The organism is Sphingomonas sp. 77B, assembly GCF_056497825.1.
Map to the genome: position 1 here is coordinate 1,091,040 of NZ_JBWMBY010000001.1, position 57,671 is coordinate 1,148,710.

Sequence of the window (57,671 nt, forward strand, 5' to 3'; positions counted from 1 at the left end):
TATGACTTTGGCGCGCCGCCGGGAAGTGATGATCTGCGGGATCACGTAAGCCGAACCGCCATTTTGACCACGGCGCCCGACTTCATGCCCCTGTCCTGGCTGAAGATGCCATAGCGGGTTGCCCCCCTTGATCCGATCGAGTGGTCGATCGCAGCGAGGGCCTCCGTCAACGCCCTCGGCTGGCGGTTGACGACAGCGGTTCTGCTGACGGTGATCCCCTGCCTCCTGTAACCCGGCAAGGGGTCCGGATAGGATCGCCCGCGCCCCGCCGCGCCGGCCATCGACAAGCGCTGGTTTGACGGCGGTCAAAGGCAGGGGCGCACGCTCGGGGCACGGCATGGGCATGTGGCCCTATCACCCCCATCTGCTCGCGCGACCTGTGCCGCGTTATACCAGCTATCCCACCGCCGCCGAGTTCGGCGGTCATGTAGGTCCTGCCGACATGGCGGCGGCGCTCGATAGGGTCGGTGCCGAGCAAATCCTGTCGCTTTATCTGCACATCCCCTTCTGCCGGGCGATCTGCTGGTATTGCGGGTGCAACACCGGGGCGGCGAACCAGACGGCACGGCTGGATGCCTATCTGGCGCGGCTGCATGACGAGATCGATCTGGTCGCCGCCCGGCTGGCAGGGCGCGGGCGGATCGGGCGGATCGCCTTTGGGGGCGGGAGCCCCAATGCGATTCCGCCCGCCGCCTTTGCCGCGCTGGTCGCCCATATGCGCACAGCCTTTGCCAGCGAGGGCGCACCCCTGTCGCTGGAGATCGATCCGCGCGGTTTCGACGCGGACTGGGCGGGCGTCATCGCGGACACTGGCGTCGCGCGGGTCAGCCTGGGAGTGCAGACCTTCAACCCGATCCTCCAGGCGGTGATCGGTCGGGTCCAGCCCGGCGAGGCCATCATCCGCGCCGTCACGCTGCTGCGCGCCGCCGGGGTCGGATCGATCAATTTCGACCTGATGTACGGCCTGCCCGGTCAGGACGACGCGGCGCTGGCCGCGACACTCGACGAGACCATCGCGCTGGCCCCGGAACGGCTGGCGGTGTTCGGCTATGCGCATGTGCCGCACCTCATTCCGCGCCAGCGCCGCATCGATGCGACGACTCTCCCCGATGCGGCGGCGCGTTTCGGCCAGGCGGCGCTGGCGCATGAGCGGCTGACCCGGGCGGGCTACCGGGCTATCGGCTTCGATCATTTCGCGCTGCCCCATGACCCGCTCGCGCGGGCGGCGGCGAACGGAATGCTGCGCCGCAATTTCCAGGGCTTTACCGACGACCCCGCCGACATCGTCATCGGGCTGGGCGCCAGCGCGATCAGCGCATTCCCCGACCGCCTGCTCCAGAACGCCAAGAATGCCGGTGCATGGCATCAGGCGATCGGCGCTAATCGGTTCGCGACCGCGCGCGGCATCCATCGCAGTCCGCTGGATCAGCGGCGAGGCCAGTCCATTGCGGGTTTGCTGTGTCGCGGCGTCGCCGATCTCGACGCACTGCCCGAGCGGGACATCATTCGCGAACGGCTCCGTCGCTTCGAACAGGTCGGATTGATCGCCTGGCAAGGCACGCGCGTCCGGTTGGCGACCGACGCCCTGCCTTATGCCCGCAGCGTCGCCGCTGCCTTCGACGCCTGGCGCAACGAGGAGGACATGCGCTTCAGCCATGCCGTCTGACCTTCCGCCGCACTGCGCCGCCTGTGCCGCGCGGGGCAGGCGCTCGGCTGGGTCGGCGATCCGGCAAGCGATTGCGCCAATCTTGTTTCGAGCGTTCTGAAAGTGTCTCGTATGGAGGCGGACGGCGGCACCCAGATCGTCGGTCTGCTCTATCCTGGCAATTTCGTCGGCATGCTGTTCGCCAATCGCTCTGCCGACACGATCGCGGCGCTGGGCGTGGGGCGATGGCAGAGGCCCTGGGGCTGGCTGTCGAGACCGTCAGCCGCCAGATGACCGCCTTCCAGCAGGAAGGTCTGATCGCCCTGTCCGGCCTGCGCGGCGTACGCCTGATCGACAGAACACGCCTCGCCGTCATCGCGGGCCAGGTCAGGCAGCGGAACGGCGGGACGCGCCGTCCGCCATCCATTGCCGCTCGCACAGCGCGGTCAACACGGGGCGATGGCTGACCAGGATCATCCCCTGCCCGGTTCGCCGGAGCCGCGCGTAGAGGCGGCGGGCGACCTCCGCCGCGACATCGGCGTCCAGCCCCTCGCCCGGTTCGTCGAGCAACAGCCAGGGCGCCTCACCCAGATAGGCGCGGGCCAGCGACAACCGCCGCCGCTCGCCACCCGACAGCCGCGCTCCATCGTCGCCCAGCCATGTATCGAGCCCGTCCGGCAACGCCCGTACCACCGGCTCCAACGCCGCGTCGCCCAGGGCCTGCCACAGGCGATCTTCCCTCCCATGAGGGTCGGCGATATGCAGATTGTCGCGAACCGTTCCCGCCATCAGCAGGGCATCCTGCGGGGCCCAGGCAAAGGTCGCGCGAAGCGTCGCGGGCGGCAGGCTCCCCGCATCCCGGCCGTCGATCATGACCCGCCCCGCGCCAAGCGGACGCAGCCCCAGCAAGGCTTCCGCCAACGTCGTCTTGCCACAGCCCGATGGTCCGGTCAGCGCGATCCGGCTGCCGGGCAGGAAACGCTCGCCATCGATGGTGAGGATCGACGGGCCGCGCGATCCGATGGCGGGGAGCGCGTCCTCCACCGCATCGAACACCGCGTCCAGCCGCGCCTCCGCCTCACGAAGGCGTCCGCTTTCGGTCAGCGCCCGCAGGATCGGTGCGATGCCATCGACGGTCATCGCCGCCGCCAGCGCCGAAAGCGCGGCGATCGGTGCCCCGGCGGCCGACGACAGCGCCAAGGCTGAGGCCGCCGCCACGCCCACGCCGATCGCGTGCAACGCCTCGAACCACGCGGCGACCGCCGCCTGCCGGACCTGCGCTTCGGACAGGCGATCGCCCGCCGCCGCGACACGCGCGGTCGCCCAATCCTCCAGCGCAAAGCAGCGCACCTCCGCCGCCGCGCCGCCGAGCATCGCCACGCCCTCGCGCAAGGCGCCCATCGCCTGTTGCACCGCACGGCCGGGCTGCTCCAACCGGCCCGCTGCATAGCGCGCCAGAGCCCATGCCCCCCCGGCACAGGCCAGCGTGGCCCCCATCGCCAGCCAGCCGCCGAGCAGCGTCAACACCGCTCCCGATGCCAACGCCGCTGCGGCACCCCATGGCCCCGACAGACGGACGAAGCGCCATTCGACGGCATCGACATCGCCGATCAGCCGCGCCGTCGCCTCGCCCCGCCCCAATGCCAGCGCAACCGAAGGCGGCGCGGCGGTAATGGCCCGGTACAACGCGGGGCGCAGCCGGGCGAGTGCCCCGAACGCCGCACCATGGCTCGCCAACCGTTCTCCATAGCGCGCGCCGGTTCGAACGATCGCCAGCAAACGGATCGCCGCCGAGGGCAGCATGTAGTTGAACGCCTGCGCCGCGACGATTCCCGCCCCGCCCGCCAGCGCGGCGGCACTCAAGAACCAACCCGACAAGGCGAGCAGCAGCACCGAGGCGGCGGCGACCAGCGCGGCGCACGCCCCCGCCTGTCGCAAACGGCGACGCTCCCTGCGGCGTTCGGCATCGCTCAGCATTCGCAAGGTCATGCGGAGGGTCCCAGATGGATGATGCGTGTCGCAATGGCGGCGAGCGCAGGGCTGTGCGTGGCGATCAGGGTCGTGCGCCCCCGCGCCGCGCTGGCGATGGTCGCGATCAGCGCGGTTTCGGCATGGGCATCGAGATGCGCGGTCGGCTCGTCGAGCAACAGGAACGGGGCGGGATTGAGGAGTGCGCGGGCCAGCGCGAGCCGCCGCCGCTCACCCCCCGACAAGCCGCTCCCCCGCGTATCCAGCGGCGAGTCCAGCCCGCCGGGTCGGGATGCGAGCATCGGGCCCAGCCCCGCCGCCGCGACCACGCGTCGGATCGCCAGCTCATCCGCCTGCGGACAGGCGAGCAACAGGTTCTCGCGGATCGTGGCCGCGATCAGCAAGGGATGCTGGCCGACCCAACTCGCCTGTCCCGCCAGCGAGGTGAGCGGGACACCGCCCGCCTCGACCGTTCCCGCCGATAGCGGCGCCAAACCCAGCAACAGATGCAGCACGCTGGTCTTGCCGCTGCCCGACGGGCCCAGCAGCGCCACCGTCTCACCCGCCTCGACACTGAAGGACAGGCCCGAGACGGCGGGCACATCGCTGCCGGGATAATGGATCGTTACGTCGCGCAAGCCCAGGGGCGCCGCTGCAGGGACCGGGACCGTACGCCTATGCTCGGCCAGCGGCATGAGCGTGTCGGCGGCCGTCTCGGCGCACTGCTTGTCATGATAGGCGGCGGCCAGGCGGCGCATCGGCGCGTAGAATTCGGGCGCAAGCGCGAGGACGAAGAAGGCCCGCGCCAGCGTCAGCGTTTCGGGGGCCGCAAAGGGCAGCTGGCCGAGCAGCGAAAAGCCGCAATAGACCGCGACCAAAGCGACCGACAGCGCCGAGAAGAATTCAAGTGCGGCAGAGGACAGGAAGGCGACCCGCAGGACGCGCATCGTCCGCTCCGCAAGGTCCTCGGCCGCCGTGCCGATCGCCTCAGTCTCGCGTGTCTCGGCGCGGAAGGCCAGCACGACGGGCAAAGCACGCACCCGGTCGGCGAACCGGGCCGACAGACGATGCAGGGCGACGAACTGTCGTCGCGAAGCATCCGCCGCCGCGCCACCCGCCAGGATCATCGCCGCCACGAAGGGCAGCAAGGTCGCCGCCAGGATGACGGCCGCGACCCAACTGGCGCAGGCCGTGGCGGCCAGGACCAGGATCGGCGCGATGGCGGCGGCCCGGCGGGCTGGCATGAAGCGCGCCACATAGCCATCCAGCGCCTCCACCGCATCCACCGCCTGCGTCGCCAACAGGCCGCTGTCGATCGGTGCGCCCGCCTGTCGATGCAAGGACGCGGCCACCACCCGCCAGCGCTGTGTCCGCTTGACCGCGCCTGCTCGCACGGCTCCCATCCGCAAGGCCAACATCGCGAACAGGCCGCGCAAGGCGCCCATGCCGATCATGAGCAGAGCCCAGGGCCACAAGGCCCCCTGCCCCGCCACCGCCGCCATGGCCCCCGCAATCCCGCCCGCAAAGCCGATCGCGGCCAGCGTATCGAGAAGCAAAAAGCCCGACGCCCCGTCACGCCCCCCGGCGGCGTCCTTCAACCAGCGGTTCCGCATTCCGGAGGTCGGGGCGTCATGGGCGATCGTCGTCATGGCCCGACCGTCGCCTCCACCGACCGCCCCGTCTTTGACCGCGGTCAATGTGGGCCCGGACCCGCAGGCCTAGCACATCGACCGGCAAGGGGCCGGGGGGCGGCTCCTGTTATGGAGACAAGCCATGGATCCTGGGGTCGTCGACCTGTCGCGGCTGCAATTCGCGGCCACCGCCTTGTATCATTTCCTGTTCGTGCCGCTGACGCTGGGCCTGTCGATGATGCTGGTCATCATGGAATCGGTCTATGTCATGACCAACCGCCCGGAATGGCGCGTCACTACACGCTTCTGGGGCAAGATCTTCGGCATCAACTTCGTACTGGGCGTCGCCACGGGCCTGACCATGGAGTTCCAGTTCGGCACCAACTGGTCCTATTTCTCGCATTATGTCGGCGACATCTTTGGCGCACCGCTGGCGATCGAAGGGCTGATGGCGTTCTTCCTGGAGGCGACGTTCGTCGGGCTGATGTTCTTCGGCTGGGACCGGCTGTCGAAGCTGGGCCATCTCATCGTCACCTTCATGGTGGCGCTGGGCACCAATTTGTCGGCGCTGTGGATTCTGGTCGCCAATGGCTGGATGCAGAATCCGGTCGGGGCGAGCTTCAATCCCGATACGATGCGCATGGAGGTCACCGACTTCGGCGCGGTGCTGTTCAATCCGGTCGCGCAGGCCAAGTTCGTCCACACGGTCAGCGCGGGCTATGTCTGCGCCTCGGTCGTGGTGCTGGGCGTGTCGGCCTTCTGGCTGCTCAAGGGGCGGTTCCTGCCCGTCGCGCGCCGGTCGATGACGGTGGCCGCGGCGTTCGGCCTCGCCTCGTCGCTGTCGGTCGTCGTGCTGGGTGACGAAAGCGGCTATGCGCTGACCGACAACCAGAAGATGAAGCTCGCCGCGATCGAGGCGGTCTGGCACACCGAACCCGGCCCGTCCGGCCTGACCCTGTTCGGCCTGCCCGACGTCCAGACGCACGAGACGCGCTACAAGGTCGAAATCCCCTGGCTGCTCGGCCTGATCGCGACGCGCAGCCTGGACGGCACCGTCGCGGGCATGTCCGATCTGGTGCTGAAGGCGCAGGAGCGCATCGCCTCGGGCGTCATCGCCTATGACGCGGTCCAACGCCTGAAGACGAACCCGAACGACCTCGTGCAACGCGCCCGGTTCGAGACGCACAAGCGTGACCTGGGCTATGCGCTGCTGCTCAAGCGGCAGATGGCCGACCCGCGCAGCGCGACGCGCCGGCAGATCGAGGCGGCGGCGTGGGACACCGTGCCTGATGTCGGCCTGCTCTTCTGGAGCTTCCGTATCATGGCGCTGATCGGTTTTGCGATGATCGGCCTGTTCGCGACCGCCTTCGCCCTATGTTCGCTGCGGATGCACATGGATGCGCGCTGGTTCCTGAAGCTGGCGGTGGCGGCGATCCCGCTGCCCTGGGTGGCGATTGAGCTGGGCTGGCTGGTTGCCGAGCTGGGGCGTCAGCCCTGGGCGATCGAGGGTGTGCTGCCGACCTTCCTCGCGACCAGTTCGCTGTCGCGGGCGGCGCTGTGGACCACGCTGGCGGGCTTCACCGCGCTTTACGGCGTGCTCGCGGTGATCGAGGTCCGGCTGATCCTCGCCGCCATCGCGCATGGCCCGGAGGAACGCGAGGACCGCCCCGCGCCCGAACCGATCGCCCTCCCCATCGCCATCTGACAACAAGGACTGGGACATGTTCGACTATGAGATGTTGCGCCTGATCTGGTGGGCGCTGTTGGGCGTGCTGCTGATCGGCTTTGCGCTGACCGACGGGTTCGACCTGGGGGTCGCCGCCCTCCTGCCCTTCGTCGCGAGGACCGATGTCGAGCGGCGGATGGTCATCAACACGGTGGGGCCAACCTGGGAGGGAAACCAGGTGTGGTTCATCCTAGGCGGCGGCGCGATCTTCGCGGCCTGGCCGTTCGTCTATGCGGTCAGCTTTTCGGGTTTCTACCTGGCGATGTTCCTGGTGCTCGCCGCGCTGATCCTGCGGCCGGTGGGGTTCAAATATCGCTCGAAAAGGCCCGACCCTGCCTGGCGTTCGCGGTGGGATTGGGCTTTGTTCGTCGGCGGCCTGGTGCCCGCGCTGGTGTTCGGCGTCGCGGTCGGCAATGTGCTGCTGGGGGCGCCCTTCCGCCTCGATGGCGACCTGCGCGCCTTCTATGACGGCACGCTCTTGGGGCTGTTCACGCCGTTCACCCTGCTCTGCGGCCTGTTGTCGGTGGCGATGCTGGTGCTGCACGGCGCGGCGTGGTTGTCGATCAAGGTCGAGCAAGGCCCCGTCCATGACCGGGCACGCATCTTCGGCACCGTCGCGGCGGTCACGTCGATCCTGTTGTTCGCCATTGGCTTCGTCTTCGTCGCATGGGGCGATATGGGCTATCGCATCGTCGGCGCGGTCGATCCGCTCGGCCCGTCCAATCCGCTGCACATGACGGCGGAGCGGGCTGGTGGCGCCTGGCTGGCCAATTACGTGACCTATCCGTGGATGACGGCACTCCCGGTATTGGGTTTTGTGGGTGCATCGCTGGCGCTGGTCGGCATCCGGGGCGGACGCGAAAGCATCGCCTTTGCCGGATCCTCGCTCGCCGCCACCGGGATCATCGCCACGGTCGGGTGCTCGATGTTTCCGTTCATCCTGCCGTCGAGCATCGACGCGCACAGCAGCCTGACGGTGTGGAACGCCTCGTCCACGCAGAAGACGCTGGGCATCATGCTGTTCGTCACCATCGTCTTCCTGCCGATCGTGCTCGCCTACACCGCCTGGGCCTACCGGGTGATGTTCGGCCGCGTGACGGCCGAGGCGGTGCGCACCAACCCCGATTTCTACTGAGAAAGGAACGACCCGATGTGGTATTTTTCCTGGGTCCTCGGCCTCGGCCTCGCCATCGGTTTCGGGATCCTCAACGGCATGTGGCACGAATTCCACCTGCCCCGGGACGACGACGTGTCGCCGCCGCGCTGACAGATGGGACAATCCGTCCGACGACACGGGATCATGGCCCTGCTATACAGAAGGCCATGATCCCGAACGACGTTTGTGCCGACTGCGCGGTGCGCGACCGGGCCCTGTGCGGCAGCCTCGACGACCGCGAGCTGGTCGCGCTCAACTCCATCGGCCAGCGCCGCCACGTCGCACGCGGCCAAACCATCGCCTGGGCGGGCGAAGAGGCGGTGATCTGCGGCAACCTCCTGTCCGGCGTGCTGAAACTCGTCGCCGCCACGGCCGACGGACGCGAGCAGACGGTCGGCCTGCTCTATCCGGCGGACTTTTTCGGACAGCCCTATGCGGGCGATGTCGACTTCACGCTGACGGCGCTGACCGATACCGAACTCTGCGTCTTTCCCCGCGCCGCCTTCGAGCGCGTGCTGGACGATCACCAGCGCATGGAACGCCTGCTGCTCCAGCGGACCTTCGAGTCGCTGAACGAGGCGCGCGGGCGGATGCTGGTGTTGGCGCGCAAGTCGGCCGGAGAGAAGCTGGCGGGCTTCCTGCTCGACATGGCCGCGCGAGCCGGGACCAGCGGATGCCGCGCCAGTCGCGACGGGCCGGTCACCTTCGACCTGCCGCTGACGCGCGGGCAGATCGCCGATGTGCTGGGCATGACGATCGAGACGGTCAGCCGCCAGTTGACCCGGATGAAGCAGAGCGGCGTGATCGGGCTGCCCGGCGGCCGCGCCATCACGATCAGCGACCCCGAGATGCTGGCGGCACGCGCCGAAGCCGCCTGAACGATCATGCGGCGACACCCTCCGCCAGCGCATCGGTCAGCAGCGCACGCGCGTCGGGGGTCATGCGATGGCCCGCCATCGCCAGCACCGCCAGCTGCTCGAAGTCGATCGAACGCAGGCAATGTGTGAAGAAGCCACGCAATATATAGCCGAGCATGTCGGGCGCGATATCCGCCCCCGCGTCCAGCGCAGCGATCACTTCGCGCGCCGATGCCACATCGCTGGCACGCCGCGCCCGGATATGGTCGAGCACCGTCGAGACCAGCGCATCATCACGGCCATGAACCTGCATGGCGCCCCAGAAGGACCAGTCGTCCGTTTCGGTCTGGATCACCCGCTCGTCGAGCGCGGCCAGGAAAGCCGTCAGCGTCTTTGCATCGGGGCGCCTCGGCAGGTCGTCCGCCATCACCTCGGCATGGACGCATAAAGCCGCACGGCGGTGATGGTCGCCGATCAGGCGGACCAGATCGACTTCCTGAATGACGTGCCAGGGCAGAGCGAAGGGCACGATTTTGTTCTCACGCCGGTTGCGGTCCATCGCAGGGCATCTCCTTTCCCCCCTCCCTGCCGGACACGCGGGGGCCGAGCCTTGACCCCCGTCAAAAGGCGCCGGTTTTGCGGCTCAGCGCGGACGGGCGAGGTGCCGGTGGATGGTGCTGCGATGAACGCCCAGCTGGCGCGCCGCCGCGGTGACATTGCCGCCATGCGCGGCAAGTGCCGCATCGATCGCCTCGGCCCGCTCGTCGGCCAGCGGACGCGCGACGGACAATTCGATGCCGCCGCCCCGCGCTTCGGCATCCCAGCCGCCGATCAGGGTCGCCCCGTTGGTCAGGCGCAAGCGGCCCCGCATCGCCTGCCCCGCCATATCCACCAGTTCGCCGAGGGCCGCATCGTCCAGCGCCTCCCAACTGCGTCCGACCAGCGAAAGCCCGCGCCGGTTGGCTGCGACCAGCCGGTCGTCGCGAAACACCAATATCCCCTCGCGCGCGGTACCCAGCATCGCGGCATCGTCATGCATCCGCAGCACGCGGCAATCGGTGAAGCCGGAACGGAACAGCCGATGCTCGATCTGGTCGACCGCCAGCCGGATCAGACCCAACGCATGGCCATGGCCGCTGGCCGATGGCCCCGAAATGTCGAGCGCCCCCACGATGGCGCCGCGCGGATCGAGGATCGGCGTCGCCGCGCAGCTCAACATCGCATGTTCAGCGAAGAAATGCTCGGGGCCGTGCACCGCGATCGGGCGACGCTCGGCAATGGCGGTGCCGATCGCGTTGGTGCCGGTGCTCGCCTCGGTCCAGGACACGCCTGGCGTAAGCGCCACCTGCGCCGCGCGCGACAGGAAGCCGGTATCGCCGATCGTGTCGAGGATCATGCCGTCCGCGTCCGCCAGGATCACGACGCTGCCCGTATCGCGCGCCTCGCCCGCCAGCATCTCCAGTTCGGGACGACACAGGCGGCGCAGCGACTCGCGACGCTGACGCAGCGCATGGAGTTCGCCTTCGGCGAGCGGGCCGTCACCCCGAAGCCGCCCCTGCGCCAACCCCATGTCGGTGCAGCGCAGCCAGGATCGCAACACCGGCTGGCGCACGCTTTCCAGCGGCAACTGCCCCTCGTCGAAAAAGGCGCGTCGCCCTTGCTCTATACCGGCGCCGTCCATCGCCGCATCCTTCTCCCACTGTCGCAGATTGCGACACGGGCGCGCCTTTCGCGTCGCGCCGTGCGACACATGCTACGCCTGCCCGGCAGAAAGTCCATCGTCGCATGCGCGCCTCGTCGCGGACCCGCTTGCCGTCGATGGGCGACAGGCAGAGCCTTTGTTTCATACGAAACGAAGGAGAGGTTCCATGACGATCCAGGAAGCCATCAAGGCCCGCACCGCGCCGTTCAAGCAGCGCTATGCCAATTTCATCGGCGGCCGCTGGGTCGATCCGGTCGACGGACGTTGGTTCGACAACCGATCGCCCATCGACGGGCAGGTCATCTGCCAGGTCGCGCGCAGCCAGTCCGCCGATGTCGAGCTGGCGCTCGACGCCGCACACAAAGCCAAGGAGGCATGGGGCCGCACCAGCGTCGCCGAACGCGCGCTGATCCTCCACCGCATCGCCGACCGGATGGAGGAGAACCTGTCCCTCCTCGCCACCGCCGAGACCTGGGACAATGGCAAGCCGATCCGCGAGACGACCGCCGCCGACCTGCCGCTGGCGATCGACCATTTCCGTTACTTCGCCGGGTGCATCCGCGCGCAGGAAGGCGGGATTTCGGAGATCGACCACGACACCGTCGCCTATCACTTCCACGAGCCGCTGGGCGTGGTGGGGCAGATCATTCCGTGGAACTTCCCGCTGCTGATGGCGTGCTGGAAGCTCGCGCCCGCGCTGGCGGCGGGCAATTGCGTGGTGCTGAAGCCCGCGGAACAGACCCCCGCCTCGATCATGGTGCTGGCCGAACTGATCGCCGACCTGCTGCCCGCAGGCGTGCTGAACATCGTCAACGGATATGGCCTTGAGGCGGGCAAGCCGCTGGCGCAGAACCCGCGCATCGCCAAGATCGCCTTTACCGGCGAGACGACGACCGGCCAGCTCATCATGTCCTATGCGTCCGAAAACCTGATCCCGGTCACGCTGGAACTGGGTGGCAAAAGCCCGAACATCTTCTTCGCCGACGTCGCGGCCGAGGATGACGATTATCTCGACAAGGCGATCGAGGGTTTCGCCATGTTCGCGCTGAACCAGGGCGAGGTCTGCACCTGCCCCAGCCGCGCGCTCGTCCACGAATCCATCTATGACCGCTTCATGGAAAAGGCGGTCGCGCGGGTCGAGGCGATGATCCAGGGCGATCCGCTCGACCCCGCCACCATGGTCGGCGCGCAGGCCTCGCAGGAGCAGATGGACAAGATCCTCGGCTATCTCGACATCGGCCGCGGCGAAGGGGCCAAGGTCCTGACCGGCGGCACCCGCAACCGGCCCGAGGGGCTGGAGGGCTACTACGTCAAGCCGACCGTGCTCAGCGGCCACAACAGGATGCGGGTGTTCCAGGAGGAGATCTTCGGCCCCGTCGTCTCGGTCGCGACCTTCAAGACCGATGAAGAGGCGCTTAGCATCGCCAACGACACGCTGTACGGGCTGGGCGCGGGCGTATGGACGCGCGACGGTACGCGTGCCTACCGCATGGGCCGTGCGATCCAGGCAGGCCGCGTCTGGACCAATTGCTACCACGCCTATCCGGCGCACGCAGCGTTCGGCGGCTATAAGCGGTCAGGCATCGGGCGCGAGACGCACCGGATGATGCTGGATCACTATCAGCAGACCAAGAACCTGCTGGTCAGCTATTCGGCCAAGAAGCTCGGCTTCTTTTGACCCCGGTCAAGGCGGGGGTCGGCGTGCGCGCCCATCCCCGCTCCATCTTTATCCGACAGGAGAAGTCTTATGGCGAAGACGATGAAGGCTGCGGTCGTGCGCGCATTCGGCGAACCGCTGACCATAGACGAAGTCCCGGTGCCCGAGGTCGGCGACGGCATGATCCAGGTCGCGATCCAGGCGTCGGGCGTGTGCCATACCGATCTGCACGCCGCCGAGGGCGACTGGCCGGTCAAGCCCAACCCGCCCTTCATTCCGGGGCATGAGGGCGTCGGCTATGTTTCGGCAGTCGGCAAGGGCGTCAAGCACATCAAGGAAGGCGACCGGGTCGGCGTGCCATGGCTCTACACCGCCTGCGGCCACTGCGTGCATTGCCTGGGCGGGTGGGAGACCTTGTGCGAGAGCCAGCTCAACACCGGCTATTCGGTCAATGGCGGCTTTGCCGATTACGTCATCGCCGACCCGAATTTCGTCGGCCACCTGCCCGCCAATATCGGCTTCACCGAGATCGCGCCGGTGCTGTGCGCCGGGGTGACGGTCTATAAGGGGCTGAAAATGACCGATACCAAGCCGGGCGATACGGTCGTCATCTCCGGCATCGGCGGGCTTGGGCACATGGCGGTACAATATGCGGTCGCGATGGGCCTGAACGTCGCGGCGGTCGATGTCGACGACGCCAAGCTGGACCTAGCCCGGCGACTGGGCGCGAAGGTCACCGTCAACGCACGAACCGAGGCGGACCCGGCGGCGGCGATCAAGCGCGAAACCGGCGGCGGGGCGCAGGGCGCATTGGTAACCGCGGTCAGCGAAAGGGCGTTCGCCCAAGCCGTCGGCATGATGGCGCGCGGCGGCACCGTCGCGCTCAACGGCCTGCCGCCCGGCGACTTTCCGCTCAACATCTTCGGGCTGGTGCTGAACGGCATCACGGTGCGCGGCTCGATCGTCGGCACCCGGCTGGACCTGCAGGAATCGCTCGATTTCGCCGCCGACGGCAAGGTGAAGGCCACCGTCGCCACCGCCCCGCTCGCCGAGGTCAACCAGGTGTTCGACCGGATGCGCCGTGGCCAGATCGAGGGCCGCGTCGTCCTCGACCTGGCGGCCTGAAATCGCGGCGGGCGGTGGCTCCGGCCCCGCCCGCCAGCGTTGGAGAAGCAATGACCGACCGTATCGCCTATGCCGCCCTTCGTTCGCGTATCACCGATGCCGACACCGCCGCCGCCCTGATCCGCCCCGGCGAGACGGTGGCGACCAGCGGCTTCACCGGCTCCGGCTATCCCAAGATGGTGCCCCAGGCGCTGGCCCGCCGCATCGCCGAGTCGCACGCCGCGGGGCATCCGTTCCGCGTCAACCTGTGGACGGGCGCCTCGACCGGCCCCGAACTGGACGGCGCACTGGCGGCGGTCGACGGCATCGCCCAGCGCCTGCCCTATAGCGGCGACCCGGTCGCGCGAGAGAAGATCAACCGGGGCGAGATCGACTATCTCGACATGCACCTCAGCCAGGTCGCGCCGATGGCCTGGGAGGGGGTGCTCGGCCCGCTCGACACCGCGATCATCGAGGTGTCGGGCATTCGCGCGGACGGATCACTGATCCCCTCATCGTCGGTCGGCAACAACAAGACCTGGTTGGATCGCGCGGGCCGGATCATCCTGGAGGTCAATCGCTGGCAGGACGCGGCACTGGAGGGGATGCACGACATCTATTACGGCACCCGCCTGCCGCCCGAGCGCGTGCCGATCCCGCTGGTGCGGCCGGACGACCGGATCGGCACGCCCTATCTCGCCTGCGATCCCGACAAGATCGTCGCCATCGTCGAAACCGACGCGCCCGATCGCAACCTGCCCTTCGCCGCGCCCGACGACACGGCACGCGCCATCGCCGGGCATATCATCGAGTTCCTGGCCCATGAGGTGTCGCGCGGACGCTTGCCCCCTGCCCTGCTGCCGATCCAGTCGGGAGTCGGCAATATCGCGAATGCGGTGCTGTCCGGGCTGATCGACGCCCCGTTCGATCCGATGACCGCCTATACCGAGGTGATCCAGGACGGGATGCTCGACCTGCTCGATACGGGCCGCTTGCGCATGGCGTCGGCCACCGCCTTTTCGCTCAGCCCGCAGGCGGCGGCGCGGCTCAACGCCGACATGGCCGCGTACCGGGACCGCATGATCCTGCGCCCGCAGGAGATCAGCAACCATCCCGAACTCGTCCGCCGCCTGGGCTGCATCGCGATGAACGGCCTGATCGAGGCGGACATATACGGCAACGTCAACTCAACGCTGGTGATGGGATCGCGAATCCAGAACGGCATCGGCGGATCGGGCGATTTCGCCCGCAACGCCTATGTCTCGATCTTCATGACGCCCTCCACCGCCAAGGGCGGCAAGATCTCCGCCATCGTGCCGCAGGCCTCGCACGTCGACCATATCATGCAGGACGTGCAGGTCATCGTCACCGAACAGGGGCTGGCCGATCTGCGCGGCCTGTCGCCCCGCCAGCGCGCACGGGCAGTCATCGAACGGTGCGCCCATCCCGATTATCGACCGATGCTCGCCGATTATGCCATGCGCGCCGAGGGCGGGTCCTACGGCCTCCACGCCCCCGCGCTCCCGGCCGAGGCCCTGTCCTGGCATCGGCGTTTCATGGAAACGGGGACGATGCTGCCATCTTGACCGTGGTCAATGCGGCCAGCGTTCCACCGGCCCATCGGTACGGCAACCCAGGAGAACGCCATGATCGCCGCCGATACCGAAATGCTTCTCACCCGTCACGGCACGGTGCTGCACGTCCGGCCCGCCCGCGAGGAGGACGAGCCCGCACTGGCGGCTTTCTTCGCCGACGTTTCGCCCCAGGATCTGCGCTTCCGCTTCCTGACCGGCGTGCGCGTGGTGAGCCACGAGCGGCTGTCGGGCATGATCCGCGCCAATGACGCAACCAGCGAAAGCCTGATCGCCTTCGACGACGGCGGCTCGATCGTTGCGGCGGCGATGCTGGCGGGGGACGAAACGCTGCAAACCGCAGAGGCCGCCGTCGCCATCCGGCGCGACATGAAGGCGCATGGTATCGGCTGGACGTTGCTCGACCATCTGGTCGGCCATGCCAAACGAAAGGGATATCGCACCATCGAGGCGATCGAGGATCGCGACAATCGCTCGGCCATCACGATCGAAAAGGAAATGGGTTTTGCCCCCTATCCGGTCGAGGGCGATCCCATGCTTGTCAGGCTGAAGCGCGAGATCGCCTGATCGACGTGCGCCGACTCGATAAGAGGTGGCTCGGATCATCTGGATAGCGGGGATGATTGGATTGCCGAGGAGCAGGCTGACGTGAGAGGCAAATAGAGTGCGGTATTCGAACCCACGTTTTGATGGTGCGATCCCCGCGCCCGATTGCCGAACGAACGCCTGATCCACCCGACCGGCGCCCGAAAGCGAAATGGGCGGAGAGGCAATGCTCACCAGTTGGACTGATCCACCCACGGCATCAACGCGTGGTCCCGGACCCCGCCTCGACTTGGCCGGGCGCTTTCACGCCTTCGATGCCCAGCATGGCCAGCCCCCCGGCCACGCACAGCACCGCCAGGATCATCATCGTGTTTCCGAAACTGAGCGGCGTTGCAAACATCCACGCGAGTGGCGGCCCCAGCAGGGATGGCAGGGTGTTCGACAGGTTCAGCAGGCCCAGGTCGCGACCGCGATGGCGGGGATCGGGGAGGAGCTTCATCGCCACCCCGGCGTGGAGCGCGACGAAGATGGACGCCCCCGTGGAATAGATCGCAAACGCCCAGGCGCCCGCCGCCCAGCTGCGCGCCATCGCCATGCCGACCAGGCCCGCTGCGGCGATCAGCGCCGACAGCAGCAGCGCCGGTTTGTAGCGCTGGGTCAGATCGGACAGGCGGCCTAGAATCAAGGCGGCGGGCAGCGGGATCAGGAACGCGACGATCAGCAGGTGGCCGATATGCTTCGGCAAGGACGCATGTTCGGCGGCGGGCACCACGCTTTCGAAATAATAGAGAAGATAGGTCTGGGTGACGACCCCGGCGACCTGGACGAACAGTCGGGCGACCCCGGCGACGATCAGGTCGCGACGCGGCCGCCCTTCCCATGTTCGGCCCCCATCGTTCGCCACGGCGATCCGGGGCCGAGCCAACAGGATCGGCATCACGCAAGCGGCCACCGCCGCAGGCAGGATCGCGAACCGTGTCGTTTCCGACAGCAGCGCCTGTCCGACCAGAATGGCCGAAAATCCCGACGCCACCGGATTGCCGAGGGCGAACAGGCCGCCCGCCACCCCCTTTTGCGCGTCGGGAACCTCTTCCGCCATGATGGCCATCAAGGGTGCGAGCAGCGCGTTGACCGCAGCCTGAAAACCGACGATCGCCAGGACCAGCGTCGTCGGCGTCGCCGCCGTCGCGATGCCCGCATAGCTTATCGCGGTCGCGACGACGCCGCCCGCCACCCATCCGCGCCGACCACCGCCGTGCTCGACCGAACGGTCGCTGAGCCACCCGAATAGCACGTTTGACAGGCTGGCCGCGACGGCGCCAGCGACGACCGTCGCGGTGAACACGCCGATGCGCGCCTCACCGCTCAACCCCTCGACCTTGATCGGCAGCAGCAGGGTCAGCAGCGGAAGATAGGCGATCACCCCGCCCACATTCGCCAACGCCACCGCCCCCAGGAAACGAGGCGAGCGCGGCGGAAAGCGCGAGGGGAGGCGCGGGAGCGTCATCGCCACCCCCTGCCCGCCTTTGCCCCGTCCAGCAATGGGCAGCGACGCGCCTCAGGGCTTCATCGTCTGCGGCTCCAGGGTCGTGGTCCAGACCATCGTGCGATCGGCGGCATCACGGCCCAGCGCGACCCGGTAGCGGCCACCCGCGATCCGCCAGCCCGGCAGCGCGGTGTCATAGTCGGCCACGATGCGCGGTTCGGCGGTCAGCGTGATCCGCCGCACCTCACCCGGCTTCAGCGTGACGCGGGTAAAGGCGCCGAGCCGCATCGGCGTCGCACCGCCATCGCGTGCGACATACATCTGGGGCACGTCGACGCCGGTTCGCTTGCCGGTGTTCACCACGTCGAAGGTCACGCTCAACGTGCGGCCGCCGCGCACCACCGGATTGCGATAGGCGAAGCTGGTGTAGGTCAGACCATGGCCGAACGGGAATAGCGGCTTCAGCCCCTTCTTTTCATACCAGCGATAGCCGACATCGGCCCCTTCGACATAGTCGACCGGAAAGCTGTCGAGCTGATAGCTGGATGCGGCGGCGGGGTTGGCGGCCGCGGCGGCCTGCAATCCGTTCATCCGGTCGAGGCCGACGGGGTGCGGGCGCGGTGGCTGCGACGCGTCGGCCGGGAATGTGATCGGCAGGCGTCCCGACGGATCGACCGCGCCGGTCAGGATCGCGGCCAGCGCCTCGCCGCCGCGCTGGCCCGGATACCAGGCCTGGACGACCGCGGGCACCTTGGCGATCCACGGCATCAGCACCGGGCCGCCCGTCTCCATTACCGCCACCGTCTTCGGCTGCGCGGCGGCGATCGCCTCGATCAGTGCGTCCTGCTGGTTAGGCAGCCGCAGGTCGGGCACATCGTCCGCCTCGGTCGTCCATTGCGTCGCAAAGACGATGGCGAGATCGGCTGCCTTCGCCGCTTCGACCGTGGCGTTGAGGCTGCGCCCATCGACCCAATCGACGCGAACACCCGGAAGCGCCTTGCGCAGGGCGAGCAGCGGCGACGAGGCGTGATAGGTGATCCGCGCGAATGACGCGGAGCCCCCCGTGGCCAGCGGAATTTCCACCGGCGCGCCGCCGACCGAGCGGACCTGGCTGGACCCGCCACCCGACAGGACGCCGACATCGGCATTGCCGCCGATCACGACGATGCGCTTGGCCGTCCGCGCGATGGGCAGCAGATCGCCGTCGTTCTTCAGCAACACGATCCCCGCCTCTGCGGCGCGCTGCGCCACCTCGGCATGGGCGGCGTAATCGGGGGTGATCGCCTTTGTCGGCATGGCGTTGGCGAAGGCGCCCGTTTCGATCAGGCCGGTCAGGTAGCGCGCGACCATGTCGTCGATGCGCGCGATCGGCACCTCCCCCTTTTCGACCGCCGCCTTCAGCGGCGCCCCGAAATAGATCGCTTTGTCGAGCTCCTGCCCCGATTGCTGGTCGAGGCCCGCATTCGCCGCCTTCACCGTCGAATGGACCGCACCCCAGTCGCTCATCACCCAGCCGCGATAGCCCCAGTCGCGCTTCAGCACATCGGTCAGCAGGTGCTTGTTCTCGCACGCCCAGTCGCCGTTGACCTTGTTATAGGCGCACATCACCGAGCCGGGATTGCCGCGTTCGATCGCGATCTCGAAGGCGAGCAGATCGCTCATGCGCAGCGCCGCCTCGCCGATCCGCGCATCGACGACCATCCGGCCCGTCTCCTGGCTGTTGAGCGCGAAATGCTTGACGGTCGAAACGATGCGGTTCGACTGGACGCCCGCGATATGCTCGCCCGCCAGCGTACCGGCGAGCAGCGGGTCCTCGCCCAGATATTCGAAATTGCGGCCGTTCCACGGATCGCGCGTCAGGTTGACGCCGCCCGCCAGCAGGACGTTGAAGCGCTTATCGCGCGCTTCGGCCCCGATCATCGCGCCGCCCGCCCGCGCGATCGCGGGATCGAAGCTCGCCGCCGTGGCGAGACCGGAGGGCAAGGCAGTCGCCACGTCGCCCTTGCGCTGCTCGACCTGATTGGCGACGCCAAGCGAGGCGTCGCTTTCGCGGACCAGGGGGATGCCCAGCCGTGGAATGCCGTCGATATGCCCGGCGGACGGGATCAGCTCGTTCGTCGTCTTGCCCGCCGCCATCGGCGGGAACAGGCCGTGGAGCAACGCGATCTTTTCATCCAGCGTCATGCGCGCGACCAGCGCGTCGGCCTTCGCGCGCGCCTCTGCTCCCGCCGTCGAGCGGGCCTCCTGCGACTGGCCCGCGCTGGCGACGGTGCCCGTCCCGCCGATGGCGATCGCCAGCGTTGCGACCGTTGCCCAGCGGGCGAAATGCGTCTTCATAGATCCTCCCCTTGGCCCGGTGTGTCTTCCGCGCCACGATTGTTCCAAAATACACAAGCATATCGAATGAACGTTCACAACCATTGTAATTCAACACCCTGCCCCGCTTGACACTATCTTTGCCTTCAGCGAAGTGAACGTTCTCAATACGCGGCTAAAGACCGCGATCCAGAAGGGGAGGTTCTCATGCGCAGCGCCCACGCTCGCCTGCTTTCGCATTTCGCCATCGGCGTCTCGACCATCGCCCTCATGCTGCCCGCCGCCGCCGCGGCGCAGGATGCCGCCGCGACCGTCGGCCAGACGGGCCCGTCGCAAACCGATCCGCAGCCCGCCACCGCCGATGGTGCCGCAGGCCAGGCGGACGGCGATATCGTCGTCACCGGCATCCGTGCCAGCTTGCGCGACTCGATCAACATCAAGCGCAATGCGCAAGGTATCGTCGACGCGATCAGCGCCGAGGATATGGGCAAGTTCCCGGACACGAACCTCGCCGAATCGCTGCAGCGTATCACCGGCGTCTCGATCGATCGGTCGAACGGCGAAGGCCAGTTCGTGACGGTTCGCGGCTTCGGCCCGGACTATAACCTGGTGACGCTCAACGGCCGTCAGATGCCGACCTCGACGATCGGCGACGGCAACAGCGCGCCGGGTTCGCGCGCCTTCGACTTCGCGAACCTCGCTTCGGAGGGTGTCGCCGCGCTGGAAGTCTACAAGTCCGGTCGCGCCAGCGTGCCGTCGGGCGGCATCGGCGCGACGATCAACATCCGCAGCCCCCGCCCCTTCGACAAGCCGGGCCTGCGCGGCTCGATCGCGGCGCGCGGTGTCATCGACACCTCGCAGAACGGCGGCAAGGACATCACGCCGGAAATCTCGGGCATCATCTCCGACACGTTCGCCGACGACCGGATCGGCATCCTCATCAACGGCGCCTATCAGCGCCGCAACTTCAGCGCGAACAGCGCCAATATCGGCTGGCGCGACGGCTATCTCGGCAATGAGAACAACTGGGGCTCGCTCGCGATGCCGGGCGACCCGCGCTATGCGAACATCACCAATCGCCCCAAGGCGACCGACGTGTATCAGGTGCCGCAGAATGGCGGCTATGACGTCGTCAACGGCCGCCGCGAGCGCATCAACGGCCAGGCGGTGCTGCAATTCCGCCCGACGGACGAGCTGACCGCGACGATCGACTATACCTATTCGCGCAACACGATCGACATCCGCGACAACAGCGTCGGCATCTGGTACAACCATAACGACACGCTGAGCGCCTGGACGGACGGCCCCGTCGCCGGCCCGATCTTCTACACCGAACGCTTCGGTGCGGGCGAGGGCAAGGACCTGGCCTATTCCGCCTCGCAGACGTCCGTGCGCAACGAGAACAAGTCGCTGGGCGGCAACCTGACGTGGAAGGCGCCCGGCGGCGTGACGATGACGCTCGACGCGCATCATTCGACCGCGGAGTCGAAGCCGAACAGCCCGTACGGCATCAGCAATTCGGTCGGCACCGCCGTCTTCGGCATTCAGAACCAGACGCTGAACTTCGATCACGAACTGCCCGTGATCTCGTACAATATGTATCCCGGCATCGATGCGCTGAACGCGGCGAACATCGTCCCCACCGGCAATGCGTTCCGCAACGCCTATTTCCGCGACGAGATCAACCAGGTCCAGTTGCGCGGTCATTACGACCATGGCCATGGCTTCATGGACAGCCTGGACTGGGGCACCGAATATACCGACAACCAGGTGCGCTCTGCCTATAGCGTGCTGCAGAACGATACCTGGGGCGGCACCGGCGGCGACAGCGCGGCGCAGCGTGCGGCGGCAGCGGCGCTGCTGCCCGACAGCCTGTTCCAGCTGACCAGCATCCCCGACAAGTTCGCCGGGATCAGCGGCTCGAACGATCCCAACATCATCAAGTCGTTCTACAGCTTCGACCTGCCGAGCGTCGTCAAGCTGCTTGACCAGGCGTACAAGATCTGCGGCGGCAACGGCCAGTGCCTGATCCCGTACAACACGGACTCGCGCATCCACGAAAAGACGATGTCCGCCTATGCCCAGTTCAACGGCAAGTTCGACCTGTTCTCGCGCACCGCACACCTGATCGCGGGCCTGCGGTTCGAGAATACCGACGTCTCGGCCTCGGCGCTGGTGCCGACCCCCGTCGGCGCACGCCAGAATTCGCAGAACGAGTTCAACGTCCTGTTCCAGGGCAGCGGCTTCACGACGTTCAAGGGCAGCTACCAGAACTGGCTGCCGTCGGTCGACTTCGATTTCCAGCCACTGGAAAACGTCAAGCTGCGTGCATCGTACAGCCACACGATCACCCGCGCGGACTATAACAGCCTGCAGGGCGGACGCCGCATCGATCAGCTGTTCCGCGTCGGCGGCGGCACCGGCGCGGTCGGCAACCCCAACCTGATCCCGTACAAGTCGAAGAACATCGATCTGTCGGCGGAATGGTATTACAGCCGCGACAGCTATTTCTCGGTCGGCTATTTCCACAAGGACGTGTCGAACTTCATCGGCACGACCCAGGTCAACACGACGATCCCGGGCATCACGACGCCCTTCAACGGCCCGCGTTACCAGGCGGCGGTCGCGGCCCTCACCGCGCGAGGCCAGGACCTGACCTTCGCCAATATCCGCGACTATATCGGCACGACCTATCCCGGCTCGGTGGTCAACGGCACGATCGTGGCGCAGGCCAATGATCCGCTGGTCAACTTCGTCGTCTCGACCCCGTTCAACAGCCAGCAGACCGCAGCGGTCGACGGCTTCGAGTTCGCGGTCCAGCACACCTTCTGGAACACGGGCTTCGGTACGATCCTCAACTACACGATCGTCAACGGCAACCGGAAGTACGACAACACCCTGCCCGCCAGCGTGTCGCAGTTCGCGATCACCGGCCTGTCGGACAGCGCCAATGCCGTGCTGTTCTTCGACAAGTTCGGCATCAATGCGCGTGCGGCGTATAACTGGCGCAAGGGCTATCTGGCCGGTGCGGGGATCAATCCCGTCTACATCAACACCTATGGCCAGCTGGACGCCAGCGCGAGCTATGCGATCACGCCGAAGGTCACGATCTTCGCCGAAGGGATCAATGTCCTTGGCGAGAACCGTGGCGGGCATCTGCGCTCCGATCGCAACATCACCTTCGTGACCAAGCAGGATGCGCGTTACTCCGCTGGCGTACGCTTCACCTTCTAAGGTTGCCTGCGGCCTCGCCAGCCTTCTCTCGCCCAAGAGAAGGCTGGCTTTTTCTGCCCCGGGGCGGCACGCCTGCGTGACAACGAGATCCTGACCGAGAGTTGCGTTCGATGACCAGCCAGCACGCGATCCTGACCGCCGAAGCGCACCGCGATCTTGCCGTCCGCACCGACCACGGCCCGGCCTATGGCGACGCGCAGATGTGCTGCATCACCGTGCCGTCCGAATTTCGCGCGGTGCAGGGCAGCTATCCGATCCTGTTCCGCCTCAATGATACCCGCGACCATTTCACCGCGCTCGCCATGTTCGGGTTCGAGAATGGCGAAAACCTGTTCCTGGAGGATGGTCGCTGGGATGCGCGCTATCGTCCGCTGGCGATGGCGATCCAGCCCTTCCTGATCGGCGGCGCGCCCGATGGCGACGGCGTTCGGCAGGTTCATGTCGATCTCGCGTCGCCCCGCATCGCGACGGACGGCAACGGCGTGCGATTGTTCGACGAACTCGGCCAACCGACGCCCTATCTGGCCCAGATGGCGGAACAGCTCCGCAGTCTCGACGAGGGCTATTGCGCCGCGCCCGCCTTTTTCGCGGCGCTGCAACGATATGATCTGCTCGAACCGTTCACGCTCGACGTGACCCTGGACGACGGATCGCGCAACCGCCTGGTCGGCTTCCACATCATCGACGAGGATCGGCTGGCCGCGCTGGACGCCACCGCCCTGGCGGATCTCCAGGCCGCTGGCCACCTCCTGCCCATCTATATGGCGATCGCGTCGCTCGCGCATCTCGGCGACCTCGTCGCGCGACGCAACCACAGGCTTTCCCGTGGCTGAGGCGGGTCCGGGGCCGCTCGCCGGTCTGGCCTCCGTGCCCGAGGTAAGGGTGACCGACGCCGCCGACCTCGATGCGAAGCTGCGCGCGGCCACGACCCCGTTCGTCATTCGCGGCCTCGCCGCCGACTGGCCGCTGGTCGAGGCCGGGCTAACATCGGCGGACACGGCTCGCGCCTATCTGCTGCGCCATCATCGCGACCGGCCGTTCACCGTTTCGGTCAGCCAGCCGGGCATCGACGGACGGCTGTTCTATGACGGCGCGATGGCGATGAACTTCCGCACGTTCGACGCGAAGCTGCCTGAAATCTTCGCGCGCATGGCCTCGTTCGCGGGCCATGCCGATGCACCGACGGTCTATCTCGCCTCGATCGACGTCCACCAGTTCTTCGACGGCCTGCACGCCGCCAACCATATCGACCTGGGAACCCGCGAGGTGCTCGCCAGCATCTGGATGGGAACACGCACGCGCATTGCCGCACATAACGACGTGCCCGACAATCTGGCGGTCGTCGCGGTCGGCCATCGCCGCTTCACGCTGTTCCCGCGCGAACAGTTCCGCAACCTGTATCTGGGCCCGGTCGACAACACCCCCGCCGGTCGCGCAGTCAGCATGGTCGATTTCCATGCCCCCGACCTCGCCCGCCACCCCCGTTTTGTCGAAGCGATCCGGCACGGTCAGGTCGTCGACATGGCGCCGGGTGACGCGCTCTACATCCCCGCGCTGTGGTGGCACCATGTCGAGGGGCTCGACGACTTCAACGTGTTGGTCAACTATTGGTGGCGTGAGACGCCGCGGTGGCTGGGCCAGCCGCAGGAAGCGCTCAACCACGCGCTGATGGCGATCCGCGATCTGCCCGCCGACCAGAAAGCCCATTGGCGCGACATGTTCGACTATTATGTCTTCAACAACGACGACGACGTCACCGCGCATATCCCGGAGGGCGGACGCGGCGTGCTCGATCCGATGACGCCGGAGCTGGCCGGGCGACTGCGCGCCTATCTGCTGCGGGCACTCAGCCGATGAACGCCGTCACCCCACGCCGCATCGTGATCGCTGGCGGCGGCACCGCGGGCTGGATGGCGGCGGCCGCGCTCACCCGCACGCTTGGCCGCACCGCCACCGTGACGCTGGTCGAATCCGACGCGATCGGGACGGTAGGCGTGGGCGAATCCACGATCCCGCCGCTCATCACCTTCAACCGGCTGCTCGGGATCAACGAGGCCGAGTTCATGGCCGCGACACAGGCGACCTTCAAGCTCGGCATCCAGTTCGACGGATGGAAGGGCCCGGACGACAGCTATTTCCACGCCTTCGGCCTGACGGGGAAGGATCATTGGGCCGCCGGTTTCCAGCATTTCTGGCTGGACGGACAGGCGCGCGGCCATGACGCGCCGTATGACGATTATTGCCTCGAACTGGTCGCCGCGCGCGAGGGCCGGTTCGCGCATCTGCCTGACGATCGGATGAGCTACGCCTATCAGCTCGACTCAACGCTTTACGGTCGCTTCCTGCGGCGTATGGCCGAGGGCGACGGGGCGACGCGGATCGAAGGAAAGATCGCCCGCGTCGAACTGGACGGAGAGACCGGCGATATCGCCGCGCTGACGCTCGATAGTGGCGAGCGGGTCGAGGGCGACCTGTTCCTCGACTGCACCGGCTTTCGCGCGCTGCTGATCGAACAGGCGCTGCACGTCGGCTATGACGATTGGACGCACTGGCTGCCCTGCGACGCGGCGATCGCGGTGCAGACCGAAAGCGTACGTCCACCCGTCCCCTTTACCCGCGCGATGGCGCACGATGCGGGCTGGCAATGGCGTATTCCGTTGCAACACCGCGTCGGCAACGGCATCGTCTATTGCAGCCGCTACCTCGGCCAGGACGCGGCGCTAGACCGGCTGCTCGGCAATCTCGAAGGGCGGGTGCTGACCGAGCCCAACCGCCTGCGCTTCGTCACCGGCGCGCGGCGCAAGCAGTGGCATCGCAACTGTATCGCCATCGGACTGGCAGGCGGGTTTATGGAGCCGCTGGAATCGACCAGCATCCACCTGATCCAGCGTGCGATCCTGCGCCTCATCCGCCTGTTGCCGCCCGCGGGTCCGATCTCCGCGCATGACGTCGCCGAGTTCAACGACCAGCAGCTGACCGACATGGATCAGATCCGTGACTTCCTGATCCTGCACTACAAGGTCACCGAACGCCGCGACAGCCCGTTCTGGCGCCAGTGCGCCGCGATGGAAATCCCCGACAGCCTGGCGCAGAAGATCGGCCTGTTCCGCGAAACGGGCCGGGTCTTCCGGCGCAACGACGAACTGTTCGCGGAAAACAGCTGGATTCAGGTGATGCTGGGCCAGGGCATCGTGCCGCAGACGCATCATCCGATCGCGGCCAAACTGCCCGACGACGAGCTCGCGCGCTTCCTGACGGGGCTGCGGCAAGGCGTCGCGACGACGGTGCGCACCTTGCCCGCCCATGCGGACTATGTCGCTCACTATTGCGGTACGACCGCCGCCTGATGCCGCGTCGCCGTCAATCCGTCACCATCCGGCATGTGGCCGCCGATGCGGGCGTGTCGCTGCAGACCGTCAGCCGCGTCATCAACAAGGAGCCCAATGTCCGGCCCGAAATGATGGAGCGCGTGCAGGCATCGATCGCCAAGCTGGGCTATGTCCCCTCGATCGCGGCGCAGCGCATGGCGGGATCGCGATCCTATCTGATCGTCGCGCTCAACGATCGCGAGCGGACCATTGTGGGCTGGCGCAATCGCGAAGGCACCGACTGGGTCGACCAGATGCTGCTGGGCGGCATGCTGACCTGCGCCGAGCATGGCTATCGGCTGCTCGTCGAACTGGTCGACACGCATAGCGACCATATCGCCCGCGAATTGCTCGGTGCGATCGCCGCGATCCAGCCCGACGGCGTCATCCTGACCCCGCCGCATTCCGACAATCCGCTCATCACGGAACTCCTGGCGACTCAGGGGATCAGCTTCGCGCGGATCGGCTCGCTGAAACCGGGCCCCGGTTTTGCCGTGGCGATGGATGACACGGGCGCGGCACGGCTGGCGACCGATCACCTCATCGCCCTGGGCCATCGACGTATCGGCTTCATCGCCGGTCCCGACGAATATGAACTCAGCGGTCGGCGCGTCGACGGCTGGCGGCAGGCGATGGCGGAGTCCGGACTGCCCTCCGATCATCTGCTCGCGCAAGGCGATTTCGGCCTGGCATCCGGTCGCCTGGCGGCCCAGACACTGCTCGACGGGCCAGCACCGCCGACGGCGATCATCGCAAGCAGCGACCAGATGGCGCTCGCGACGCTGGAGCTTGCGCGCGAGCGTGGCCTCGACGTGCCCACGGACCTGTCGATCATCAGCTTCGATGACACGCCCATCGTCCGTTTCGTCCACCCCGCCCTGACGGCCGTCGTTCAGCCCATCGCCGACGTCACCGCGCGTGCGGTCGATCTGGTCATTGCGGAGCAAGCCGGTCGATCACCACCCGTCGAGCCGGTCATCGTCCCGGCGACCCTGGCCATCCGGGCCTCGACGGGATCGCCGGAGGCGATCCGACGAGCGGAGACAAGGACGTAGCCCTCATCATCGCGGTGATGCCGCGTTTCACCCGGCTCTCCCCAGGAACGAGACCAAGTTCGATCGTCTCGAGCATTGGCCGCACATCCGTCATCGGCTGAATCCATCGCTCCCTCTTGCGCCCGACGTGTTTCGAAATCGCGGGCGGTGCGTTCTCTGCTGGCAAGAAGGAGAAGGACATGACCGAGGAACGCCTCACCGCCCAGGAACCCGCCAGCTTTGCCGATCTTCCCATCCAGCCGACCGGGTCGGGGGTGCAGGATCTGGAGATCGCGTATGAGCAGATGGCACTGGCCCAGGATACTTCGACGTCGTCCGATCCGACGCAGGACGACCGCATCGTGAACGGCACTCCGGGCAGCGACAGCGTCATGCCGATCGAGGATGAGGAAGCCGCCATCATCAGCGCCGCGCATCCGAGCTGATCTTCAAAGATTTCCCCGCCCTGCCCCATAGCCATCCATCTGACGGCCATGGGGTGCGGCACGCCTCGTCGATCCGGCAAGGGAGGTTGCCACAACCCTCTCGTGAGGCGACATGTCAGGGGCGAAGGAGATGCCGATGGATAAAAGGCCATTCACTTTGGACGAGGCCATCACGGAGGCGGATGCCCTCATCGTCGTCGATCCGCAGATCGACTTTTGCCCCGGCGGCCAGTTGCCCGTGGCGGGCGGGGACGAGATCATGGCGGGGATCGGCAGGCTCGCCGCCCGTTTCCGCCATGTCGTCGTGACGCAGGACTGGCATCCCGCCGGGCACCTGTCCTTTGCCAGCAGCCATGCCGGTCGACAGCCCTTCGAGTCGATGACGATGCCCTATGGCGAGCAGGTGCTGTGGCCCGATCACTGTATCCAGGGCACGTCCGGCGCCGAATTCCATCCCGCCGTGCAGGCCGCAATCGACCGCGCCGACCTTATCATCCGCAAGGGCCAGGCTCCCCAGGTCGACTCCTATTCGGCCTTTTTCGAGAATGACAAAAGGACGAGGACCGGCCTGTCGGGGTATCTGCGGGACAAGCAGGTTCGGCGGTGCGTGTTCGTCGGGCTCGCCTATGATTTCTGCGTAGGCTGGTCGGCGCTCGACGCCCGTGCCGAGGGCTTCGATGCGGTGATCCTGAAAGACCATACGCGTGCGATCGCCATGCCGATCTCCGGCGGGACCACCGTCGATGCGGCGGAAGCGCAGTTCCGTGCGGCGGAAGTCCGTTTCCTGTAAACGGCGATCAGGTCGGGGTGTGACGCCGCAACGGGGGAGTCCCTGCCCCGACTGATTTTCCCCGCCCCTGCCTCAGGACGGCGCAGGACCCTCCACGACGGGCGCGGCCTTCGGCAAGTCGACCTTGATCTCGACCCGCCGGTTCTTGTCGCGGCCCTCGGGGTCGTCTGATCCGTCGAGCTTGCGATTGGGAGCGATCGGACGCGCTTCGCCCATGGCAATTACGGTGATGCGATCCGCCGCCACGCCTTTCTGGACCAGATAGTCACGCACCGCCTCCGCGCGGCGCCGCGAGGCGGCCAGATTGGCCGCGTCGGAGCCCTGGGAGTCGCTATGCCCCCAGATCGTGATCGGCCCGCCTAGCGCGACCACCGGATCGGACAGCAGCGTATCGATCAGGGCAAGGCCCGCCTGGTCGGGCTGAGCGCCTTTGGCGGGCAAGGGCACGGTCAGCTCGACCGGCTCGGCCGGGGGCGTCGGGGTCGGAGACGGCTCGATATCCGGGCGGATGATCGACTTCTTGGCCTCTTCCTGCTCCACCATCGCGGCATTGTCGGGCATCGCCACATTGCCCTCCGCCGTCACATTGGCCGGAACTTCCGCCGCCATATTGGCGGTCGGCTCGCGGCTCGGCTGGCAGGCCGTAAGACCCAGGCCGATCATGACAGTGGCGGCACGCATGGCCCGTTTGTTCCTCGTCGACATCGTCATGCGACATCCTCTCCGGTTTGAAGGGGCAGGTTAGCGTCGGGATCGCCATGGCGCGAGGGGCCGTAGGATACGACGATATCGCCATTTTGCGGCATGGGCCGCGCGGCATGGGTGAAGAAAAGGATGCGGCCGTCCTTGCGCAGGACGAACAGCATGTCGGCCTCGTCGGGCAGGATCGATCGGGCATGGTCGAACTTGAACTGTTCGCTGATCCGCGTCTTCCCGAAGGTCCAGCCCGCCGCCTCGCGTCGCAGAATGTCCTCGACGCCGTGCCCGGCGGTGAACATCGCGCGACCGCGCAACGCCTCGGGCAGGCTGCGATGATCCTCGTCATCGCCGCTGCCGCCCAGCTGATAGACCGAGTCGCGGCCGATATCATGCGCGAACTCGCTACAGACCAGCGCGTTATAGGCCTCGTTCTCGGTGGTCGCGACCAGCACCTGGAACTGGGTGAGGTCGAGTCGCTCCTCGGTGGTCTCGGCCAGGATTTCGCCATGATAGGTCTCGATCCCCGCCTGGCGCGCCGCCGACAGACGCTGCCAGCTGGTGTCCGCGATCATCACCGGCAGCCCGAGCGACTGGATCTGACGAGCCAGGGAGATGCTCCAGGGCGTGCTGCCGACGATCAGCAGCCCCTTCTGCGTGGCGCCCGTCACCTTCAGCCAGCGCGCGACATGGCGTATGCTGAAGCCGTGCGCGACGATCGTCGCGACGACGACGGCAAAGGACAGGGTGACGAGGATATTGCCGTTGCCATAGCCCAGCTGGTCGAGCCGCAGCGCGAAAAGCCCCGATACCGCCACCGCGACGACACCGCGCGGCGCGATCCATGCGATCAGCAACCGCTCGTTCCAGGGCAGCTTGCTGAAGGCCAGCGCGATCAGTACGGTCGCCGGACGGACGAGGAAGAGGAGCGCGAACAGGAAAGCGGCGAACCGCCACTCGAACAGGCGCAACACCTCGAAATCGAGCGAGGCGGAGAGCAGGACGAACACGCCGGAGATCAGCAGGACGGTCACATTCTCCTTGAAGGGGTGAATGTCGCGCAGCGAATCCAGTCGCATATTGGCGATCGCGATGCCCATCACCGTCACCGCCAGCAGCCCGGTTTCCTGCTGAACCAGATTGGACAGGACGAAGGTGCCGATCACCGCGACCAGCAGCACCGGCGCTTTCAGATATTCGGGCACATGGCCGCGCGGGAAAGCCCAGGCGATGGCGCGCGCCATGCCATAGCCGATCAGCCCCGACACCACCGCCGCACCCAGCAGCGCGATGACGACCGACAGCAGCGTGCCGCCCTCATCGACGCGGCGCAGATATTCATAGGTGATGACCGCGCACAGCGCGCCGAACGGATCGTTGACGATCGCTTCCCATTTCAGGATCGCCCGCGGCCGCGCCGCGATATTGCTCTGGCGTAACAGGGGGATGACGACGGTCGGCCCGGTCACCACCAATATGCCCGCAAACAGGATCGCCACCGGCCAGACCAGCCCCGCGACATAATAACAGGCCAGCGCCCCCAGCACCCAGCCCAGCGGGATACCGATCGCCATCAACCGCGTCACCGCGCCTTCGGTCTTGCGCAGTTCGCGGAAATTGAGGCTCAGCCCCCCCTCGAACAGGATCAGCGCGACCGCGACCGAGATCATCGGCTCGAGCAGATCGCCGAAAGTATGTTCGGGAATGATGAGGCCGGTGACCGGCCCGGCGATAACCCCGGCGGCCAGCATCAGGGCGATGGCCGGCCAACCCGTCCGCCACGCAATCCACTGCGCGCCGATCCCCAGAACACCGACCAGCGCGAAGACGAGAGCTTGTTGTTCCATAGGGCGGTGTAACCCATGGATTCCCCAAAGGTAACCGCAGCCCTGCCATTTGCCACCGAAGACGGGCGATCAGCCGTTTCGGGGCGCGCGTCACGGACAGGAACGGGCTGCCTGGATGGCGATCATCCTGCCCTTAGAGCCCGGCCCGTTCGATCATTGTCGCGATTTCGACCGGCAAGGCGGTTTCACCCTTGGGCAACAGTCGGTTGAGCGCGGTCTGCACGCGCTTGCGCGCGACCTGATACGCCTTGTGACGGATCGAACGCGTCGCATTGGTTCGCCAGGACGAACTTTCGCCCAGCAACGCCTCCCACTTCGCCTCTTCCGCCTCCAGGATCGACAGCGCCAGTCGCAGGCCGTCCCGCCGCCCGCGGGCATAGTCATCGGATTTTTCGGCTTTCTCCATCGTCCCCACGCTGCCTCCGATAGCGGGCCGTGGCAAGCCGGTCGTCAGGCCCGTCGCGAGCTCGGCCGCGGGGCAAGCTGGTCGAGCGCATCGGCATTGTCGCGCCCCCAGCCATAGAGCAGCTCGACCGGCTCGACGAAGCGCTGGCCCAGATCGGTCAGGCGATATTCGACCATCGGTGGCGCGGTGTCCCGGACATGCCGGGTCAGCAGCCCGCTCGCTTCCATATCGCGCAGCGTCTGGGTCAGCATCTTCTGCGAAATGCCGGGCAGGCTGCGCTGGAGCACGCCGGTTCGCGCGACGCCGCCATGACGGGCGTGCAGCGTGTGCAGCACCATGCTGGTCCATTTGGTCGCGAACAACTCCAGCACCCGGCGCGGGGCGCAGTCCTCACGCCATTCCTGATCCGGCGTTCCCGGTTGCATCGACATCTCCCGACCTTGGGCACCAAATGGTGCCGTCTGGAACCGCTGTCCACCCATGCCTAGCTGATGCCCCTGACACAGGAGGCTTTTATGGCAAAGACGGCATTGGTGGTGGGCGCCAGCGGGATCGTCGGCAGCGCGACCGCCGCGCTTTTGGTGGAACAGGGGTGGACGGTTCACGGCCTTGCCCGACGACCGACGGGGCAAGTGGGCGTAGAGCCGGTCGCGGCCGACCTTCAGGACCGGGATGCCACGGCGACGGCGCTGCGCGAAGTGAACCCGGACGCGGTTTTCATCACGACCTGGGCGCGGCAGGACAGCGAGGCGGAGAATATCCGCGTGAACGCCGCGATGGTCCGCAACCTGCTGGACGGACTGCCCAGGCCCTCCGGCCCACGCCACGTTGCACTGGTCACCGGCCTGAAACATTATCTCGGCCCGTTCGAAGCCTATGGCAAAGGCACGTTGCCGCAAACACCGTTCCGCGAGGAACAGGGGCGGCTGGACGTCGAGAATTTCTACTATGCGCAGGAGGACGAGGTGTTCGCCGCCGCGAAGCGCGACGGCTTTACCTGGAGCGTGCACCGTCCCCACACGGTCATCGGGCTGGCGGTCGGCAATGCCATGAACATGGGCACGACGCTGGCGGTCTATGCGACCCTGTGCCGCGAGACGGGGCGTCCCTTCACCTTCCCCGGTTCTGCCGCACAATGGTCCGGGCTGACCGACATGACCGATGCGGGGCAGCTTGCCCGCCATCTCCTATGGGCGACCGAGACCGAGGGGGCGCATGACGAGGCGTTCAACGTCGTCAACGGCGACGTCTTTCGCTGGCAATGGATGTGGGGCCGTATCGCCGACTGGTTCGGGGTCGAGGCGGTGCCGTTCGACGGCATCGTTCGGCCCCTGGAGCAGCAGATGGCGGGCGATGCAGCGCTGTGGCGCGAGATTGCCGCGCGTGAAGGGCTCGCCGAAGCCGATCTGGGCCGCCTTGCCTCCCCCTGGCACACCGATGCCGATCTCGGCCGCCCCATCGAAGTGGTGACCGATATGTCCAAGAGCAGGCGCCTGGGCTTCACCGGCTATCAGCCAACCGACGACGCGTTCTTTTCGTTGTTCGAGCGGCTGCGTGCCGACCGCCTGATTCCCTAGGCTTTTGCGGCGGGGCTGCATGGGAGGGACGAGCAATAGCCGAATCCCGCCGCGTCGGGGGCGTAGCTACGCGACCGGCAGCCCCCGACCAGCCCCAAAGCGGTAGCCCCGTCGCCTCGGTGATGGATACTCGGAAAAAAATTTCGTCTCGCATCGGAGGCTGGATCGCCCTCACGTCCGCTTGATACGGCGGTAACGTTATCTTTCACGCGAGCGGGGGCTTGGCGAAATTTTCGCGATGGTTCCGCTTATTGAACCAAATAGATACCAATATATATCATTAATCCGTCTTGCTGCCCCTTTCGAAGCGGTGTCTGGCTTTGCCGTTTTGTCCGTCGGATGATGACAAATCATAGACGGTTCGTTTTATAAAGTATTAGAATTTTTCGTGTGACCCCCTTGCCGTTCTTGACCCAGGTCAACGTCACAAACGGGGAATATCATGCGGGCCACCATCAAGCTCAAACTGGGCGCAACCTTCGCGATCGTGCTGACGCTGCTATTGGGCATGGCGGTGCTTGCCGCCGCGAAGTTGAACGAAATGAACAGCGTGACGACCCGTATCGTCGATGGTCCGGTGGTTCGGCTGGACCGTGCGGAAACGCTGAACGAGCGTATCAGCTACGCGGTTCGCATGGAAAAGAACCTCGCGCTTTCCAGCGACGATCAACAGATGCATGTGTTCGATGACGACCTGATGCGGGCCCGTTCGGAGATGAAGTCGTTGATCGAAACCGGGCTGGCGACCGCCACACCCGCGGGGCGACCGATCTGGGCAGAGATCAACAACGACTATGCTGCCTGGCTGCCCGTCAACGACACGGTTCGTCGCCTGGGCCTGGCCAATCACAATGAAGAGGCCGGCGCCTTGTCGATGACGAAATCGCGCGAACTCGTCGGCAAGATCAGCGATGGCGCGCTGCGCCTGGTCAAGAATGCCAAGGCGGACATGGCAGGTGCCAAGCAGAATGCCGACGCCATCTATGACAGCTCGCGCAACACGCTGATCCTCATCTCCGGGCTGGCGTTGCTAATCGCGCTGGTCGGCGCAGTGTGGATCGCGCGGATCGTCTCGCAGGGCCTGCGGCGGATTTCGGTCGCGATTGAGGCGGTGGCGATCGGCGATATCGAGCAGGAGGTCGCGGTGGCGAGCAACGACGAGATCAAGGATCTGGTCGACACGGTGAACCGCATGACCGCCAATCTGCGCCAGAGCGCGCAGCTGGCCGATGCCATCGCCGAGGGCGACCTGAGCGTCGATCACAAGGCGCTGTCCGACAAGGACCTTCTGGGACACGCACTGATCCGCATGACCGCCAATCTGCGCAAGTCGGCCCAGCTGGCCGATACGATCGCCGCGGGCGACCTGACCGTCGATCACCAGCCGCTATCGGACAGGGACGTGCTGGGCCGCGCGCTGGTCCTGATGATCGAGCGCCTGCGCGGGGTCGTCAGCGACGCCACGCTGGCCGCGCAGAATGTCGCCTCGGGCAGCCAGCAACTCTCCTCCTCGTCGGAGCAGATGTCGCAGGGCGCGACCGAGCAGGCGGCGGCGGCCGAGGAGGCTTCCGCCTCGATGGAAGAGATGGCGGCCAACATCAAGCAGAACGCCGACAATGCCAGCCAGACCGAGAAGATCGCCCGCCAGTCCTCGCAGGATGCCGAGCGCAGTGGTGAGGCGGTGGAAAAGGCCGTCGTCGCCATGCGCACCATCGCCGAAAAGATCGTCATCGTGCAGGAGATCGCGCGCCAGACCGACCTGCTGGCGCTGAACGCCGCGGTCGAGGCCGCGCGCGCCGGGGAACATGGCCGCGGCTTCGCGGTCGTCGCCGCCGAAGTGCGCAAGCTGGCCGAACGCAGCCAGATGGCGGCGGGCGAGATCAGCGGCATGTCGTCCGACACGGTGGCGGCCGCGCAACAGGCGGGCGAAATGCTCTCCAAGCTGGTGCCCGACATCCGGCGCACCGCCGAACTGGTCGCCGAAATCAGCGCCGCCTGTCGCGAACAGGACATCGGCGCCAGTCAGATCAACGCCGCCATCCAGCAGCTCGACCAGGTGACGCAGCAGAATGCCGCGTCGTCGGAGGAGATTTCCTCGACCTCCGAGGAACTCGCCAGCCAGGCCGAGGAGCTTCAGGCGAATATCGCATTCTTCCGTGTCCGGAACGGCGCGCAGCGGTCGGCACCGACCCGCAAGCCCGCTCCGGCACGCGGCGCGGCGCCCGCCGCAAATCAGTCCCGCGCTTCAGCCAAGGCGAACGGCATCACCGATCAGCAGGCCCGGCTGCGCGGCTTCGCGCTCGACCTGTCGACCGGCGGCCCGGACGGCGAGGACGCCGATTTCGGTCGTGCGGCCTGACCCAGGCTGCGACTGGAGGACTGCCCCTCCCATGGCGGGAGGGGCATAGGCCCCTACCCCGCCAGCAATGTCCGGGCGCGACCCTGGACATGGTCGGCGATCAGCTTGAAGGCCACGCTCATCGGCGACTGACGGCGCCAGGCGATGGCGATCGAACGGTGCGCGCGCCAGCCTTGGACGGACAGGATTTTCAGGCCCGCCGCCCCGCCCACTTCGGATCGCAGATACAGGCTGGGCAGCAGTGTCAGGCCAAGCCCGCTGGCCACCATCTGATGCAGGCTTTCCAGGCTGGTGCCGTAATAATCCGGCGCGATGGTCATGCCATAATGGTCGGCGACCTCCGCCGCCTGTCGCGCGAGATGGTGGCGCGGGTCGAGCGTCAATAACGGGCTGCCTGCCAGGAGCTGGCGATCGGACGGGGTATCGGCGTCGAGCGGGTGGTCGAGCGCGGCGACCAGATGCAGCGGCTCGCGGAACAACGGCTCGATCGTGAGATCGTCCCCGGCCATGGGCAGCGGCCCCAGCACGACGTCGAGATCGCCGCGCGACAATTCCCGCATCTGCTCGTCGGGAATGCCCTCTCGCACATGCAGGCGCAGGCGCGGCGCCATGCGGTGAAGCTCGGCGATGATCGGCGACAGCAGATAAGGCCCCAGCGTCGGCGTCGTCCCCAGCTTCAACGTGCCGGTCAGCCTGTCCGACGAGCCTGCCGCCAGCGCGACGATGTCGCTGGCATCGCTCAACATCCGTCGCGCCGTCGCCACGATGCTGCGCCCCAGCGGGGTGAGGATCGCGCCCGTCGCGCTGCGTTCCAGCAGCCGGGCGCCCAGCCGCTCCTCCAGCGTGCGGACCTGCTGGCTCAGCGTCGGCTGCGAGACATTGGCGACGCGGGCCGCGAGCGCGAAGGACCCCGTGTCCGCGATCGTGACCAGATATTCGAGCTGACGCAGGGTGAGCATCGCTATGCTATAGCCACATTCTATACCCCGGGCACGGCAATTCCGATTGGTGCCGGCCATGATATGTCGTTACAAAGACTTCACAAGGATCAGGCCGAAGCGTACCTTTCATGGAGGGGAACATGAAGGCGCGCGGTGTGATGGTGGCCGTCGGTCGCCCACTCCGGCCTGACCAACGTACGGAAAAGGGGTGCGTTTTGGCGGGACAGCGATTGGGATTCCGGGATGCGGTGGGCTGGCTGGCGCAGATCATCGGCCCTGATTCGGCCTATGTCCGGCTGGGCATCGTCTATACCATTGCGATAAGCCTGCTGGCGCTCGCCACCCCCATTTCGGTCCAGCTCCTTATCAACAGCGTCGCCAACACCGCCATGCCCGCTCCCCTATGGGCGCTGTCGGGCGTGCTGCTGATGCTGCTGCTGATGGTCGCGGGGCTCAGCGCGCTCAGGGTGTGGATCATGGCGGCGTTCGAACGTCGGCTGTTCTCGCGCGTCGTCGCCGAAGTCACGATCCGCGCCGTCCACGCCCAGGACCCGTTCTTCGCCGACGGCAATCGCGGCGACCTGTTCAACCGCTATTTCGACCTGGTGGTCGTTCAGAAATCGGTCCCCAGCCTGGTCATCGGCGCCTTCACCATCGTGTTGCAGGCGGTGATCGGGCTCAGCATCACCAGTTTCTACCACCCCGTCTTCCTCGCCTTCAACGCGGTGCTGGTCACGGCGGTCCTGGTCGTATGGCTGCTCTGGCGACGCGGTGCGATCAGCGGCGCGGTGGCGCTCAGCCATGCCAAGCACAATGCCGCGCGCTGGCTGGAGAGCGTCGGCGGGTCGAACGGCTTCTACAAGTCGCTCCGCCATCTCGATTTTGCGATGAACCGATCGGAGGCGATGACCGCCGATTACGTCAACACGCATCGCCGCTATTTCCGCTATCAGTTCGCGCAGACGATCGCCTTCCTGCTGATCTATGCCTTTGCCAGCGCGGGCCTGCTGCTGCTGGGCGGCATGTTGATCCTGCGCGGCCAGCTTTCGCTGGGCCAGCTGGTCGCGGCCGAGCTGATCCTGTCGGGTGTCTTCTACGGCATCTCGCAGTTCGGCTGGTATCTCGACACGTTCTACGATCTGGTCGCCAGCTCGGAAGAATTGTCGCTGCTGTTCGCCATTCCGCAGGAGCCGATGGTGCGCGGCGACAATGGCCCGCGTGACGGGTCGGTCAGGCTGACCGACGTGGCGTTCAACGACGCGCGCTACAATCTGACATTGGCGGCCGGGGAACAGCTTGTCACCGTGACCGAGCCGGGGGCTGAGCGGACGCTGGCCCTGCTGCTGAAGCGCCATTCGCTGCCCGATCGCGGGCTGGTGCGGATCGGCAATGCCGATCTCGGCTCGTTCGACATGTATCGCCTCCGCTCGGACGTGACGGTGCTCGACCGTTCGACCATCGTCGAGGTCACGATCCGCGAATATCTCCGCCTCGCCTCGGGCGAGCTGGCCGAACGGGCGATGGAGGCGCTGGCGGTGGTCGGCCTCGAACGTCGCCTTGCCAGCTTGCCGCAAGGGCTGGACACGCCGCTCGGTTCGACCGGCTATCCGCTGAGCGTCGGCGAGACGATGGCGCTGAAGCTCGCCAACGCGCTGCTGGTCGGTCCCAAGCTGCTGCTCCTCGGCCAACTCTACGACCTGTTGCCGCCCGAACGGCTGCGCGCCGCGCTGCGGTTGTTGAAGGAGCATGGCACGACGGTGCTGCTGTGCACCGGCCGCCCGGAGGACATGGAACTGGACGGCTATCTCTATCTCGGCTTGACCGAACAGCGTCGTTTCGACCAGCTCGCCGACCTCCAGGCCGCCTATCGCCGGGAGGACGCCGATGTCGCCTGACCAGCTCGCGCATTTCCGCACCCTCTCCTCGCTGCGCCCGCCACGGGTGACGGTCGCCATCGCCTGGATCCTGACCGTCGGCATCGCGGCGGTCATCTTCATCCTGTTCTTCGTGCCGTGGTTGCAGACCGCACAAGGGCGGGGCCAGGTCGTCTCGCTCGATCCGACCGACCGCGCACAGGACGTGACCGCGTTGGTGCCTGGCCGTGTCGAGCGCTGGTATGTCCATGACGGCCAGCATGTGAAGCGCGGCGATCCGATCGCACGCATCATCGACCTCGATCCCAACCTGCTGTCCCGCCTCGCCGCCGAGCGCGCGCAGGTGGAGGCCGAGATCGCCTCGGTTCGCCAGTCGCAGTCGGTCGCCCAGATCGACGTCAACCGGACACGACAGCTCTATTCGGAAGGGCTGGCCTCACGGCGCGATTATGAACAGGCGCAGATCAAGGTCGCGGACTCGGGCGCCAAGCTGGCAGAATCGCGCGCCAAGCTGAACCGCATCGACGTGCAGCTGAACCGCCAGTCGGCGCAGCTGGTCCGGGCCCCGCGCGACGGACGCATCCAGAATCTGAATGCGGCGGCGGGCGGTGCCTATGTCTCGGCGGGCACCGCGCTGGCGGTGGTCGCGCCGGAAGAGGTGCAGCGCGCGGTCGAGTTGCTGATCGACGGTCGCGACGTGCCGCTGCTCCGCCCCGGCCGGCCGGTGCGCCTGGAGTTCGAGGGCTGGCCCGCCATCCAGTTCAGCGGCTGGCCATCGGTCGCCTATGGCTTTTTCGACGGTCGCGTTCGCACGATCGATCCCAATGCCAATGCGCAGGGGTTGTTCCGCATCCTGGTCGAACCGGCCCCCGGCAAGCCCGCATGGCCCGAGCGGCGCTTCGTCCGGCTGGGCGGCAAGGTCCAGGGCTGGGTCCAGGGTGAGACGGTCACGGTCGGCTACGAACTCTGGCGCCAGCTCAACGACTTCCCGCTGGAGTTCGGCCAGACCGCGACCGACAAGCAGGAGGGCAAGGAGGGCAAGGAGGCCAAGGACGACGACAAGAAGATCGCGGCCAAGGCGGGCAAGCCGAAATGATCCGCGCGCTGATCCTCATCCCCGCGCTGGTCGCCACGCTGCCCGCGCCCGGTTCGGCCCAGCGGATCGAGACCAACCCGGCCCCCGCGACGGTGCCCCGTTCGGGGCCGCTGACCCTGGACGAGGTGCTGCGCGCCTCCGCCCGCTCGGCACCGCAGATCGTCGAGGCGCTGGCCAAGATCCGTTCCGCCGAGGGCAAGGCGATCACCGCCGACGGCGCCTTTGACACGGTGTTCGAGGCCGAGGGCCGCTCGCGCACGCTCGGCTATTATGACGGCACCGTCGCCGCCGCGAGCGCGAACCGTCCGCTGACCAACAATGGCGGCTATGTCTATGGCGGCTACCGCGTCAGCCGGGGCAGCTTCCCGGTCTATGAGGACCAGAATTACACCAACCGCCTGGGCGAGGTGAAGGTCGGCGCGCTCTATTCGCTGCTGCGCGACCGGCTGGTCGACGAACGCCGGACGCGCCGCACTTTGGCGTCGGGCGATATCGACATCGCCAGGTTCGAACGCGAGGCCGTGGCGATCGGCGTGCAGCGGCGCGCGATCGACGCCTATCAGAACTGGGTCGCGGCGGGCCTGCGCCTGCGCGCCTATCGCGACCTGCTCGACCTGTCGCTCAACCGGCGCGGCGGGCTGGCGCGTCAGGTCGAACTGGGCGCGCGGCCCGATATCCTGCTGGCGGAGAACGACCAGAACCTCGTTCGTCGCCGGGCGCTGGTCGTCCGGGCCGAGGGGGATTTCCAGGCGGCGGCCAATGCCCTTTCGCTCTATTATCGCGACGGCCAGGGCGAGCCGGTGACGGTCGGGGCGGAGCGCCTGCCCGGCGGGGCAGAAGCATTGTCGGGCGTTACGGTTGCCGCCCGCCGGAATTTCGAGCAGCGGCGTCCCGACCTGCAAGTGCTGCTGGCGCGGATCGACCAGGGTTCGGCGCGTCTGGCACTGGCGCAGAACGACCTGCGCCCCCGGTTCGACCTGCGCGGCGAGATGGGCAAGGATGTCGGCCCCATCGGCCTGGGCGGCCCCAGTCGTACTCCGCTGGAGGCGGCGGTCGGCTTCCGCTTCTCGATGCCGCTTCAGAACCGCGCGGCGAAGGGCAAGATCGTCGAGGCGCAGGCGGAGATGGACGCGCTATCGGCGCGCAGTCGTTTCCTGCGCGACCAGATCACGGTCGAGGTCGAGGGGATCAGCATCGGCGTCGACGCCGCCGAAAAGCTGGCCGTCATCGCCGAGCAGGAACGCCAGTTGGCCGAACGGCTGGCGGCGGCCGAGCGGCGGCGGTTCGAGCTGGGGTCGAGCGACTTCTTCCTGGTCAACCAGCGCGAGGAAACCGCGAACGACGCCCGCGTCCGCCTGATCGACGCCCAGGCCCGGATCGCCGCCGCCCGCGCCGAACTGGCCGCCGCCACCGCCGACCGCGCGGCACTGGGGCTGGAGCTTTGACCGGATAGCCATTGCGTTGAATCAAATTGAGCCCCTCCCCTTCAGGGGAGGGGTTGGGGTGGGGCATCGCCGCGGACTCCGCGCCTGTGGAAGCGCCCCACCCCCGGCCCCTCCCCTGAAGGGGAGGGGTGGGTTCATTTCATGTCATCTCGCTTCAGCATAGCCGGGATAAGGGTTGGGACAAGGCGTTGGCTCGCGCACTTACAGGGCGAGAGCACTCCCTCAGTCCAGCTCTTTGCGCATCCGGGTCAACGGCACGATCACTCCGTCGACATCCGCATCGGCGCGCTCGACGGGGTGATAACCGCAGGCGCGATAGAGGGGCACCCCACCCGCTGTGCCCATCAGCTCGACGGCGGTGAAACCCTCGGCCCTTGCGGCCAGTTCGCAACGGTTGAGGATCATGCGGCCGATCCCGCGCCGGACATGATCGGGATGGGTGTACATGGCGCGGATGCGCGCGGCGTCGGTGGCGGGGTCGAGCAGCGCCGGGTCACGCAGCGCCGTGCTGTGATCGCCGCCATAGAGCGTCGCGCGCCGGCTCCATCCGCCGCAGCCGACCGGCGTGCCCGCGTCCTCCACGACGAAATAGGTGCCATCGCGCACCAGTTGCGTATCGAGCCCCATCACCGCGCGACTGGCGATCACCTGCGCCGGGTTCAGCACCCCCGCCTGCCCGCGATCGATCGACAGCGCCATCACCGCACGCAGCGCGTCCAGATCGGCCTCGGTCGCCGGGCGGATGGTCAGCCCGCCGGTCACGCCGCCAGCTCCAGCCGCCACGTCTCGCCCTGCAGCGGCACGCCGAAATGCTCGTGCATTGCCGTCTCGACACATTGAAAGCCATGCGCCGCATAAAGGCGGCGGGCGGCTTCCAGCACCGTATGCGTCCACAAGGTCAGCCTATGATAACCCGCCTCGCGCGCGAAATCGACGCACCGCCCGACCAGCGCATCGCCGATCCCCCGGCGGCGGGCAAAGGGCTCGACATGCAGCAGCCGTAGCCGCGCGACACCCTCCCCTTCGTCGGTGACGAACACCGCCCCCGCCATCACTCCGTCGATCTCCGCGACCCAGCATTGCGAGCGGGCGGGGTCGTGATCGCGCAGGAACGCGGCGACGACCTCACTCTCGATCACCTCCAGCTCACGGCCCCAGCCATGGCTTTCGGCATAGAGGACCGACTGGCGCGCCACGATCAGCGCGGGCTCGCCGGTGCGAAACGGGCGGATGACGAACGGCCCACCCGACGACGGATCGAGCAGCAACCGCGCCCGTGTCAGCGCCTCGACCAGATCGCGCCGCCCCTGCCCCTCGACCGTGGCGAGCAGGTCATCCACCGCGCCGCTCTGCCGCTGATCGACCATGGCGAAGGCCGCGAGCCCCGCCTCGGTCAGGCGCAGATCGCGGGCGCGGGCGTCATCGTCGCGGCGGACCCGGATGACCCAGCCGCGCGTCTCGAACCGCGTGACGAGGCGGCTGAGATAGCCCGCATCCATGCCCAGCGCCTCTTGCAATACGCTGGCCGTCACCGGCTCGCGCGTCGCGATCTCGAACAGCAGGCGCGCCTCGGGCAGGCTGGCCTCCGTGCCCAGGAAACGCGCGTCGAGCGCGCCGATCGTCTGCGTATAGAAGCGGTTGAACCGGCGGATGGCGGTGATGTCGGGATGCTCCATGACCGCATGCTCGACCAAATTGCTTGACCGAGTCAAGTATCACGTCACGAAACGAGCTGCGACACCGGCTTTGCCTCGGTGATCGGCGCCAGGGCGACCGGGCGGCCATAGCGATAGCCCTGCCCCAGCCGAACCCCCAGTTGCCGCAGGCGCTCCGCCTGCCATTCGGACTCGATACCCTCCGCGATCACCACCTTGCCCAGGCCGACGCCCAGCCCGACGATCGCGCTGATGATGGGCAGCGTGCCGCCCTCGGTTTCGTCCAGCCCGGCGACGAAGGACTGGTCGATCTTGATCCGGTCCACCGGCAGGTCCCGCAGATGGACGAGCGAGGCATAGCCGGTCCCGAAATCGTCGAGCGCGATGCATACGCCCGCGTCGTGCAGGATGCGCAGGCTGGACAGGATGCTGTCCGCCGCCCGGTCCAGCATCACCCCCTCCGTCACCTCGACGCAAAGCCGCGCCGGATCGACGCCGTAATGGGCCAGCCGTTCGAGTACGGTGCGAGCCGATCGCGGCCCGGCCAGCTGCGCGGAGGTGAAATTGACGCACAGCACGCCCAGCCCCTCGCCCCGGTCGCGCAGCGCGGTCAGTGCCAGCTCCAGGACATGGTCCTGGATGCGCAGGCCGATCCGCTCCGCGACCAGCACGTCGGCGAAGCGATCCGGGCTCATCAGCCCGTGTTCGGGGTGGTTCCAGCGCAGCAGCGCCTCATGCCCGCACACCGTCTCCGTCTCCAACGAGACGATGGGTTGCAGGTAGAGGATGAACTCACCCTGCTCCAGGGCCTGCTCGGCTTCTCCGGCAAAGGCGATCTGCAATTCCTGAAGGCTGCGCTGCAAAGGATCGTAGCGGACATAGCGTTCGCGTCCCAGCCGCTTGGCGGTGTAGAGCGCCAGATCGGCATCGTGATAGAGCAGGTCGAGCGCCTCGGCATCGTCGGGATAGCGCGCCGACCCGATGCTGAGCGACATGGTTCGGGTGCGGTCGCGCGGGTGCCATGGTTCGCCCTGGATCGCGGCGATCCGCTCCGCCAGCTCGGCTTCGCTATGAAGCGAGCCGGGGCACAGGATCGCGAACTCGTCACCGCCGATCCGCGATACGCGCACATCCGCCATCGCGCGAACGGCATCGGCCAAAGCGGTCCCGACATGACATAGCAGCATGTCACCGCTGGCATGGCCCAGCCGATCGTTCACGTCCTTCAGATAATCGACGTCGATCAGGAACAGGCTGAAGGGGATGGACGCCTTCATCAGGGCCGTGGCCTGCTGTTGATAGGCGGCGCGATTGCCCAGGCCGGTCAGAAAGTCGGTCTGCGCGGCCAGGCGCAGCGTCTTGGTCTCGGCCAGGTCGATCTCACGACGCTGGCGCGCCTGGTCGAGTTCGCGCCGGATGCGCCGGAATCGATCGGCGATAGCCAGCGACAGGACCAGCGCCTCGAACGCCAACGCCAGGAAGGTCGCCATATCGACCGCGTCATTCTGTCGCACAAAGCCCAGGTTGCGCGCGAGCCGCAAGACGAACAGGGTAATGACCGGGCTCCAGCCGATCATGTAGAACCAGACGACACGGCTGCCCCGCCGCGCCGCGACGACGCAGGACCAGGCGATCAGCGCCGAGGTCGCGGCGATGTCATAATTGAGCAGACGGTCGGTCAGGACGGGCGGGAACCAGGTATCGGCGGCGGCGAGCACGCCGAACACCACGCCGCCGATCGCCAGCCAGCGCCCCGCGCGGATGACGCGACGCGACAGAATCCCGTCCTCGATGACCGAGAAGAAGAACATGTTGCACGCGGCCACCATCAGGCCGACGAGCGCGAACCAGATCCGCACCACGACCGGCCCGATCAGCCAGGGTACGACCAAGGCCGCGACGTTGGTCCACATCAGGCCATAGACCAGCGCGACCGAGACCCAGAGCAGGTACCAGCGTTGAAAGGCGGGCCGCCGCCCGGCATGGATCACCAGATTATAGAGAAACGCCGACAGCAGCGTGCCGGTGAACAGCCCCATCAGGACCAGCCAGCCGACATCCGCACCGTTCATGGCGTTATGCGGCCGGGCGATGACCTTGCGCATCAGCGACAGGTCGTCAATGTGCCGAAAGCCGATATACAGGCCGCGTACGTCACGCCCCGGCGGCCCGACCACGAATTTCAGCAGCCCGCCGGGGGCCCAATGGTCCTTCAGCTCGTCATAGGACAGCGAACGGCGCACCGTGCCGTCGCGGGTCACGACCAACAGGCCGATCCGGTCGAAGCGGGTCTGGTCGATCAGCAGGTCCCACCCGGCGGGCAGCGCCGCCAGAGGAGCCGGGTCGAGGCGGATCCACAACCAGTCCTCGCCCCGCGTCGGGGCCTGATCCCCGCAGCGATAGGGGGCCTGGATGATCCGGGCATCGGTGGCGCCGTCGGGCAGCGCCGCGCTACAGACGCTCTGGTACAGGTCGACCGCCTTGGCCGATGCCGTTCCGGACATCAGTCCCAGCAGGACCAATACCCCAAAAAGCGTGCACGCGCTGACGTTCCATAACAGCTTCGCGGCCTTCATGCCGACCCGTCCCCAACCCGGTTTGATGTGACGGAAACAAGACGACCCTTCCCGCAGAGCTCCCCGCTCCCGCCGCCTTCCCCGGGGGGCCACTGCCCGGATTTTCGCGCGTGCGTCAATCGCCCTGTTTCAGGCCATTGATGAGGGATGATTTTTTTCAGGACGATCGGATTGCGCCGGGCCGAATGGTCGCGCTCTGGCGGTCGGCGCGCGCTTTGGGCATGGATGGATCATGACGCGTTTTCATCGGTTCGCCCGGTTCCTTCCCGCCTCGCTGGCGCTGCTGGCGGCGGCCTGTTCGCCGCTGACCACCTTCGACAGCCTGGTGCCCAAGGACGGTGGCGGCAGGCGCGTGGCCGAGGCGCAGCCCTACGGCATCGATGCGCGACAAAGACTGGACATCTATGCGCCCCGGAATGCCGGCCCCGGCGAGCGGCCGGTCGTGATATTCTTCTATGGCGGCAGCTGGAACAGCGGGACGCGCAGCGGCTATGCCTTTGTCGGCCGGGCACTGGCGGCGCAGGGTTTCGTAACGGTCATCCCCGATTACCGGCTGGTTCCCGCCATACGCTATCCCGGCTTCGTCGAGGATGGTGCAGCGGCGGTGCGCTGGACGCGCGACCATATCGCCGGGTTCGGCGGCGATCCCGCCAAGCTGGTGCTGATGGGGCATTCCGCAGGCGCCTATATCGCCGCGATGCTGGCGGTCGACGACCGCTGGCTGGGCCGCGACAGGCAGGCGGTGCGCGGGCTGGTCGGACTGGCGGGGCCCTATGACTTCGCGCCCTTCGACGTGGATGTTGCCCGCGCCGCCTTCGGGGCCTGGCCGCATCCGCAGGAAACCCAGCCGATCCACTGGGCCGGGGCGGGCGACCCGCCCGCGCTGCTGCTGGTCGGAGGTGAGGACAAGACGGTCCTGCCCCGCAACAGCGAAGCGCTGACCGCCAGATTGCGGGCGGGTGGGGTTCCGGTGACGCTGCGCTCCTACCCCAAGCTCGGCCATGTCGGGCTGATCCTGTCGGTCGCCCGCCCCTTTCGCGGCCGCGCGCCGGTGGTGGCCGATGTCGCCGGCTTCGTCCGGCAGGTGACGCGCTAACGCGTGATGACATAAGATTAATTCACCCCTCCCCTTCAGGGGAGGGGCCGGGGGTGGGGCGCCTCCGCAAGCGTGCGGCCCGTGGCGAGACCCCACCCCAACCCCTCCCCTGAAGGGGAGGGGCTCGCCTTGGTTCAACGCAACGTCATCACGGTCTAACGCGTCTCCGGAATCAGCCAGGTTTCCGCGACCTGCTTGCCGCGACCGCTGCCGCCCATGCCGGGCGGGCGGGTCCAGGCGAGATCGAGACTGCCCTTCGCGGTGGCCTCGCGCGGGATGACGATCGTGACCTGCATCGGGTTGGCGGTGCGGGCGAAATGGTCCTGCAACAGGATATGCCCGTTCGCGACCAGCCGCATCGGCAGGGTATAGTCCTCGCCCGCATAGGTGATGGTCAGCTTATAGCCCCGGCGCGGGTCGAGGCCGTCATAATGCAGCCGCAACGGGCTGTCGTAGAGCGTCTCGGCATAGTCCAGCTCGCCCGGCCACCAGCCGTCCGCCGGGGTGCGGTCGGCGATGCCGTCGATGGCAGTGGTGAAGAATTGCGGATCGGCGAGAAAGCCGGGCCCGCGCACCAGATGCGGTTCGGCATCCGGACGGCCGAGATCGTCGTACAGCGCGCCCTCCGCCCGGCGACTGCGGTCGGGGATCGGCCAGCCCTTTGCCATCTGTGCCTCGATCCAGGCGCGGCCGGTCAGGTCGACATCGGCACGGTCGAGATTGGCGCCCCGCTCGATATTCGACGCGCCATAGCGCTTCACGCTCAGCTGCAGCCGCGCCTTTTGCCATAGCTGCTCGGCCAGCGCATTCAGCCGGTCTAGCAATGCGGCGACCTGCGGGCCATCGCCGGTCGCCAGGATCGCGCGCGCCTGTTCAGGATCGGGCGCGGCCAGCGCCGCCGCTCGCCGCGCCCGCGCCGCGATGGTGCGGCGGCGGACCAGCGCGTCATAGACGGCACGATAGCGCAGGGCGTCGACCCGCCAGTCGGCAAAAGCGGACGGCCGGACCCGATCGGCGAGACGCAGCGTCGCATCGATATTGGCGTTGGTCGCGGGGTCGCCGATCCAGTTCCCCTCGAGCGCCGCCGGAAGCGCCGCCGCGCGGGGGTCGCCGATGAACACGCGCGCATAGTCCCGCGCGAAAGCCTTTACGTCGGTCTTCGGGTCCCAGCCCATGCGGAACCACAGGAACTGGTTGAAGTCGTCATTCACCCCCTCCGAATAGGTGATGAACCCGGCGGTCAGCGGTGCGAAGCGGGCGAAGATGTGCGCATAGGCTTCTGGGCGCGGATTGATCGGCTCGCGCCCCTCGGTCAGCGCGAACTCCGGCCACCAGCGCGGCACCGGGAATTGCGCGTGCATGGTATGCGCGATGTCGGGATAGAGGATCAGCGGATAGCGCGCCGGTATCCGCGACCGCTCGACCGGCAGCGGGTCGCGTGTCTGTGGGCCGACGAACACGCCGGTCAACCAGTCGGGCCGCTTGTCCAACTCGTGGTAGAACGCCTCGAACCCTGCCGCGTCGAACCCCTGCGACGAGATATAGACGGGTGCTTGCGGATTGCGCGCGCGAAGCAGCGCCGCCTGCTGCGCGACCAGCGGGAACAGCCGTGCGGGTCGGGTATGGCCGGGATCGCCGCCCGGCACATAGAGCGCATCGACATGAGGCAGATCGCCCAGCACCCGTCGAAACGCCGCGACCTCCGCCGCCACCGCGCCGGGCTTTTCGTAATCGCCCAGCTCGGGATAATAGAGCGCGACATCCAGCCCCAGCCGGTGGGTGATCGCCGAAATCCCTGCCAGCGTCTCGCGTGGCGGCGCGGGGAAGAGTGGGCCGGTCGCATCGTCGTCGGACACCGGCGCGATGATCTGCACGCCGCTGGCACCCCATAGCGCAAAATCCTCGATCCGCCGCTGAAACATGGTCAGCGTCCAGGCGTCGTAGCTATTGTTCTTGGGCCGGTAGCCGATCTGGGTCAGCCGCGTCGCATAAGCGGGCTTTTCGTCGACCGGCCCCGCAAGCGAGAGATGCGCGGTCCCGCCCGTCACTTCGAGATGCCGCAATACCCAACCCGCGCCGTAAACCAGCCCGCGGGTGGCGTTGGCGGTGACGACCGTGACCGGCCCCACTCGCCGGATCGCAAAGCCTTCGCGCCCCAGCCCGGCGGGCCGCCGCCACCGGCTGCGCAGCCTGGCGGGCAAGGCCGCCGCCACCGCATCCGACGGGGCCACCACTACCCGGACATCGCCGCATCGTGCGACCCGCTCCGCGATGCGGCGGTTCAACAGGTCGGCCGCCACCTCGCCCCCTGCCCCGGCCGTGACGCAGGATACTGCAACTGCTGCTGCCGGGACGATCATGGGCTTATCCGAAGGGCTGGAATGATAGGGATGCGTTCACCCCGCCCCTATGCCCGCTGCGCGACGCTTTCGATACCGCCCAAATCGCGGGTCCTCAGCCCCCGTCCGTCCGAAGACCCCATTGGTCGTAACGATAGTCCCGCCCGCCGAAGCGGAAGCGGCGATCGTCCAGCCGCTCGCCCGGCGCGCCGGGCGCGACTTGCCCGACCATCCAGCCGGGCAGCGCGATCCGTGTTACCTGTCCGCCGAACGGCCCCGCCAGCGGCGGGTCCAGATCGAGCAGCAGATCCCGCGCGCCCAACCGGGTGGTGACATCCGCCATGTCGTCGGGAAAGACCAGCTGATTGAAGGGAAGCGACAGGTCCAGCGCAACGCCGCTCGCGCGCTGGCCGTCCGCCACGACGCCGCCTGCAAGTGTATGGCCATGGTTGATCCATGCCGCCCCGCCCTCTTGCTGGATCGGCGCCAGCGCCTCCGGGTGCAGCGCGCGTTCGACCAACAGGCGATTGTCGCGTGGAATGGCGATATCGGGCCGCGCCTCCAGCAGGCGCAGCGTCGCCTCCAGATGCAACAAGTTGGGATAGACATTGCCCAGCCCGTGGCGCTCGCGACGGCCGCGATCGAGCCATGGGGTCAGGTCGCGCTCCTCCGGTCGCAGAACCAAGACCTGTGCTCGACCAAAGGCACCCCGGTCCTCTCGGGCATGGCGATGCAGCCGCCCGATCCGCTGGAGCAGCACGTCCATGGGCGCCAGATCGGTGATGAGGAAATCGGCATCGATATCGAGCGACTGTTCCAGCGTCTGGGTGCCGACCAGCACCCGGCCGCCCGCTTGCCGCGTCTTGCCGAACGCCTTCTCGACCGCCTCATCGAGCAACTGCCGGTCGGTCGCGGCGAAGCGGCCATGGTGCAGGGTGGCGACATCGTTCACCCGAAAGGCTAGCTCGGGCGCCAATGCCGCCACCGCCTGCGCCACCGCGACCGCCCCGGCCACGCTGTTGCGCACGACCAGCACCGCCGCTCCGGCGCGCGCGGCCTCTACCGCGCGCTGGGCGATCGCATCCGGGTCGGCGATCAGGCCCGCCGTCTCGATACGGACATGCTTTGGTGTCCCGCCCGACGCCATCGCGGCGCGCGGCGGTGATCCGATGCCCGACAGCGCGGGATAGGGCAAAGCCTCCGCCTCGGTGAGCGGCGCGACCGGCGTCTTGAGCAACCGCGCCCGCGCCGCCGCGCCCAGGGTCGCCGACAGCAACAGCGCCCGCCCGCCAACCGCGACATGATGGTCCAGCAGCCGTTCGAGCAGCCCGGTCATATAGGCGTCCGATGCATGAACCTCATCGACGACCAGCAGGCTGCGCGCCAAGGCGGAGGCGCGAAACAGCGCGTGCCTGACCGGCAGCGCGGCGAGCAGCGCCTGGTCGATCGTGCCGACCGCCACCCGTGCCGCCAGGAAACGATTGGCCCGCTCCGCCGCCCAGCGCCTATCCTCCGCCCCGCCCGGCTCGCCGCGATCCCAGCGCACTTCATAGCCGGGCAGCGCCTGCCCTTTCGCGTCGCCCGCGCGCAGATAGCCGGGGACCGCCAGCACGGCGGGCGGCGCATCCTCGCCCCACAGCGCCTGGATCGCCCGGTTGACCCGCGCATGAAGCTGCACCGCCGCTGACCGGGTCGGCAGCGCGAAGAACAGGCCGTCGACCTCGCCGCGCCGTCGCATCTCCACCCAGCGCCACAGCGCTGCCTCGGTCTTGCCCGACCCGGTCTCCGCCTCGATCAGCGCCACCGGCCCCAGATCGGCCGCCGCGGCCTCCGCCTGGAAGGGGTATGGGGCGTTGCCGAACAGCGCCTCGAACGGGGCGGGCGGCGTGCCAAACGGCGTGAAACCGCGCGCGACCGCCGACTCGCGCGCCTGCTCCCCGCGCCAGGCGTCACGATCCGCACCATAAGGCCCCTCGACGGGAAAACGCTTCGTATCCGACCCCAGCCAGTCGGCCAGCGTCACCAGTCCGGCGAACAGCGCCACGAAGCGCGGCGCGTCGGGCAGCTTCGGCCCCGCCTCCCACGCAAGCGGCCAGCGGGCGCGCAAAGTGTCGATCAGGTGGACGACCGCAATGGCAGGATCATCTTGGCCCTGCGGCATCCAATGGGTGACATGCCGGGTCCAGCAGTCGCTATGCTTCCCTGCATCGGCATGGAATTCGGCGAGCGGCCTGCCGTGATGCGCCATGACGGCGGCAAGATGCTGGTCCGCGCCCCAGCCCATCAGCAGCTCGAACAGCGCCCTGGCGGCGGGTCCCTGTCTCAGGCCGGAATGGCGCAGGAGAGCGGCGACCGGGCCGGTATGGCCGACCGTCTGCTTCACCGCCGGATCGATCCGCGCCTGGAAGCCGCGATTGGCCTTGCCCATGTCGTGCAGTGCCGCGAGCACGATCAGCCGGGCGATGTCCTGCGACGTCAAGGGGCGGCCCGCTGCCTCTTCCAGGCTCGGCTGCCAGACGGGCAGAATTGCATCCAAAGCGGCACCAACATCGAGGCAGTGATCGAGCAACGGCAATCTGGCCGCCAATGTCCCGTCATCGTGACGGTTCAGTTTCGCCCAAGGCTCCGTGCCGCTCATCACCCTCTCCCCCAAGGCGCCACACGCCCGCGCGAAAGACTAGCGCCAGCGAAATCGCACGCAATCCTTGCCCGGCTGAATAGTGCATCCGTTTCGGGTCCGGCTGTCTTTGGCGATATCCGCGCCGCCCCGCATCCTCGCGAGCGGGAGGATTTGACCAAACTATGTCCGAGACGGCTGGTTTTGCCACGTCATCGCCCCGTGCCGCCGGGCCGGGGGTCGGCCAGTTCGTGTCGCTGCGCGGACGGCTGTGGATGGTCGAGGCGCAGCCGGAAGGCCCCCTTTCCGGTCACAAGCTCGCCTGTATCGACGACGATGCCAGCGGCGAGGATGCGCAGGTCCTGTGGAGCGCGGAGGTCGATGCGCGGCTGCATGACGAGGAAGCCTGGGCCTCGCTCGGCACGCAGGGCGGGGATGCGGCGACCTTCTCGGCCTACTTGCGCACCGTGCGCTGGCGCACCGCGACGGCGGCCGAGCGCGACCTGTTCCAGGCGCCGTTCCGTGCCGGTATCCGGCTCGATCCCTATCAGCTGCTGCCCTTGCGCAAGGCGCTGCGCCTGCCGCGCGTCAACCTGCTGATCGCCGACGATGTCGGGCTGGGCAAGACGGTGGAGGCCGGTCTGGTCCTGCGCGAGCTGCTGCTGCGCCGGCGTGTCGACTATACCGTCGTCATCGCCCCCGCCGCGATGACCGGCCAGTGGCGCGACGAATTGCAGAGCAAGTTCGGCCTGGGCTTCGAGATCATCGACGCGCGCCATCTGGAGGAATTGCGGCGGCGGCGCGGGTACGGCGCGAACCCCTGGGCGGCGGGATCGCGCTTCATCCTGTCGCACCGGCTGCTGGGCGAGGAAGCCTATGTCGCGGGGCTCCGCGACGTGTTGGAGGATTTTCGCGCGCGCTCGCTGCTGATCCTGGACGAAGCGCACCACGCCGCCCCGGCGGGCGGTGGCCGCTATGCGATCGAGAGCCAGTTCACCCGGTCCCTGCGCGACCTATCGGATCGGTTCGAGCACCGCCTGTTCCTGTCGGCCACGCCGCATAACGGCCATCCCAACAGCTTTGCGACGCTGCTGGAACTGCTCGACCCGCAGCGGTTCACGCGCGGCGTCACCGTCCGCCCCGCCGATCTGGAGCCGGTGATGGTCCGCCGCCTGAAAAGCGACCTGCGCGCTTTGGGCGAGGCCTTTCCCGAGCGGATCGTCGAGCCGATCACCCTCGACGACCTGCCGGAGGATGCCCCCGAGCTGACGCTGGCTGCGATGCTGGCGGACTATCGCCGGTTGCGCGAACGCCGGATCGCCGGGCTGGCGGGGCCGCAGGCGGGACGCGCGCGGCTGGCGATGGTGGGGCTGCAACAACGGTTGCTGTCCTCCATCCCGGCCTTCGCGCGCACCTTGCGCGTCCATATCGCCGGGCTGGACCGCGCGATCGCCGGGACCACGCCCGACGCAATCGTACCTACCGAAGATGAGGCCCCAGACCGGGCGGACGATGAAGATGCCGCGCTGGCCCTGCTCGACCGTGCGGTCGAGATCGAAGCCGAACGGCAAGCCGCCACCGGCGCGGCGGGGGCGTCGCGCGATCAGCTGGCGGAGGAACGCCGCGCCGCCGCCGCGATGCTGGCCGTGGCGGACACCGCCCGCACGCAGGCCGATGCGCGCGTCCATTGGATCCTCGACTGGGCGCGCGCGAACCTGCTGGATGCGCAAGGGCAATGGCGCGAGCGGCGGCTGATCCTGTTCACCGAATATGAGGACACGCGCCGGTGGCTCCAGCGACAGCTGGCGGTGCTGGTCGACCCGGACGACGCGCAGGAGGCGCGGCGGATCGACAGCTTCACCGGCATCACCTCGACCGAGCGGCGCGAGGCGATCAAGCGCGCCTTCAACGACCCCGCCGATCCGCTTCGCATCCTGATCTGCACCGATGCCGCGCGCGAGGGGATCAATCTCCAGGCGCAATGCCATGACCTGATCCATGTCGACCTGCCCTGGAACCCGTCGCGGCTGGAGCAGCGCAACGGGCGGATCGACCGCAAGCTGCAACCGAGCCCGACCGTCACCTGCCGCTATTTCGTCTATGCCCAGCGACCCGAAGACGTGGTTCTCGACGCGCTGGTCCGCAAGACCGAGCTGATCCGCCGCCAGCTCGGCTCGGCGGGACAGGTGTTGGGCACGCGGATCGCCGACCGGCTGGGCGGCGGCATCGACCGGGCGGCCGCGCGCGATCTCGCTGCGCGGATCGACGACGAGGAAGCCGATGAGCGCGTCCGTGCGGCTGTGCGCGACCTGGACGACGGGGCCGAGGCACGGCTCGCGCGGCTGAAGCGCGAACAGGCCGATCTGGCCCGGGCGCTGGAGACGGCGCGGGCGCGGGTCGGCGTCGATCCGGGGGAGTTGCAGTCGGTCGTCGGCCTCGCCCTGGACAAGGCGGGTGGCGCGTGGAGCCGCCCGGCGACTGTCGGCGAGACGCCGGTCTTCGCGATCGACCAGGCGACATTCGCGGGCGATCCCAGCTGGCAGCCGCTGCTCGACGAACTGCGCGCCCGCCCGATCCGCCCCGGCGAGCGGCCCGGCGAATGGCGGGCCAGCCCCGATGCCGATGTCCGCCGGATCAGCTTCGCCCCCGCCATCCTGCCCGATGGGCGCGATGCGGGCGATGTGGTGCAACTGCATCTGGAACACCGGCTGGTCCGCCGCCTGCTCGGGCGCTTCCTGTCGGCGGGTTTCCGGCAGGGGCTGGAGCGCGCCTGCGTCATCCGCACCGCCGCCACTCTCTCCCCGCGCGTGATCCTGCTGGGGCGGCTGGCGCTCTTTGGGGAACAGGCGGCACGACTGCATGAGGAAGTGTTGAGCGTCGCCGCCGACTGGCGCGACACGGGCGGCCTTCGCGCGCTGGCCGAGGGGCGCGATGCCGAGGCGCGGGTGCTGGAGGAACTGATCGAGGCGCTGCGCTCCGCGACCGACGCCGAGCCCGCCATCGCCGCCCAGGCGACTGTCCATGCGATGCGCGACGTGACCGACCTCCGCCCTGTGCTGGAGGCGCGGGCGGCAGCGCGGGTCGAGAAGGTGGCAGCCGAACTGACCCGTCGCGCCGAGGCCGAAGCGCGCGGGCTGGAGACGCTGCTGCGCCAGCGCATCGCGCGCATCCTGCGTGAACGTGGGCAAGATGACGGACAGCTCTCGCTGCTGCTCGATCCGCTGGAAGCGCGGCAGCGCGCCGCCGACCGCCGCTCCTGGGACCGCGCCGCCACCCGGCTCGACGACGAGCTGGTCCGCGAGCCCGAACGGCTGCGCGCCGGATCGCGTATCCACGCCACCCGGCTGGAGCCGATCGGCCTCGTCTATCTCTGGCCCATGGCATGAGCGGCCCCATCCCCGGCGGTCGGCACGACTGGATCGGCTATCTCCAGCCGGTCGGTCTGGTCGTCGCGCCCGCCGCCCTCGCGCGGATCGGTCTCTGGCCCAGCCCGCAGGGACCAGCGGACGGCGACGCGGTCGCCCGCGCGGTGGAGGGATTCGCCGCCGATCCATGGGCTTTCTTCCACACCATATTGGGCTGGCCCGCCGAGCGGATTCTGCTCGGCGACGCCCTGCCCGACAATTTGCGCATCGCCTTTCCCGAGCAGGACACGCTGCTGGAGCCGCATGGCGCGATCCCCGCGCCCGACGGCACGATCCAGCTGCTGGTGCGGATCGAGGCGCCCGAGCTGATCCTCGACAAACGCGGCACCCTGCCCGGCTGGGAAGCGACCGCGCAACAGCGGTTCGAGCGGCTGCTGCGCGAAACGGGAGTCGGCGCCGGGGTGCTCGTCGGCGCGGCCGAGACGGGTCGCAAGGACGGCCCCGCCACCGAACCCGTGCTGCGGCTGGTCGTGGTGCCGCGCGGCGAGGCGTCGGGCCATATCAGCTGGCCGCTCGCACGCCTGGGTGACGTGTCGGGCCGCCCGATGCTGGCGGGATTGAAGCTCCTGCTCGACGCCCATGCGCTGTTCAGCGGCCCGCCCTCGCATCGCCTCCCCGCGATCCTCGCCGAAAGCCGGGCGGCGCAGGCGGAAGTATCGAGCCGCTTGGCCGGACAGGTGCTAGCGGGGCTGCACGAATTGCTGCGCGGGCTGGACGACGCCGATGGTCCGCGCATCCGGGCGCTGGCGGAGAGCGACCCGGACCAGCTCTACAAGGGCCTGCTGACCGTGCTCCTCCGCCTGGTCTTCATCCTCTATGCCGAGGATCGCGGGCTGATGCCCTCGGCGCCCGGCGGCATGGCGGCGACACTGTACGAACAGGGCTATGCGCTGGGCGGCCTGCACCTGCGGTTGCGTGATGATGCCGCGCTCTATCCTGATACGATGGACGAGCGGCGCGGCGCCTGGGGCCGGTTGCTCGCGCTGTTCCGGCTGGTCGATCGCGGCCATCCTTCCGGCTTCATGCAGGCGCGCGGCGGGCAATTGTTCAGCGAGGCGGCCTTTCCCTTCCTGCTGGGCCGCGACACGCATGATGCGCCCGAACAGGTGCTGCCGGTCGGCGACGGCTGTATCCTGCGCGTGCTCGACAGCCTGTTGATGTTGAAGGGCGAACGCGTCGCGTACCGGGCGCTCAGCGTCGAGCAGATCGGGTCGGTGTACGAGGCGGTGATGGGCTTCACCGTCCAGCGCTCGCACAGCCTGATGCTGGCGGTGCGCGCGGGCAAGGGCAACAAGGTGCCCGTCTGGGTCGATCTGGAGGCACTGGCCGCCGTCAAGCCATCGGAGCGCGAACGGACGCTGAAGCTCTGGACCGGCCGTGCCGCCTGGCCCGCCGCCGTGTCGCGCGCCCTGCGGGATGCGAGCGATGCCGCCGGCTTGGCCGCCGCCCTCGCGCCCGTGACGGACGCCCGCGCCGCCCCGCGCGGGCCGGTCGCGGCGTGCACCCCGATCCTGCAACCGACCGACGAGCGCCGCCGCACCGGCAGCCATTACACCCCGGCCAGCCTGACCCGCCCGATCGTGGCCCATTCGCTCGCCCCCGCCTTCGCGCGGATCGGCCCGGATGCGGGACCGGCCCAGATCCTCGACCTGAAGATCTGCGACCCCGCCGCCGGATCGGGGGCATTCCTGGTCGAGGCCTGTCGCCAGCTCGGCGAGCGGCTGGTCGCCGCCTGGGCGCGCTGGCCCGCCCAGCGCCCGACCATTCCGGCGGATGAGGACGACCTGCTCCACGCCAAGCGGCTGGTGGCGCAGCATTGCCTGCGCGGCGTCGACCGCAACCCGCTGGCCATCGACCTCGCCAAGCTGTCGCTCTGGCTGGAGACGCTGGCGAGCGCGCACGAGTTCACCTTTCTCGACGCGGTCCTGCGCTGTGGCGACTCTCTGGTCGGGCTGCCCAATCCGAACATCATCGCCGTCACCTGGGACAAAGTGTCGGGGCAGCAGGGTTTCGTCGAGGCGATCGTGCGCGAAGGCATCGACGCCGCCGCCCAGCTCCGCCGCCTGATGCGCGTCGAGGCGGAGATCGCGCCCTATGCCGTGCAGGAACGGCGGCACCGCGCCGCCACGCTGGCGCTGGAACGCGCGCAGTTGGTCGCGGACGGCATCCTCTGGTCCTATTTTACGGGCACCACCGCAAAAGAACGGGCCGCGCGGCTGATCGAAGTCCAGCAATGCGTGCTGTCCGCCACACCCGCCAGCTGGGCACGGCTTGAGGGCTGTCGCGGCGAACTGCGCCGTCCCCCGATCGACGTCACGCCCTTCCACTGGGAGCTGGAGTTCGAGGATGTCTTCAACCGCCCCGATCCCGGTTTCGACGCGATCATCGGCAACCCGCCCTTTGCGGGCAAGAACACCATCGCGGCGGGTCATGCGGCCGCCTATCCCGACTGGCTGAAGACGCTCCACCCCGGCGCGCACGGCAATGCCGACCTTGCCGCGCATTTCTTCCGCCGCGCCTATGGCCTGCTCCGTCGCGGCGGTGCGTTCGGGCTGATCGCGACGAACACGATCCGGCAGGGCGACACGCGCGAAACCGGACTGGCGCGCATTCTAGCCGACGGCGGCACCATCTTTCGCGCGGTCAGCCGCTATCGCTGGGAGGGTGAGGCGGCGGTCGTGGTCGCACAGGTGTTCGTGGCGAAGGGGGCCGCAAGCTGGACGCCAGTGCTGGATGACAAGCCGGTGCGGCGCATCTCGGCCTATCTGATGGAGGGCGACCTAGACGGCTCGCCTGCGGCGCTGCGGGAGAATGCGGGGAAAGCTTTCCAAGGATCGAACCTGCTCGGCATGGGGTTCACTTTCGACGATGTAAATTTCCGCAAGGGGAAAGCCAGTTCGCTCGACATGATGGACGAACTGATCGCCGCCAATGCCGACAATGCCGGTCGGATCAGGCCCTATCTTGGCGGCGAAGAAGTCAATAATTCGCCAGCTATATCCCATAACAGGTACACCATCGATTTCGGCGATATGCCTTTGAGGCGAATGGAGGACGGGAAGAGTTGGCGTCTGCTGTCAGATCGGGAGCGTGCCGACCAACTGCGCTTGGGGTTGGTAGCGCACGATTATCCCGATCGCGTGGCAACGGATTGGCCAGCGCTACTCGACATCGTCGAACGGCTCGTCAAACCGGAACGCGATCGCGACAATCGCGAACTACGCCGCCGCAAATGGTGGCAGTTTGCCGAGAAAGCGCCGCAGCTTTATCAAGCAATAGCATCGTTGCAGAAAGTCATCGTCCAGCCTCAGGTTTCGCCGCATCACGCTTTCGCATTCGTGCCCAGCGATCAGGTCCTTGCCTTGACGCTCGTAAATTTTGCGATGGACTCGCATTCGGCCTTTGCCATCCTTCAATCCCGCGTCCATGAAGTCTGGACACGCTTCTTCGCGTCTACGTTGGAA

42 protein-coding genes (1 of these 42 only partly in view) are annotated in these 57,671 nt (G+C 67.7%); 26 read left to right on the forward strand and 16 right to left on the reverse strand.

Annotated features, from left to right (window positions below):
- The first annotated feature begins 343 nt into the window (after positions 1-343).
- From hemN to AC1GI4_RS05060, 3 genes are all read left to right on the forward strand, one after another.
- Positions 344-1,666, forward strand: a complete 1,323-nt coding sequence (gene hemN / locus AC1GI4_RS05050; RefSeq protein WP_479630352.1) for an oxygen-independent coproporphyrinogen III oxidase — start codon at positions 344-346, stop codon at positions 1,664-1,666.
- Positions 1,667-1,768: 102 nt separating this feature from the next.
- On the forward strand, positions 1,769-1,939 hold the full coding sequence (locus tag AC1GI4_RS05055) for a hypothetical protein (RefSeq protein WP_479628779.1): 171 nt from the start codon (positions 1,769-1,771) through the stop codon (positions 1,937-1,939).
- A complete protein-coding gene (locus AC1GI4_RS05060; RefSeq protein ID WP_479628780.1) occupies positions 1,891-2,112 on the forward strand; it encodes a helix-turn-helix domain-containing protein in 222 nt (73 codons plus the stop codon). Before AC1GI4_RS05055 ends, AC1GI4_RS05060 begins: the two co-directional genes overlap by 49 nt.
- Here the strand turns inward: AC1GI4_RS05060 and AC1GI4_RS05065 are convergent.
- Together AC1GI4_RS05065 and cydD are read right to left on the reverse strand one after the other, a co-directional pair.
- Entirely contained in the window at positions 2,033-3,634 is a 1,602-nt protein-coding gene (locus tag AC1GI4_RS05065; RefSeq protein WP_479628781.1) for an amino acid ABC transporter ATP-binding/permease protein, read from the reverse strand. The genes AC1GI4_RS05060 and AC1GI4_RS05065 overlap by 80 nt on opposite strands.
- Positions 3,631-5,262, reverse strand: a complete 1,632-nt coding sequence (cydD, locus tag AC1GI4_RS05070; protein ID WP_479628782.1) for a thiol reductant ABC exporter subunit CydD — start codon at positions 5,260-5,262, stop codon at positions 3,631-3,633. Before cydD ends, AC1GI4_RS05065 begins: the two co-directional genes overlap by 4 nt.
- Before the next feature lie 124 nt (positions 5,263-5,386).
- Here cydD and AC1GI4_RS05075 point away from each other — a divergent pair, with 124 nt between their 5' ends.
- Genes AC1GI4_RS05075 through AC1GI4_RS05090 form a run of 4 tightly spaced genes read left to right on the forward strand, consistent with a single transcriptional unit; the run spans position 5,387 to position 9,004 of the window.
- Positions 5,387-6,949 carry a cytochrome ubiquinol oxidase subunit I gene (locus AC1GI4_RS05075; RefSeq protein WP_479628783.1) on the forward strand — a complete coding sequence of 521 codons (1,563 nt, stop codon included), beginning with the start codon at positions 5,387-5,389 and terminating at the stop codon, positions 6,947-6,949.
- A 16-nt stretch (positions 6,950-6,965) separates the two neighbouring features.
- On the forward strand, positions 6,966-8,105 hold the full coding sequence (gene cydB / locus AC1GI4_RS05080; protein WP_479628784.1) for a cytochrome d ubiquinol oxidase subunit II: 1,140 nt from the start codon (positions 6,966-6,968) through the stop codon (positions 8,103-8,105).
- Positions 8,106-8,120: 15 nt separating this feature from the next.
- Entirely contained in the window at positions 8,121-8,237 is a 117-nt protein-coding gene (gene cydX / locus AC1GI4_RS05085; protein ID WP_479628785.1) for a cytochrome bd-I oxidase subunit CydX, read from the forward strand.
- Between the two features lie 56 nt (positions 8,238-8,293).
- Complete coding sequence (locus tag AC1GI4_RS05090; protein ID WP_479628786.1) at positions 8,294-9,004, forward strand: Crp/Fnr family transcriptional regulator; 711 nt, start codon at positions 8,294-8,296, stop codon at positions 9,002-9,004.
- A 4-nt stretch (positions 9,005-9,008) separates the two neighbouring features.
- Here AC1GI4_RS05090 and AC1GI4_RS05095 read toward each other — a convergent pair whose 3' ends face one another.
- Together AC1GI4_RS05095 and AC1GI4_RS05100 are read right to left on the reverse strand one after the other, a co-directional pair.
- Positions 9,009-9,542 (reverse strand): hypothetical protein, encoded by a 534-nt coding sequence (locus AC1GI4_RS05095; protein ID WP_479628787.1) that lies wholly within the window; start codon positions 9,540-9,542, stop codon positions 9,009-9,011.
- A gap of 84 nt (positions 9,543-9,626) precedes the next feature.
- On the reverse strand, positions 9,627-10,664 hold the full coding sequence (locus tag AC1GI4_RS05100; protein ID WP_479628788.1) for a sigma-54-dependent Fis family transcriptional regulator: 1,038 nt from the start codon (positions 10,662-10,664) through the stop codon (positions 9,627-9,629).
- Between the two features lie 187 nt (positions 10,665-10,851).
- Between AC1GI4_RS05100 and adh the strand changes: the two genes are divergently transcribed.
- The 4 genes from adh (at position 10,852) to AC1GI4_RS05120 (ending at position 15,605) form a co-directional block, all read left to right on the forward strand.
- Positions 10,852-12,363 (forward strand): aldehyde dehydrogenase, encoded by a 1,512-nt coding sequence (adh, locus tag AC1GI4_RS05105; RefSeq protein ID WP_479628789.1) that lies wholly within the window; start codon positions 10,852-10,854, stop codon positions 12,361-12,363.
- Positions 12,364-12,432: 69 nt separating this feature from the next.
- Complete coding sequence (adhP, locus tag AC1GI4_RS05110) at positions 12,433-13,467, forward strand: alcohol dehydrogenase AdhP (protein ID WP_479628790.1); 1,035 nt, start codon at positions 12,433-12,435, stop codon at positions 13,465-13,467.
- 50 nt (positions 13,468-13,517) lie between these two features.
- Positions 13,518-15,032: an acetyl-CoA hydrolase/transferase family protein gene (locus AC1GI4_RS05115; RefSeq protein ID WP_479628791.1), complete on the forward strand. Its 1,515-nt coding sequence runs from the start codon at positions 13,518-13,520 to the stop codon at positions 15,030-15,032.
- A gap of 60 nt (positions 15,033-15,092) precedes the next feature.
- Positions 15,093-15,605, forward strand: a complete 513-nt coding sequence (locus AC1GI4_RS05120; RefSeq protein ID WP_479628792.1) for an N-acetyltransferase family protein — start codon at positions 15,093-15,095, stop codon at positions 15,603-15,605.
- 238 nt (positions 15,606-15,843) lie between these two features.
- Here the strand turns inward: AC1GI4_RS05120 and AC1GI4_RS05125 are convergent, their stop codons facing one another.
- Together AC1GI4_RS05125 and AC1GI4_RS05130 are read right to left on the reverse strand one after the other, a co-directional pair.
- On the reverse strand, positions 15,844-17,091 hold the full coding sequence (locus tag AC1GI4_RS05125; RefSeq protein ID WP_479628793.1) for an MFS transporter: 1,248 nt from the start codon (positions 17,089-17,091) through the stop codon (positions 15,844-15,846).
- A gap of 51 nt (positions 17,092-17,142) precedes the next feature.
- Positions 17,143-19,407 (reverse strand): beta-glucosidase, encoded by a 2,265-nt coding sequence (locus AC1GI4_RS05130; RefSeq protein WP_479628794.1) that lies wholly within the window; start codon positions 19,405-19,407, stop codon positions 17,143-17,145.
- 186 nt (positions 19,408-19,593) lie between these two features.
- Between AC1GI4_RS05130 and AC1GI4_RS05135 the strand changes: the two genes are divergently transcribed.
- From AC1GI4_RS05135 to AC1GI4_RS05165, 7 genes are all read left to right on the forward strand, one after another.
- Complete coding sequence (locus AC1GI4_RS05135) at positions 19,594-22,620, forward strand: TonB-dependent receptor (RefSeq protein ID WP_433911101.1); 3,027 nt, start codon at positions 19,594-19,596, stop codon at positions 22,618-22,620.
- A 110-nt stretch (positions 22,621-22,730) separates the two neighbouring features.
- On the forward strand, positions 22,731-23,453 hold the full coding sequence (locus tag AC1GI4_RS05140) for a SapC family protein (RefSeq protein ID WP_479628795.1): 723 nt from the start codon (positions 22,731-22,733) through the stop codon (positions 23,451-23,453).
- Positions 23,446-24,477 (forward strand): cupin-like domain-containing protein, encoded by a 1,032-nt coding sequence (locus AC1GI4_RS05145; RefSeq protein ID WP_479628796.1) that lies wholly within the window; start codon positions 23,446-23,448, stop codon positions 24,475-24,477. Before AC1GI4_RS05140 ends, AC1GI4_RS05145 begins: the two co-directional genes overlap by 8 nt.
- Complete coding sequence (locus AC1GI4_RS05150) at positions 24,474-25,967, forward strand: tryptophan halogenase family protein (protein ID WP_479628797.1); 1,494 nt, start codon at positions 24,474-24,476, stop codon at positions 25,965-25,967. Before AC1GI4_RS05145 ends, AC1GI4_RS05150 begins: the two co-directional genes overlap by 4 nt.
- Positions 25,967-27,043 (forward strand): LacI family DNA-binding transcriptional regulator, encoded by a 1,077-nt coding sequence (locus AC1GI4_RS05155; protein ID WP_479628798.1) that lies wholly within the window; start codon positions 25,967-25,969, stop codon positions 27,041-27,043. The genes AC1GI4_RS05150 and AC1GI4_RS05155 overlap by 1 nt, the downstream gene beginning before the upstream one ends.
- A gap of 179 nt (positions 27,044-27,222) precedes the next feature.
- The gene (locus tag AC1GI4_RS05160) at positions 27,223-27,468 is read left to right on the forward strand and encodes a hypothetical protein (RefSeq protein ID WP_479628799.1); all 246 of its coding nucleotides are present in this window, start codon (positions 27,223-27,225) and stop codon (positions 27,466-27,468) included.
- Positions 27,469-27,604: 136 nt separating this feature from the next.
- A complete protein-coding gene (locus AC1GI4_RS05165) occupies positions 27,605-28,258 on the forward strand; it encodes a nicotinamidase (protein ID WP_479628800.1) in 654 nt (217 codons plus the stop codon).
- Between the two features lie 72 nt (positions 28,259-28,330).
- Here the strand turns inward: AC1GI4_RS05165 and AC1GI4_RS05170 are convergent, their stop codons facing one another.
- The 4 genes from AC1GI4_RS05170 to AC1GI4_RS05185 form a co-directional block, all read right to left on the reverse strand.
- Positions 28,331-28,939: an OmpA family protein gene (locus AC1GI4_RS05170; RefSeq protein ID WP_479628801.1), complete on the reverse strand. Its 609-nt coding sequence runs from the start codon at positions 28,937-28,939 to the stop codon at positions 28,331-28,333.
- Between the two features lie 26 nt (positions 28,940-28,965).
- Positions 28,966-30,801, reverse strand: a complete 1,836-nt coding sequence (locus tag AC1GI4_RS05175; protein ID WP_479628802.1) for a cation:proton antiporter — start codon at positions 30,799-30,801, stop codon at positions 28,966-28,968.
- A 133-nt stretch (positions 30,802-30,934) separates the two neighbouring features.
- The gene (locus AC1GI4_RS05180) at positions 30,935-31,207 is read right to left on the reverse strand and encodes a hypothetical protein (protein ID WP_294274070.1); all 273 of its coding nucleotides are present in this window, start codon (positions 31,205-31,207) and stop codon (positions 30,935-30,937) included.
- Between the two features lie 44 nt (positions 31,208-31,251).
- The gene (locus AC1GI4_RS05185; protein ID WP_479628803.1) at positions 31,252-31,632 is read right to left on the reverse strand and encodes a winged helix-turn-helix transcriptional regulator; all 381 of its coding nucleotides are present in this window, start codon (positions 31,630-31,632) and stop codon (positions 31,252-31,254) included.
- A 90-nt stretch (positions 31,633-31,722) separates the two neighbouring features.
- Here AC1GI4_RS05185 and AC1GI4_RS05190 point away from each other — a divergent pair, with 90 nt between their 5' ends.
- Complete coding sequence (locus AC1GI4_RS05190; protein ID WP_433911110.1) at positions 31,723-32,784, forward strand: SDR family oxidoreductase; 1,062 nt, start codon at positions 31,723-31,725, stop codon at positions 32,782-32,784.
- 442 nt (positions 32,785-33,226) lie between these two features.
- The gene (locus AC1GI4_RS05195) at positions 33,227-35,143 is read left to right on the forward strand and encodes a HAMP domain-containing methyl-accepting chemotaxis protein (protein ID WP_479628804.1); all 1,917 of its coding nucleotides are present in this window, start codon (positions 33,227-33,229) and stop codon (positions 35,141-35,143) included.
- Between the two features lie 53 nt (positions 35,144-35,196).
- On the opposite strand, the gene AC1GI4_RS05200 is transcribed toward AC1GI4_RS05195, so the two are convergent.
- Complete coding sequence (locus AC1GI4_RS05200) at positions 35,197-36,102, reverse strand: hydrogen peroxide-inducible genes activator (RefSeq protein WP_479628805.1); 906 nt, start codon at positions 36,100-36,102, stop codon at positions 35,197-35,199.
- A 197-nt stretch (positions 36,103-36,299) separates the two neighbouring features.
- On the opposite strand from AC1GI4_RS05200, the gene AC1GI4_RS05205 reads away from it, so the two are divergent.
- The 3 genes from AC1GI4_RS05205 to AC1GI4_RS05215 are packed head-to-tail and all read left to right on the forward strand — an operon-like array spanning position 36,300 to position 40,499.
- A complete protein-coding gene (locus AC1GI4_RS05205) occupies positions 36,300-37,979 on the forward strand; it encodes an ABC transporter transmembrane domain-containing protein (RefSeq protein WP_479628806.1) in 1,680 nt (559 codons plus the stop codon).
- A complete protein-coding gene (locus tag AC1GI4_RS05210) occupies positions 37,969-39,054 on the forward strand; it encodes an efflux RND transporter periplasmic adaptor subunit (protein ID WP_479628807.1) in 1,086 nt (361 codons plus the stop codon). The genes AC1GI4_RS05205 and AC1GI4_RS05210 overlap by 11 nt, the downstream gene beginning before the upstream one ends.
- Positions 39,051-40,499: a TolC family protein gene (locus tag AC1GI4_RS05215; RefSeq protein ID WP_479628808.1), complete on the forward strand. Its 1,449-nt coding sequence runs from the start codon at positions 39,051-39,053 to the stop codon at positions 40,497-40,499. Before AC1GI4_RS05210 ends, AC1GI4_RS05215 begins: the two co-directional genes overlap by 4 nt.
- A 222-nt stretch (positions 40,500-40,721) precedes the next feature.
- On the opposite strand, the gene AC1GI4_RS05220 is transcribed toward AC1GI4_RS05215, so the two are convergent.
- Genes AC1GI4_RS05220 through AC1GI4_RS05230 form a run of 3 tightly spaced genes read right to left on the reverse strand, consistent with a single transcriptional unit; the run spans position 40,722 to position 44,658 of the window.
- The gene (locus tag AC1GI4_RS05220; protein ID WP_479630353.1) at positions 40,722-41,261 is read right to left on the reverse strand and encodes a GNAT family N-acetyltransferase; all 540 of its coding nucleotides are present in this window, start codon (positions 41,259-41,261) and stop codon (positions 40,722-40,724) included.
- Positions 41,258-42,175, reverse strand: coding sequence for a bifunctional helix-turn-helix transcriptional regulator/GNAT family N-acetyltransferase (locus tag AC1GI4_RS05225; RefSeq protein WP_479628809.1), 918 nt, complete (start codon positions 42,173-42,175; stop codon positions 41,258-41,260). The genes AC1GI4_RS05220 and AC1GI4_RS05225 overlap by 4 nt, the downstream gene beginning before the upstream one ends.
- A gap of 44 nt (positions 42,176-42,219) precedes the next feature.
- Positions 42,220-44,658, reverse strand: a complete 2,439-nt coding sequence (locus tag AC1GI4_RS05230) for a putative bifunctional diguanylate cyclase/phosphodiesterase (protein ID WP_479628810.1) — start codon at positions 44,656-44,658, stop codon at positions 42,220-42,222.
- Between the two features lie 304 nt (positions 44,659-44,962).
- On the opposite strand from AC1GI4_RS05230, the gene AC1GI4_RS05235 reads away from it, so the two are divergent.
- Positions 44,963-45,826, forward strand: a complete 864-nt coding sequence (locus AC1GI4_RS05235) for an alpha/beta hydrolase (protein ID WP_479628811.1) — start codon at positions 44,963-44,965, stop codon at positions 45,824-45,826.
- A 155-nt stretch (positions 45,827-45,981) separates the two neighbouring features.
- Here AC1GI4_RS05235 and AC1GI4_RS05240 read toward each other — a convergent pair whose 3' ends face one another.
- Positions 45,982-48,186 carry a beta-N-acetylhexosaminidase family protein gene (locus AC1GI4_RS05240; protein WP_479628812.1) on the reverse strand — a complete coding sequence of 735 codons (2,205 nt, stop codon included), beginning with the start codon at positions 48,184-48,186 and terminating at the stop codon, positions 45,982-45,984.
- A gap of 94 nt (positions 48,187-48,280) precedes the next feature.
- Positions 48,281-50,803 (reverse strand): CRISPR-associated helicase Cas3', encoded by a 2,523-nt coding sequence (gene cas3 / locus AC1GI4_RS05245; RefSeq protein WP_479628813.1) that lies wholly within the window; start codon positions 50,801-50,803, stop codon positions 48,281-48,283.
- Between the two features lie 164 nt (positions 50,804-50,967).
- On the opposite strand from cas3, the gene drmD reads away from it, so the two are divergent.
- Both drmD and AC1GI4_RS05255 read left to right on the forward strand, forming a co-directional pair.
- Complete coding sequence (drmD, locus tag AC1GI4_RS05250) at positions 50,968-54,168, forward strand: DISARM system SNF2-like helicase DrmD (RefSeq protein ID WP_479628814.1); 3,201 nt, start codon at positions 50,968-50,970, stop codon at positions 54,166-54,168.
- Positions 54,165-57,671, forward strand: partial view of an Eco57I restriction-modification methylase domain-containing protein gene (locus AC1GI4_RS05255; protein ID WP_479628815.1) — the 5' portion only. The gene runs 420 nt beyond the window's last position; the window shows 3,507 of its 3,927 coding nt (coding positions 1-3,507); it begins with the start codon at positions 54,165-54,167; its stop codon lies off the right edge, out of view. The genes drmD and AC1GI4_RS05255 overlap by 4 nt, the downstream gene beginning before the upstream one ends.

Coding starts and splice junctions, on each gene's coding strand:
- hemN (WP_479630352.1), top strand. CDS start 344: ATGTGGCCCTATCACCCCCATCTGCTCGCGCGACCTGTGCCGCGTTAT.
- AC1GI4_RS05060 (WP_479628780.1), top strand. CDS start 1,891: ATGGCAGAGGCCCTGGGGCTGGCTGTCGAGACCGTCAGCCGCCAGATG.
- AC1GI4_RS05065 (WP_479628781.1), bottom strand. CDS start 3,634: ATGACCTTGCGAATGCTGAGCGATGCCGAACGCCGCAGGGAGCGTCGC.
- cydD (WP_479628782.1), bottom strand. CDS start 5,262: ATGACGACGATCGCCCATGACGCCCCGACCTCCGGAATGCGGAACCGC.
- AC1GI4_RS05075 (WP_479628783.1), top strand. CDS start 5,387: ATGGATCCTGGGGTCGTCGACCTGTCGCGGCTGCAATTCGCGGCCACC.
- cydB (WP_479628784.1), top strand. CDS start 6,966: ATGTTCGACTATGAGATGTTGCGCCTGATCTGGTGGGCGCTGTTGGGC.
- cydX (WP_479628785.1), top strand. CDS start 8,121: ATGTGGTATTTTTCCTGGGTCCTCGGCCTCGGCCTCGCCATCGGTTTC.
- AC1GI4_RS05090 (WP_479628786.1), top strand. CDS start 8,294: ATGATCCCGAACGACGTTTGTGCCGACTGCGCGGTGCGCGACCGGGCC.
- AC1GI4_RS05095 (WP_479628787.1), bottom strand. CDS start 9,542: ATGGACCGCAACCGGCGTGAGAACAAAATCGTGCCCTTCGCTCTGCCC.
- AC1GI4_RS05100 (WP_479628788.1), bottom strand. CDS start 10,664: ATGGACGGCGCCGGTATAGAGCAAGGGCGACGCGCCTTTTTCGACGAG.
- adh (WP_479628789.1), top strand. CDS start 10,852: ATGACGATCCAGGAAGCCATCAAGGCCCGCACCGCGCCGTTCAAGCAG.
- adhP (WP_479628790.1), top strand. CDS start 12,433: ATGGCGAAGACGATGAAGGCTGCGGTCGTGCGCGCATTCGGCGAACCG.
- AC1GI4_RS05115 (WP_479628791.1), top strand. CDS start 13,518: ATGACCGACCGTATCGCCTATGCCGCCCTTCGTTCGCGTATCACCGAT.
- AC1GI4_RS05120 (WP_479628792.1), top strand. CDS start 15,093: ATGATCGCCGCCGATACCGAAATGCTTCTCACCCGTCACGGCACGGTG.
- AC1GI4_RS05125 (WP_479628793.1), bottom strand. CDS start 17,091: ATGACGCTCCCGCGCCTCCCCTCGCGCTTTCCGCCGCGCTCGCCTCGT.
- AC1GI4_RS05130 (WP_479628794.1), bottom strand. CDS start 19,407: ATGAAGACGCATTTCGCCCGCTGGGCAACGGTCGCAACGCTGGCGATC.
- AC1GI4_RS05135 (WP_433911101.1), top strand. CDS start 19,594: ATGCGCAGCGCCCACGCTCGCCTGCTTTCGCATTTCGCCATCGGCGTC.
- AC1GI4_RS05140 (WP_479628795.1), top strand. CDS start 22,731: ATGACCAGCCAGCACGCGATCCTGACCGCCGAAGCGCACCGCGATCTT.
- AC1GI4_RS05150 (WP_479628797.1), top strand. CDS start 24,474: ATGAACGCCGTCACCCCACGCCGCATCGTGATCGCTGGCGGCGGCACC.
- AC1GI4_RS05155 (WP_479628798.1), top strand. CDS start 25,967: ATGCCGCGTCGCCGTCAATCCGTCACCATCCGGCATGTGGCCGCCGAT.
- AC1GI4_RS05160 (WP_479628799.1), top strand. CDS start 27,223: ATGACCGAGGAACGCCTCACCGCCCAGGAACCCGCCAGCTTTGCCGAT.
- AC1GI4_RS05165 (WP_479628800.1), top strand. CDS start 27,605: ATGGATAAAAGGCCATTCACTTTGGACGAGGCCATCACGGAGGCGGAT.
- AC1GI4_RS05170 (WP_479628801.1), bottom strand. CDS start 28,939: ATGCGTGCCGCCACTGTCATGATCGGCCTGGGTCTTACGGCCTGCCAG.
- AC1GI4_RS05175 (WP_479628802.1), bottom strand. CDS start 30,801: ATGGAACAACAAGCTCTCGTCTTCGCGCTGGTCGGTGTTCTGGGGATC.
- AC1GI4_RS05180 (WP_294274070.1), bottom strand. CDS start 31,207: ATGGAGAAAGCCGAAAAATCCGATGACTATGCCCGCGGGCGGCGGGAC.
- AC1GI4_RS05185 (WP_479628803.1), bottom strand. CDS start 31,632: ATGCAACCGGGAACGCCGGATCAGGAATGGCGTGAGGACTGCGCCCCG.
- AC1GI4_RS05190 (WP_433911110.1), top strand. CDS start 31,723: ATGGCAAAGACGGCATTGGTGGTGGGCGCCAGCGGGATCGTCGGCAGC.
- AC1GI4_RS05195 (WP_479628804.1), top strand. CDS start 33,227: ATGCGGGCCACCATCAAGCTCAAACTGGGCGCAACCTTCGCGATCGTG.
- AC1GI4_RS05200 (WP_479628805.1), bottom strand. CDS start 36,102: ATGCTCACCCTGCGTCAGCTCGAATATCTGGTCACGATCGCGGACACG.
- AC1GI4_RS05210 (WP_479628807.1), top strand. CDS start 37,969: ATGTCGCCTGACCAGCTCGCGCATTTCCGCACCCTCTCCTCGCTGCGC.
- AC1GI4_RS05215 (WP_479628808.1), top strand. CDS start 39,051: ATGATCCGCGCGCTGATCCTCATCCCCGCGCTGGTCGCCACGCTGCCC.
- AC1GI4_RS05225 (WP_479628809.1), bottom strand. CDS start 42,175: ATGGAGCATCCCGACATCACCGCCATCCGCCGGTTCAACCGCTTCTAT.
- AC1GI4_RS05230 (WP_479628810.1), bottom strand. CDS start 44,658: ATGTCCGGAACGGCATCGGCCAAGGCGGTCGACCTGTACCAGAGCGTC.
- AC1GI4_RS05235 (WP_479628811.1), top strand. CDS start 44,963: ATGACGCGTTTTCATCGGTTCGCCCGGTTCCTTCCCGCCTCGCTGGCG.
- AC1GI4_RS05240 (WP_479628812.1), bottom strand. CDS start 48,186: ATGATCGTCCCGGCAGCAGCAGTTGCAGTATCCTGCGTCACGGCCGGG.
- cas3 (WP_479628813.1), bottom strand. CDS start 50,803: ATGAGCGGCACGGAGCCTTGGGCGAAACTGAACCGTCACGATGACGGG.
- drmD (WP_479628814.1), top strand. CDS start 50,968: ATGTCCGAGACGGCTGGTTTTGCCACGTCATCGCCCCGTGCCGCCGGG.